General features: G+C 70.7%; 48 protein-coding genes. 5 read left to right on the top strand and 43 right to left on the bottom strand.

Going from position 1 to position 50,078, the window contains the following annotated elements; translation table 11 throughout:
* Nucleotides 1–43 precede the first annotated feature (43 nt).
* Genes tpiA through gap form a run of 3 tightly spaced genes read right to left on the bottom strand, consistent with a single transcriptional unit; the run spans nucleotide 44 to nucleotide 3,037 of the window.
* The gene (tpiA, locus tag WBA97_RS30830; RefSeq protein ID WP_424234477.1) at nucleotides 44–829 is read right to left on the bottom strand and encodes a triose-phosphate isomerase; all 786 of its coding nucleotides are present in this window, start codon (nucleotides 827–829) and stop codon (nucleotides 44–46) included.
* Entirely contained in the window at nucleotides 826–2,025 is a 1,200-nt protein-coding gene (locus tag WBA97_RS30835) for a phosphoglycerate kinase (RefSeq protein ID WP_424234478.1), read from the bottom strand. The genes tpiA and WBA97_RS30835 overlap by 4 nt, the downstream gene beginning before the upstream one ends.
* Before the next feature lie 7 nt (nucleotides 2,026–2,032).
* Nucleotides 2,033–3,037 carry a type I glyceraldehyde-3-phosphate dehydrogenase gene (gene gap, locus WBA97_RS30840; RefSeq protein ID WP_424234479.1) on the bottom strand — a complete coding sequence of 335 codons (1,005 nt, stop codon included), beginning with the start codon at nucleotides 3,035–3,037 and terminating at the stop codon, nucleotides 2,033–2,035.
* A 357-nt stretch (nucleotides 3,038–3,394) separates the two neighbouring features.
* Between gap and WBA97_RS30845 the strand changes: the two genes are divergently transcribed.
* Nucleotides 3,395–4,057 (top strand): hypothetical protein, encoded by a 663-nt coding sequence (locus WBA97_RS30845; RefSeq protein ID WP_424234480.1) that lies wholly within the window; start codon nucleotides 3,395–3,397, stop codon nucleotides 4,055–4,057.
* A 72-nt stretch (nucleotides 4,058–4,129) separates the two neighbouring features.
* On the opposite strand, the gene whiA is transcribed toward WBA97_RS30845, so the two are convergent.
* The 4 genes from whiA to uvrC form a co-directional block, all read right to left on the bottom strand.
* Nucleotides 4,130–5,116: a DNA-binding protein WhiA gene (whiA, locus tag WBA97_RS30850; RefSeq protein WP_424234481.1), complete on the bottom strand. Its 987-nt coding sequence runs from the start codon at nucleotides 5,114–5,116 to the stop codon at nucleotides 4,130–4,132.
* Between the two features lie 76 nt (nucleotides 5,117–5,192).
* On the bottom strand, nucleotides 5,193–6,161 hold the full coding sequence (locus WBA97_RS30855) for a gluconeogenesis factor YvcK family protein (RefSeq protein WP_424234482.1): 969 nt from the start codon (nucleotides 6,159–6,161) through the stop codon (nucleotides 5,193–5,195).
* 127 nt (nucleotides 6,162–6,288) lie between these two features.
* Nucleotides 6,289–7,179, bottom strand: coding sequence for an RNase adapter RapZ (gene rapZ / locus WBA97_RS30860; RefSeq protein ID WP_424234483.1), 891 nt, complete (start codon nucleotides 7,177–7,179; stop codon nucleotides 6,289–6,291).
* Nucleotides 7,176–9,122 (bottom strand): excinuclease ABC subunit UvrC, encoded by a 1,947-nt coding sequence (uvrC, locus tag WBA97_RS30865; RefSeq protein WP_424234484.1) that lies wholly within the window; start codon nucleotides 9,120–9,122, stop codon nucleotides 7,176–7,178. Before uvrC ends, rapZ begins: the two co-directional genes overlap by 4 nt.
* A 152-nt stretch (nucleotides 9,123–9,274) precedes the next feature.
* Between uvrC and WBA97_RS30870 the strand changes: the two genes are divergently transcribed.
* Nucleotides 9,275–10,237, top strand: a complete 963-nt coding sequence (locus WBA97_RS30870) for a peptidoglycan-binding protein (protein WP_424234485.1) — start codon at nucleotides 9,275–9,277, stop codon at nucleotides 10,235–10,237.
* A 57-nt stretch (nucleotides 10,238–10,294) separates the two neighbouring features.
* Here WBA97_RS30870 and WBA97_RS30875 read toward each other — a convergent pair whose 3' ends face one another.
* From WBA97_RS30875 to pyrR, 26 genes are all read right to left on the bottom strand, one after another.
* Nucleotides 10,295–11,323 carry a GDSL-type esterase/lipase family protein gene (locus tag WBA97_RS30875; RefSeq protein WP_424234486.1) on the bottom strand — a complete coding sequence of 343 codons (1,029 nt, stop codon included), beginning with the start codon at nucleotides 11,321–11,323 and terminating at the stop codon, nucleotides 10,295–10,297.
* Between the two features lie 187 nt (nucleotides 11,324–11,510).
* Nucleotides 11,511–11,999: a Rieske (2Fe-2S) protein gene (locus WBA97_RS30880; RefSeq protein ID WP_424234487.1), complete on the bottom strand. Its 489-nt coding sequence runs from the start codon at nucleotides 11,997–11,999 to the stop codon at nucleotides 11,511–11,513.
* Between the two features lie 157 nt (nucleotides 12,000–12,156).
* Entirely contained in the window at nucleotides 12,157–13,233 is a 1,077-nt protein-coding gene (locus WBA97_RS30885) for a S1 family peptidase (protein WP_424234488.1), read from the bottom strand.
* Between the two features lie 227 nt (nucleotides 13,234–13,460).
* A complete protein-coding gene (locus tag WBA97_RS30890; protein WP_424234489.1) occupies nucleotides 13,461–13,895 on the bottom strand; it encodes a PH domain-containing protein in 435 nt (144 codons plus the stop codon).
* On the bottom strand, nucleotides 13,895–14,392 hold the full coding sequence (ribH, locus tag WBA97_RS30895) for a 6,7-dimethyl-8-ribityllumazine synthase (protein WP_424234490.1): 498 nt from the start codon (nucleotides 14,390–14,392) through the stop codon (nucleotides 13,895–13,897). The genes WBA97_RS30890 and ribH overlap by 1 nt, the downstream gene beginning before the upstream one ends.
* A gap of 396 nt (nucleotides 14,393–14,788) precedes the next feature.
* On the bottom strand, nucleotides 14,789–16,030 hold the full coding sequence (locus WBA97_RS30900) for a bifunctional 3,4-dihydroxy-2-butanone-4-phosphate synthase/GTP cyclohydrolase II (protein ID WP_424234491.1): 1,242 nt from the start codon (nucleotides 16,028–16,030) through the stop codon (nucleotides 14,789–14,791).
* 63 nt (nucleotides 16,031–16,093) lie between these two features.
* Nucleotides 16,094–16,741 (bottom strand): riboflavin synthase, encoded by a 648-nt coding sequence (locus WBA97_RS30905; protein ID WP_424234492.1) that lies wholly within the window; start codon nucleotides 16,739–16,741, stop codon nucleotides 16,094–16,096.
* A gap of 2 nt (nucleotides 16,742–16,743) precedes the next feature.
* Entirely contained in the window at nucleotides 16,744–17,421 is a 678-nt protein-coding gene (gene rpe / locus WBA97_RS30910; RefSeq protein WP_424234523.1) for a ribulose-phosphate 3-epimerase, read from the bottom strand.
* Nucleotides 17,422–17,507: 86 nt separating this feature from the next.
* Nucleotides 17,508–18,488 (bottom strand): asparaginase, encoded by a 981-nt coding sequence (locus WBA97_RS30915; protein ID WP_424234493.1) that lies wholly within the window; start codon nucleotides 18,486–18,488, stop codon nucleotides 17,508–17,510.
* A complete protein-coding gene (locus tag WBA97_RS30920; RefSeq protein ID WP_424234494.1) occupies nucleotides 18,485–19,924 on the bottom strand; it encodes an RsmB/NOP family class I SAM-dependent RNA methyltransferase in 1,440 nt (479 codons plus the stop codon). Before WBA97_RS30920 ends, WBA97_RS30915 begins: the two co-directional genes overlap by 4 nt.
* On the bottom strand, nucleotides 19,921–20,862 hold the full coding sequence (gene fmt / locus WBA97_RS30925; protein ID WP_424234495.1) for a methionyl-tRNA formyltransferase: 942 nt from the start codon (nucleotides 20,860–20,862) through the stop codon (nucleotides 19,921–19,923). Before fmt ends, WBA97_RS30920 begins: the two co-directional genes overlap by 4 nt.
* Nucleotides 20,863–21,411 (bottom strand): peptide deformylase, encoded by a 549-nt coding sequence (gene def, locus WBA97_RS30930; protein WP_424234496.1) that lies wholly within the window; start codon nucleotides 21,409–21,411, stop codon nucleotides 20,863–20,865.
* A 274-nt stretch (nucleotides 21,412–21,685) separates the two neighbouring features.
* The gene (locus WBA97_RS30935; RefSeq protein WP_424234497.1) at nucleotides 21,686–23,695 is read right to left on the bottom strand and encodes a primosomal protein N'; all 2,010 of its coding nucleotides are present in this window, start codon (nucleotides 23,693–23,695) and stop codon (nucleotides 21,686–21,688) included.
* Nucleotides 23,696–23,772: 77 nt separating this feature from the next.
* Nucleotides 23,773–25,608: an alkyl/aryl-sulfatase gene (locus WBA97_RS30940; RefSeq protein WP_424234498.1), complete on the bottom strand. Its 1,836-nt coding sequence runs from the start codon at nucleotides 25,606–25,608 to the stop codon at nucleotides 23,773–23,775.
* 182 nt (nucleotides 25,609–25,790) lie between these two features.
* Nucleotides 25,791–26,186, bottom strand: coding sequence for a DUF5313 family protein (locus WBA97_RS30945; RefSeq protein WP_424234499.1), 396 nt, complete (start codon nucleotides 26,184–26,186; stop codon nucleotides 25,791–25,793).
* Nucleotides 26,158–27,360: a methionine adenosyltransferase gene (gene metK, locus WBA97_RS30950; RefSeq protein ID WP_424234500.1), complete on the bottom strand. Its 1,203-nt coding sequence runs from the start codon at nucleotides 27,358–27,360 to the stop codon at nucleotides 26,158–26,160. The genes WBA97_RS30945 and metK overlap by 29 nt, the downstream gene beginning before the upstream one ends.
* A gap of 99 nt (nucleotides 27,361–27,459) precedes the next feature.
* A complete protein-coding gene (coaBC, locus tag WBA97_RS30955) occupies nucleotides 27,460–28,680 on the bottom strand; it encodes a bifunctional phosphopantothenoylcysteine decarboxylase/phosphopantothenate--cysteine ligase CoaBC (RefSeq protein WP_424234501.1) in 1,221 nt (406 codons plus the stop codon).
* A complete protein-coding gene (gene rpoZ / locus WBA97_RS30960; protein WP_424234502.1) occupies nucleotides 28,677–28,967 on the bottom strand; it encodes a DNA-directed RNA polymerase subunit omega in 291 nt (96 codons plus the stop codon). Before rpoZ ends, coaBC begins: the two co-directional genes overlap by 4 nt.
* Nucleotides 28,964–29,569, bottom strand: a complete 606-nt coding sequence (gmk, locus tag WBA97_RS30965; protein WP_424234503.1) for a guanylate kinase — start codon at nucleotides 29,567–29,569, stop codon at nucleotides 28,964–28,966. The genes rpoZ and gmk overlap by 4 nt, the downstream gene beginning before the upstream one ends.
* Nucleotides 29,566–29,883: an integration host factor, actinobacterial type gene (gene mihF, locus WBA97_RS30970; RefSeq protein WP_424234504.1), complete on the bottom strand. Its 318-nt coding sequence runs from the start codon at nucleotides 29,881–29,883 to the stop codon at nucleotides 29,566–29,568. Before mihF ends, gmk begins: the two co-directional genes overlap by 4 nt.
* A gap of 688 nt (nucleotides 29,884–30,571) precedes the next feature.
* Nucleotides 30,572–31,417 (bottom strand): orotidine-5'-phosphate decarboxylase, encoded by an 846-nt coding sequence (pyrF, locus tag WBA97_RS30975; protein ID WP_424234505.1) that lies wholly within the window; start codon nucleotides 31,415–31,417, stop codon nucleotides 30,572–30,574.
* Nucleotides 31,414–34,716 carry a carbamoyl-phosphate synthase large subunit gene (carB, locus tag WBA97_RS30980; protein ID WP_424234506.1) on the bottom strand — a complete coding sequence of 1,101 codons (3,303 nt, stop codon included), beginning with the start codon at nucleotides 34,714–34,716 and terminating at the stop codon, nucleotides 31,414–31,416. The genes pyrF and carB overlap by 4 nt, the downstream gene beginning before the upstream one ends.
* Complete coding sequence (gene carA / locus WBA97_RS30985) at nucleotides 34,709–35,824, bottom strand: glutamine-hydrolyzing carbamoyl-phosphate synthase small subunit (RefSeq protein WP_424234507.1); 1,116 nt, start codon at nucleotides 35,822–35,824, stop codon at nucleotides 34,709–34,711. The genes carB and carA overlap by 8 nt, the downstream gene beginning before the upstream one ends.
* The gene (locus WBA97_RS30990) at nucleotides 35,821–37,122 is read right to left on the bottom strand and encodes a dihydroorotase (RefSeq protein WP_424234508.1); all 1,302 of its coding nucleotides are present in this window, start codon (nucleotides 37,120–37,122) and stop codon (nucleotides 35,821–35,823) included. The genes carA and WBA97_RS30990 overlap by 4 nt, the downstream gene beginning before the upstream one ends.
* Nucleotides 37,119–38,078, bottom strand: coding sequence for an aspartate carbamoyltransferase catalytic subunit (locus tag WBA97_RS30995; protein WP_424234509.1), 960 nt, complete (start codon nucleotides 38,076–38,078; stop codon nucleotides 37,119–37,121). The genes WBA97_RS30990 and WBA97_RS30995 overlap by 4 nt, the downstream gene beginning before the upstream one ends.
* Nucleotides 38,075–38,659, bottom strand: coding sequence for a bifunctional pyr operon transcriptional regulator/uracil phosphoribosyltransferase PyrR (gene pyrR, locus WBA97_RS31000; RefSeq protein ID WP_424234510.1), 585 nt, complete (start codon nucleotides 38,657–38,659; stop codon nucleotides 38,075–38,077). The genes WBA97_RS30995 and pyrR overlap by 4 nt, the downstream gene beginning before the upstream one ends.
* Before the next feature lie 262 nt (nucleotides 38,660–38,921).
* Between pyrR and WBA97_RS31005 the strand changes: the two genes are divergently transcribed.
* Nucleotides 38,922–39,410 (top strand): transcriptional regulator, encoded by a 489-nt coding sequence (locus WBA97_RS31005; RefSeq protein ID WP_075123575.1) that lies wholly within the window; start codon nucleotides 38,922–38,924, stop codon nucleotides 39,408–39,410.
* Nucleotides 39,411–39,893: 483 nt separating this feature from the next.
* On the opposite strand, the gene WBA97_RS31010 is transcribed toward WBA97_RS31005, so the two are convergent.
* From WBA97_RS31010 to WBA97_RS31025, 4 genes are read right to left on the bottom strand one after another with little or no spacing between them, the layout of a single operon-like run.
* A complete protein-coding gene (locus WBA97_RS31010; protein WP_424234511.1) occupies nucleotides 39,894–40,802 on the bottom strand; it encodes a DMT family transporter in 909 nt (302 codons plus the stop codon).
* Nucleotides 40,803–40,856: 54 nt separating this feature from the next.
* Nucleotides 40,857–41,276 (bottom strand): transcription antitermination factor NusB, encoded by a 420-nt coding sequence (nusB, locus tag WBA97_RS31015; RefSeq protein ID WP_424234512.1) that lies wholly within the window; start codon nucleotides 41,274–41,276, stop codon nucleotides 40,857–40,859.
* Nucleotides 41,277–41,840 (bottom strand): elongation factor P, encoded by a 564-nt coding sequence (gene efp / locus WBA97_RS31020; RefSeq protein WP_424234513.1) that lies wholly within the window; start codon nucleotides 41,838–41,840, stop codon nucleotides 41,277–41,279.
* Nucleotides 41,841–41,869: 29 nt separating this feature from the next.
* A complete protein-coding gene (locus WBA97_RS31025; protein ID WP_424234514.1) occupies nucleotides 41,870–42,961 on the bottom strand; it encodes a M24 family metallopeptidase in 1,092 nt (363 codons plus the stop codon).
* 89 nt (nucleotides 42,962–43,050) lie between these two features.
* Here WBA97_RS31025 and WBA97_RS31030 point away from each other — a divergent pair, with 89 nt between their 5' ends.
* The gene (locus tag WBA97_RS31030) at nucleotides 43,051–43,545 is read left to right on the top strand and encodes a B-4DMT family transporter (RefSeq protein ID WP_424234515.1); all 495 of its coding nucleotides are present in this window, start codon (nucleotides 43,051–43,053) and stop codon (nucleotides 43,543–43,545) included.
* On the opposite strand, the gene WBA97_RS31035 is transcribed toward WBA97_RS31030, so the two are convergent.
* From WBA97_RS31035 to aroC, 6 genes are all read right to left on the bottom strand, one after another.
* The gene (locus tag WBA97_RS31035) at nucleotides 43,506–45,035 is read right to left on the bottom strand and encodes a beta-xylosidase (RefSeq protein WP_424234516.1); all 1,530 of its coding nucleotides are present in this window, start codon (nucleotides 45,033–45,035) and stop codon (nucleotides 43,506–43,508) included. The two genes, WBA97_RS31030 and WBA97_RS31035, sit on opposite strands and share 40 nt — an antisense overlap.
* Nucleotides 45,036–45,111: 76 nt before the next feature.
* Complete coding sequence (locus WBA97_RS31040) at nucleotides 45,112–45,993, bottom strand: GNAT family N-acetyltransferase (RefSeq protein ID WP_424234517.1); 882 nt, start codon at nucleotides 45,991–45,993, stop codon at nucleotides 45,112–45,114.
* The gene (gene aroQ / locus WBA97_RS31045; protein ID WP_424234518.1) at nucleotides 45,990–46,418 is read right to left on the bottom strand and encodes a type II 3-dehydroquinate dehydratase; all 429 of its coding nucleotides are present in this window, start codon (nucleotides 46,416–46,418) and stop codon (nucleotides 45,990–45,992) included. The genes WBA97_RS31040 and aroQ overlap by 4 nt, the downstream gene beginning before the upstream one ends.
* Before the next feature lie 158 nt (nucleotides 46,419–46,576).
* On the bottom strand, nucleotides 46,577–47,662 hold the full coding sequence (gene aroB / locus WBA97_RS31050; RefSeq protein WP_424234519.1) for a 3-dehydroquinate synthase: 1,086 nt from the start codon (nucleotides 47,660–47,662) through the stop codon (nucleotides 46,577–46,579).
* 148 nt (nucleotides 47,663–47,810) lie between these two features.
* The gene (locus tag WBA97_RS31055; RefSeq protein WP_424234520.1) at nucleotides 47,811–48,323 is read right to left on the bottom strand and encodes a shikimate kinase; all 513 of its coding nucleotides are present in this window, start codon (nucleotides 48,321–48,323) and stop codon (nucleotides 47,811–47,813) included.
* Nucleotides 48,320–49,501: a chorismate synthase gene (gene aroC, locus WBA97_RS31060; protein WP_424234521.1), complete on the bottom strand. Its 1,182-nt coding sequence runs from the start codon at nucleotides 49,499–49,501 to the stop codon at nucleotides 48,320–48,322. Before aroC ends, WBA97_RS31055 begins: the two co-directional genes overlap by 4 nt.
* A gap of 147 nt (nucleotides 49,502–49,648) precedes the next feature.
* Here aroC and WBA97_RS31065 point away from each other — a divergent pair.
* Nucleotides 49,649–50,078, top strand: a 430-nt coding sequence (locus tag WBA97_RS31065; protein ID WP_424234522.1) for an FAD-dependent oxidoreductase, incomplete at its 3' end; no start/stop codon positions are given.

Raw genomic sequence — 50,078 nt, forward strand, 5'->3', positions numbered from 1 at the left:
GTTCGGGGTGGTCGACCACCCCGAACGCGCCTTTTCGTGTGTGTCAGGGCAGCGGGCCGCCCGCGGCCATGGCGGAGAGCTTCGTGAACTCCTCCGCGTCCAGGCTCGCGCCGCCCACCAGTGCGCCGTCGATGTCGTCCTGCTTCACCAGGTCACCGATGTTGCCGGACTTCACCGAGCCGCCGTACAGGACGCGCACCTGCTCGGCGATCTCCTGGCCGTACTTGTCCGCCAGCCTCGCGCGGATCGCGCCACAGACCTCCTGCGCGTCCTGCGGGGTCGCGACGCGGCCGGTGCCGATGGCCCACACCGGCTCGTAGGCGACGACCACCTTGGACACCAGGTCGGTCTTGACGCCCTTGAGCCCGGCGATCAGCTGGTCAGTGGTGTACTCGACGTGGGTGCCCGCCTCGCGCACGTCGAGCTTCTCGCCGATGCACAGGATCGGCGCGATGCCGTGCTTGAGCGCGGCCTTCACCTTGGTGTTGACCAGCTCGTCGGTCTCCGCGTGGTACTCGCGGCGCTCCGAGTGGCCGACCGTCACATACGAGCAGCCGAGCTTCGCGAGCATCACGGCCGACACCTCGCCGGTGTAGGCGCCCGAGTCGTAGCGGGACACGTCCTGCGCGCCGTACTTCAACTTCAGCCGGTCGCCGTCCACCAGCGTCTGGATGCTGCGGATGTCCACGAACGGCGGCAGGACAGCCACCTCGACCTTCGCGAAGTACTTCTCCGGCAGGGAGAACGCGATCTTCTGGACCAGCGCGATGGCCTCGAGGTGGTTGAGGTTCATCTTCCAGTTGCCCGCGATGAACACCAGGCGACTCATGAGTGCTCCAAGACCGCTACGCCCGGAAGTTCCTTGCCCTCCAGGAATTCCAGCGACGCGCCGCCGCCGGTCGAGATGTGCGAGAAGCCGTCGTCCGGCAGGCCGAGCGCGCGCACGGCCGCCGCCGAGTCGCCGCCGCCGACCACGCTGTAGGCGTCTCCGTCCACAATGGCCTGTGCGACGGTGCGGGTGCCCTCGGCGAACGGCGCCATCTCGAACACGCCCATCGGGCCGTTCCAGAACACGGTGCCCGCGTCGGCGAGCGCCGCCGCGTACCGCTCCGCGGTGATCGGCCCGATGTCCAGGCCCATCCAGTCCTCGCGCATGTCCGCGACGAGCACCGACTCGGTCGCGGCGTCCTCGGCGAACTTTTCGGCGATCACGACGTCGGCGGGCAGCAGGATCTTCTCCCCCGCCTCCGCGAGCAGCTTCTTGCAGGTTTCGATCATGTCGCCCTCGAGCAGCGACGCGCCGACCCCGAGCCCCTCGGCGGCCAGGAACGTGAAGCACATGCCGCCGCCCACGATGAGCCTGTCCACCTTGGGCAGCAGGGACTCGATGACCGCGAGCTTGTCGGACACCTTGGCACCGCCGAGCACCACAACGTACGGCCGGTCCGGCGTGTCGGTGAGCCTGCGCAGCACCTCGACCTCGGCCAGCACCAGACCACCCGCGTACGCGGGCAGGAGCTTGGCCACGTCGTACACCGAGGCCTGCTTGCGGTGCACCACACCGAACCCGTCGGACACGAACACGCCACCGTCGCCGACGAGTGCGGCCAGCTCACGGGCGAACGCGCCGCGCTCGGCCTCGTCCTTGCTGGTCTCACGCGCGTCGAACCGGATGTTCTCCAGCAGCGCCACCTCGCCGTCCGCCAGACCGGCCACGGTGGTCCTGGCGGAGTCGCCGACCACGTCGCCCGCGAGCGTCACGGTCGCGTCGAGCAGTTCGTTCAGCCGGGTCGCGACGGGCTTGAGCGAGTACTTCGGGTCCGGCTCGCCCTTGGGGCGGCCAAGGTGTGCGGTGACGACCACCCGCGCGCCGCCATCGACCAGCTTGGTGAGGGTGGGCAGCGAGGCGCGGATGCGGCCGTCGTCGGTGATGGTCTCGCCATCGAGGGGGACGTTCAGGTCGGCGCGCACGAGCACGTGCCGACCCGCCACCCCCTCGGCGAGCAGGTCGTCGAGAGTCTTCATCGATACCTCAGAGCTTGGACGCGACGAGCGCGGTCAGGTCCGCGAGACGGTTGGAGTAACCCCACTCGTTGTCATACCAGCCGTAGACCTTGACCTGGTTGCCGATGACCTTGGTGATCGGCGCGTCGTAGATGCACGACGCCGGGTCGGTGACGATGTCGGAGGACACGATCGGGTCCTCGCTGTAGCGCAGGATGCCCTTGAGCGGGCCCTCGGCCGCGGTGCGGTAGGCGGCGTTGATCTCGTCCAGGGTGACCTCCCTGGCGAGGTCCACCGTGAGGTCGGTGATCGAGCCGGTCGGCACCGGGACACGCAGCGAGTAGCCGTCGAGCTTGCCGTTCAGCTCCGGCAGGACCAGGCCGATGGCCTTGGCGGCGCCGGTGGAGGTCGGCACGACGTTCAGCGCGGCCGCGCGTGCCCTGCGCAGATCATTGTGCGGGCCGTCCTGCAGGTTCTGGTCCTGCGTGTACGCGTGGATCGTGGTCATCAGGCCCTTCTCGATGGTGAACGCATCGTGGAGGACCTTGGCCAGCGGGGCCAGGCAGTTGGTGGTGCAGGAGGCGTTGGAGATGATGGTCTGCGAACCGTCGTAGAGGTGCTCGTTGGCGCCGATGACGACCGTGAGGTCCTCACCCTTGGCCGGCGCGGAGATGATGACCTTCTTGGCGCCACCCTCGTCGACGTGCTTGCGGGCGTCGTCGCCCTTGGTGAAGAAGCCCGTCGACTCGATGACGACGTCGACGCCGAGGTCCTTCCACGGCAGCTTGCCCGGGTCGCGCTCCGCGAAGGCCTTGATGGTCTTGCCGTCCACCGAGATGCCTTCGTCGGTCGCCTTGACCTCGAAGGGCAGCCTGCCGAGGACGCTGTCGTACTTCAGCAGGTGGGCCATGGTCGCGACATCACCGAGGTCGTTGAAGGCCACGATCTCGATGTCGTGCTCGCCGGCCTGCACCGCGCGCCAGAAGTTGCGGCCGATACGGCCGAAGCCGTTGACGCCTACCCGAACGGTCACCGTGCGCTCCTCGTGCTCGTGATTGTCGTCAGCCCCACCCACCCTAACGCCCGAGGATGGCCTGGTCGCGGGTTGTGCGGGCAAGGCAACTGTATCGAATCAGTTGGGGTGTGCGCGCGGGGGCCGGACGTGGTTCTCGGGATTTTTCTCACCAACGGCGTATCTGGGTGCTGGGTCCCCGCTCTTGTGTTGGCGTAGGGGGGACGCTGGGAGCGGCGACGAGGCGGGGGACGGCTCGTCGCCAGGGGGGTGCGGCACCCAGGAAAAGCGAGGCCTGCCTGATTGCGTGGGGGTCAATCAGGCAGGCCTCGCACCATGTCCGGGCTTCCCGCCGGTTCAGATGGAAGGATTTCGGGCATGGCCCGCCTCCGCCACACCGTCGAGGTCGTACCGGTCCCCCGCACCTGGTTCGAGCACACCGTCGCCATCGGCTGGGACGCGCTCGACCAACGGTTCAGCGGCCCAGGCACCAACTACGCCTCCGCCGACGGCACCCTCCAGGCCGCGGTCGACGCGTGGCACCGGCACACGGACACCGAGGGCCGGATCAAGGTCACCGACGAGCACGGCACGTCCACCTGCCGGGTCCTGCTGCGCAGCGCCGCCGCCCCGCGCACGCTCGACCTCGAGGGCGGCACCGGCACCGGCCGCCGGATGTCCGCCTTCACCGGCCGGCTGCACGCCGACTTCGAACGCTGGTGGGCGGCCGCGGCCCGCGCGGGCGGACGACCGGCCGTCGAAGGACGCATGCGGCACACGGTGGGCCTCGCCAGGTTCACGGTCACCCCCGCGCCTGCGCCGGGTGGCCGATGGCGGATCGAGGTCGTCGTCCGGCTCCGGGGCAGGCACGTCTTCCGCCCGTTCGCGGCACTCGCGCTGTTCTTCGCCAGGACCCCGGTCCGGCGCCAGTTCGCGGCCGGCATGACCACCTTCGCGGAGCGGTGGAACAAGCAGATGCCGAATCTCCTTGCCATGCCGCAGGAACGGCTCCGCGAGCTGATCGCCAAGGAGCTGCGTTAAGAGGGCGCGCGAACAGGGTCGGTGGATGCCCGCCTCGGCGCGACGGGCGCCGCCATGCCCTATTCGCGCCCTCTAAACCTCGGCTTCGAGCATCTCCGGCGTCACGGCCGACTCGGTGTCCGGAAGACCGAGCTCCTTCGCGCGCTTGTCGGCCATCGCCAGCAGGCGGCGAATGCGGCCGGCGACCGCGTCCTTGGTCATCGGCGGGTCGGACAGCTGGCCGAGCTCCTCCAGCGACGCCTGCCGGTTCGACAGCCGCAGCCTGCCCGCCGCGCTCAGGTGGTCCGGCGCCGTCGCGCCGAGGATCTCCATCGCCCGCTGCACCCTGGCCGCCGCCGCGACCGCCGCGCGTGCCGAGCGGCGCAGGTTCGCGTCGTCGAAGTTCGCGAGGCGGTTGGCCGTCGCGCGGACCTCGCGGCGCATCCGCCGCTCCTCCCACGCCAGCACCGACGTGTGCGCGCCGAGCCGCGTCAGCATCGCGCCGATCGCGTCGCCGTCGCGGACCACCACGCGGTCGGCACCGCGCACCTCACGCGACTTCGCCTGGATGCCCATCCTGCGCGCGGCACCCACCAGTGCCAGCGCCGCCTCCGGGCCGGGGCAGGTGATCTCCAGCGCCGACGACCGGCCGGGCTCGGTAAGCGAACCGTGTGCCAGGAACGCGCCCCGCCACGCAGCTTCCGAGTCGCACACGCCGCCGGACACGACCGCCGCCGGCAGCCCCCGCACCGGGCGGCCCCGCAGGTCGAGCAGACCGGTCTGGCGGGCGAGGCCCTCACCGTCACGCACCACCCGCACCACGTACCGGGTGCCCTTGCGCAGCCCGCCGGACGCGAGCACGTGGATGTCCGCGTTGTGCCCGTACAGGTCGTGGATCTCCTTGCGCAGCCGCCGCGCGGCCGCACCGGTGTCCAGCTCCGCCTCGACGACCACCCGGCCGCCGACGATGTGCAGCCCGCCCGCGAACCGCAGCAGCGACGACACCTCGGAACGCCTGCAACACGTCTTGGACACCGCGAGCCTGCTCAGCTCGTCCTTGACCGCCGCGGTCATCGCCACGTTGGTTGCTCCTCTCCCGCCACGCGCGCCCCCTCCCACCAGGGGCCCGCCTCCCACGCAGGCGTACATCCCACCATCAACCCGGGTCGCGCGCCGACCTGACCTCCTCGAACGCGCCACGCAGGCTCTCGGCCAGCGCCGCCGGGTCATGCCGCTCCCGCGTCCCGGCCGACGCGATCGCGTCCAGCCGCAGCCGCGCCCCGAGGGCTGCCGCCGCGCGCCGGAGGCGGTCCGGCGTCGACACGGAATCGGCGTCGGCGATCACCGCGTCCACCCGCAGGCGCGGTGCGTGCTCGCAGAGTACGTCCAGATGCCGCTCAGGGGAGAAGCCAGCGGTCTCCCCTGGTTGAGGGACCAGGTTCAGTACCACGATGCGGGACGCGGCCGTGTCGATCAGCGCCTCCTGCAGCTCCGGCACCAGCAGGTGCGGCAGCACGCTCGTGAACCAGGAGCCGGGGCCCAGCAGCACCACGTCGGCCGCCAGCACGGCCGTGACCGCCGCCGCGCACGCCTTCGGCACGTCATCCGGCTCGCCCGCAGTGTGCAGCCGGATCCGCTGGACCTGACCCGGCGTCGTCGCCACCGCGACCTGCCCACGGATCCGCCGCACCGCGGCCGGGTTCTCGTCGAGGCCGACCACGTCCGCCTCGATGTCGAGCGGCTCGGTGCACATCGGCAGCACGCGGCCCTTCAGCCCCAGCAGGCGCGCGGCCTCGTCGAGCGCCGCGACCGGGTCGTCGAGCAGCTCGATCAGCGCCGCCAGCACCAGGTTGCCGACCGCGTGCCCGGCCAGTGCGCCCGTGCCACCGAAGCGGTGCTGGAACACCGTGGCCCACAACGAGTTCTCGTCGTCCTCCCCGGCGAGCGCGGCGAGCGCCTTGCGGAGGTCGCCGGGCGGCAACAGGCCCAGCTCACGCCGCAACCGCCCGGACGACCCACCGTCGTCGGCGACCGTGACCACCGCGGTGACGTCCGGTGTCAGCCGCCGCAGCGCCGACAGCGTCGCGTGCAGTCCCCGCCCTCCACCGAGGGCGACCGCCTTCAAGACCGCTCCGTCGTCTGGCAACGTCCGCTCAGCACTACCTGGTTCGCTCCGCAAGCTGCGCTCAGCACTACCTGGTTCGCTCCACAAGCTGCGCTCAGCACTACCTGGTTCGCTCCGCAAGCTGCGCTCACTCGCGCCCCAAGTCCCGGTGCACCACCTTCACCGCCATCCGGTCCTCGTCGGCGAGGCGACGGGACAGCTCCTCCGAGATGGCCACACTGCGGTGCTTGCCGCCGGTGCAGCCGATCGCGAGCGTCAGGTACCGCTTGCCCTCCCGCCGGTAGCCGGCGCCGATCAGGCGCAGCAGCTCGTGGTAGCGGTCCAGGAACTCCTCCGCGCCCTCCTGTGTGAGCACGTAGTTCCGCACGTCCGCGTCCCTGCCGGTGAGGTCCTTCAGCTCCGGGATCCAGAACGGGTTGGGCAGGAACCGCACGTCCATCACCAGGTCGGCGTCCATCGGGATGCCGTACTTGTAGCCGAACGACAGCACCGTCACCTTGGTGGTGCTCGACGCGTCGCTGCCGAACGCGTCCTCGATCTTGGCGCGCAGCTGGTGCACGGACAGCGTGGACGTGTCGAGCACCAGGTCGGCGTCCTCACGCAGCGGGCCGAGCAGGTCGCGCTCGGACTTGATGCCGTCGATCAGCCTGCCGTCACCCTGCATCGGGTGGCCGCGGCGGACCTGTTCGAACCGGCGGACCAGCACGTCGTCGGTCGCCTCAAGGAACACCACCCTCGGCTTGTACCCGCTCGCGTCCAGGTCCCGGATGATCGACGCGAGGTCCTCGGTGAACGCGCGGCTGCGCACGTCCATCACCACGGCCACCTTCGTGACCGCGCCCTGCGCCTTCGCGCCGAGCTCGACCATCGTGGAGATCAGCTCCGGCGGCAGGTTGTCCACGACGAACCAGCCAAGGTCCTCGAGGCACTTGGCCGCGGTGCTGCGGCCCGCGCCGGACAGGCCGGTCACCACCGCGACCTCCACGCCCTGCGCGTGGTCCTCAGGCGTCTCGGTCATGAGGTACTCCCGTTTTCTTTGTCGGTTTGGGCTGACAGCGCACTGTGTACCAGCGCCGCCGTGTGCGCGCCGATTCCCGGTACACCGCTGATGTCGTCCACCGTGGCCTGGCGTAACCGTTTGAGCGAACCGAAGTGCTTGAGCAGGGCCGCCTTGCGGCTCTGGCCGAGGCCGGGGATGCCGTCGAGTGCCGAGGTGATCATCCGTTTCGAGCGCTTCTGCCGGTGGTAGGCGATCGCGAACCGGTGTGCCTCGTCGCGGACCCGTTGCAGCAGGTAGAGGCCCTCGCTGGTGCGGGACAGGATGGTCGGCTCCGGGTCGGCCGGGAGCCACACCTCCTCAAGGCGCTTCGCGAGCCCGATGACGGCGACGTCCTGGATGCCCATCTCGGCGAGCACGTCCGCGGCCGCGTTGGCCTGCGGGCCGGCACCGTCGACGACCAGCAGGTTCGGCGGGTAGGCGAACTTCCTCGGCCGCCCCGTCTCCGGGTCGATGCCCGCCCTCGGCTCCTCCCCTGTCTCCTGGAGGTAGCGGTGGAAACGGCGGCGGACGACCTCGGCGATCGACGCGACGTCGCCCTCGGTGGCCGCCTCCCTGATCGCGAAGCGGCGGTACTCGGACTTGCGGGCCAGCCCGTCCTCGAACACGACGAGCGAGGCCACCACGTCGCTGCCCTGGATGTGGCTGATGTCGATGCACTCGACGCGCAGCGGCGCGGTGTCCAGCCCGAGCGCGTCCTGCAGCTCCTGCAGCGCGGCGGAGCGGGCGGTGAGGTCCCCGGCCCGGCGCAGCTTGTGCAGCTGGAAGGCCTCTTTCGCGTTGCGTTCGAGCGTCTCCATGAGTGCGCGCTTGTCGCCGCGCTGCGGCACCCGGAGCGCGACGCGCGAGCCACGCAGCTCCGAGAGCAGGTCGCTCATCGCCTCGGCGTCGTCTGGCAGGGCGGGCACCAGCACCTCACGCGGGACCGGGCTCGCCTCGGCGGTCGCGTCGTCGTCGGCCAGCTCGGCCTGGTCGCCGTAGAACTGGATGAGGAACTGGTCGACCAGCCCGGCCTCGTCGATCTCGTCGATCTTGTCGATGACCCAGCCGCGCTGGCCGCGGACCCGGCCACCGCGGACGTGGAACACCTGGACCGCGGCCTCCAGGTCGTCGTGCGAGAACGCGACGACGTCGGCGTCGGTGCCGTCGCCGAGGACGACGGCCTGCTTCTCCATCGCGCGCCGCAGCGCGGACAGGTCGTCACGCAGCCGGGCCGCCCGCTCGAACTCGAGGTCGGCGGACGCGGCGTTCATCTCCTTCTCCAGGCGCTTCATCATGTGGTCGGTCTTGCCCGCGAGGAAGTCGCAGAAGTCCTCGACGATGTCGCGGTGCTCGTCGGCGGACACCCGGCCGACACACGGCGCCGAGCACTTGCCGATGTAGCCGAGCAGGCACGGCCTGCCGATCTGGCCGTGCCGCTTGAAGACACCGGACGAGCAGGTGCGGGCCGGGAAGACACGCAGCAGCAGGTCGAGCGTCTCGCGGATGGCCCACGCGTGGGCGTACGGGCCGAAGTACCGGACGCCCTTGCGCCGCGGCCCCCGGTAGACGTGCAGGCGCGGGTACTCGTCGTGCAGCGTCACCGCGAGGACGGGGTAGGTCTTGTCGTCCCGGTAGCGGACGTTGAACCGAGGGTCGAACTCCTTGATCCAGTTGTACTCGAGCTGGAGCGCCTCGACCTCGGTGGCGACCACGGTCCACTCGACGCTGCCCGCGGTGGTGACCATCTGCCGCGTGCGCGGGTGCAGCACCGACAGGTCGGCGAAGTAGGAGTTGAGGCGGCCACGCAGGGACTTGGCCTTCCCAACGTAGATGACCCGGCCACCGGGCTCACGGAACTTGTAGACCCCAGGCGCGTCCGGAATCGTGCCCGGCGACGGACGATATGTCGACGGATCTGCCACCTCCCCAGCCTACGGCCGACCACCGACAATGCCGGACACACCCGTCGCGAAGTGCCCGTACACCGGCGCGGTATCGCTGCCCCGATGGCCGCCCTCGCGGCCGGTCACCGCCCGCGACTCCCCTCCTAGCCTCCCTACCGGAGGTGAGTGCCGTGACATTGCCGGTGCTGGACAAGGAGAGCTACCAGTACGCGTGTTCGGACTGGGTGCTGGAGGCGGGCAGGGCGCTGCAGCGGGAGGGTTACCTGCGGTCGGAGCCGACCGGGAGCTACGACGAGGAGTTCGACACGGCCCTGCGGTCGTTCCAGTCCGACCGAGGGATCTACGAGGAGGACCAGGTCGGGCCGCAGACCTGGACCGCGCTCGGGATCGAGGACCCCGCCGACGGCGGCTACTCCGAGGAGCCGGAGTCGTCGGAGATGCCGGTCGGGCAGCTGTCCGAGGACGGCCAATGGCAGTGGGACGGGACCCAGTGGGTGCCCGCCGAGTCGTCCCAGGAGCCCGCGCAGGCGCCGGTGCTGTCCGAGGACGGGCAGTGGCAGTGGGACGGCACGCAGTGGATCCCGGCGGAGAGCAGCCAGCCCGCCGCCCCCGCCGCGCCCGCCGCGGCGTCCGCCGCCGACCCGGGGCTCGAAGTCCTCGCGGGCGGCAAGCGCTACATCATCTTCTCCGACGAGGTGCGCTCCGACGGCACGATCTCGTGGCGGGCCCGCAACCCGGGGAACATCCGCAGCGGCGAGAAGTACGGCGCGTACCCGGGCAAGAAGGCCAACACCAAGTCGGCAGGCAGTTTCGCGGTGTTCCCGGACGAGCAGACCGGCTTCGAGGCCATCAAGGCCGTGCTCAAGGGCTACGGGAACATCACCGTCGTCAAGGCGATGAACAAGTACGCGCCCGTCGGTGACGGCGCCAACGACCCGGACGCCTACGCACGCAAGGTCGCCAAGGACATGGGGGTCTCGATCGAGACCAAGGTCCCGGACCTCGACGACGACCAGATGGAGACGTTCGCCGAGGCGATCAAGAAGGTCGAGGGCTGGAAGGAAGGCACGACCTACGCGCTGGACGACCCGAAGCTGCCCGCCGAGGTGCTCAAGGGGATCCGAGGCGAGTAGCCGGACACGTGAAGGCGCGTCCGGGGAGATCCCGGACGCGCCTTCACGGATTCGCCGTTACTGGACGGCGTGGACGTTGCCGTCCGAGCCGGCCAGGCACCTCGCCGAGTTCGCCCCCGAGTTCACGAACTCGGTGACGCACCTGCCCAGCTGCGCGTGCCCCCTCGCGTTCGGGTGGAAGGACTCCTGCGCCATGTGGATGCCGATGGCGTCGAGGCCGCCGTTCACCCACGCCCACGGGTCGACCTTGACGCGGTTCTGCCACTCGCTGGACGAGCTGCTGCCACCGCTGCAGGCCTCGCGGCCCTCGGTCGCGCGGGAGAAGTCCAGGAACTTCGCACCGGACCGGGTCGCCGCGCCGCGCAGTGCCTCGGAGAGCTGCGGCACCGCCTCGGTCCGGCCGAAGCCCGCGTCGGCGAGCTTGAACGGGCAGCCCTGCGGACCGTGCAGCGTCGCGTCCATGTTCTCGGTCAGCGGGGACGCGTAGGAGGTCAGGATCAGGTTGTACGAACCGGCGGCGTAGCCGGCCTGCGACATGGCCGAGCGGACGTCGGCGAGCGCGGTCTCGACGCGCGGCGCCATGGCCGCGACCCGCTGCGGCCACTCGGCGCGCAGCTTGGAGCGGCAGCCGGAGCCGAACGGGTTGAACCACTCGGCGATGCAGCCGAGGAGCGTGTCCGCGAAGGCGGGCTCGTCGTTGGCACCGACCTGCACGACGACGGTCGTGACGCGGTACTGCTGGGCGATGCCGATCAGGCGGCGGGACTGCGATCCCTCGGTGTAGTGCGTGGTGTCCGCGAGCGACACGTTCGCGGCTTCGGCGCCACTGCACGCGAGGTTGATCGTGTGGTCGGCGACGGCGGTCTTGTGGACGAGTGCGTTGGCGGAGCGGTGGCACCAGTTGCCGTTCTCGCCTGCCGTACCCGGTTCGTAGTTTCCGGCACCCTCACCGGAGATGGCACTGTCCCCGAGGGACACGACGGCGGTTGGACGGTCGTCGGCAACGCTCGCCGCCGGGCTGGCGACGGCGAGGCCGCCCACCAGTAGCGCCCCCAACGCGAGGGCTGTGATCTTCGTTGATCGCATGACCTGACTCCCCGAGCACACGCGGCGGTCGCCCACCTACGTTTGGTTACGGCGAAATCACCCTACGGTGTGGCGACACGGGTGGCTATAACCCGAATGGACCTCACGTTAGAGGGTGCGCGAATAGGTTCGGTGGATGCCGCCAGCCCTATTCGCGCACCCTCTGACTCGGGGAGCGTCAGTCAGGTCAGGCGAGGACGATCTGGTCGCCGTCGACCTTGACCTCGACCGTTGGCAGCGGCTGCGTCGCCGGGCCCTTCTTCACGGCGCCGGAGGCGGCGTCGAACTCGCTGCCGTGGTTCGGGCAGACCGCGACGCCGTCGGAAGGCGCGTTGACGATGGTGCCCATGTGGGTGCAGGCGGCGTTGTAGGCCTTGACCTCCTCGCCGGTGCGGGCGAGGAGGATCTTGCCCCCGCCGGGGTTGTCGACGATGAGGCCGCCGCCGTCCGGCACGTCGGCGAGCGCGGCGAGGCCCTGCGCGGAGCCACCGCCCGCCGGCGTCGAGCCGCCGCCGCTCGTGGTCGTGCCACCGCTCGACGAGCCGCTGTCGGAGCAGGCGGCGACCAGCGCACCCGGGGCGACGAGCGCGACCATCAGGCCACACAGAAGATCGCGGCGCGACCGGGTGCCGGTCGTTGGAGTGTTCGTGGGCGTGGTGGGTTCGACTGCGGTCAAGCCGGGCCTCCAAGGGTGTCTCGGCAAACGATCTACACGAAGCCCTACGCGCCCGCATGCCGAATGGTTCAGCGTGGAGTTCCGGCGTGTGCACGGTCCGTGCTCAACGCGGATGGCCCGCCGGTTCACACCGGCGGGCCATCTGTCGGGAAAGGGGTCAGAACACCGAGACGCCGTACAGGTTCAGGCCCGGGACGACCGGCTGGAAGTAGCTGTAGCCACCGCCCATGCCCGAGGTGATGCCGATCGCGGTGCCGCCGGCGAACCACGCGCCGCCACTGTCACCCGGCTGCACGTACGCGGTGCTCTCGGCCATGTTGTACACACAGCCCTGCGAGTAGCAGATGGTGATGCCGACCTGCGTGACCTGACCGCAGGTAAGACCCGTGGTGCTGCCGCTCTTGCAGACCGAGAGCCCGACGTACGGGTCGGCCGCACCGTTGATGTCCTGGTAGCCGCCGTTGTACAGGTTCACGTCGCCCGGCTGGGCAAGGCCACCGTCGTTGCGGATCAGGCCGTAGTCCTGGGTCGGGAAGTTCGCCGCGATCGACGGGCCGTAGTAGTTGCCCGCCGCGTCGTTCCACGACGAGATCGATCCGGTGCAGTGGCCGGCGGTGATGCCCGTGTTGCCGGTCGTGTTGAACCCGAGCGAGCAGCGCCCGCCGCTGCCGGTGATCGCGTCGCCGCCGGAGATCGCCGTGTCGAACGCGCCTGCGACGTGCTCGGTGCGGACGAGGTCACCGAAGCGCTCGGTCACCGCGGTGAGCGCGCCGAGTCCGGTGGCGGTGTCGGCGATCCGGACCACGACCTGGTTGTCCCGGACGTCGATACCCGCCGCCGTGTTCGCGGGCTGCACCTTCGCCACCGCGTCCCGCGCGGCGGTCAGCTCGGCCATGCTGTGGTCGACGACCCTGGCCGTGGCGCCTGCCGACTCGACCGTGGCGACGTCGGCGGAGTCGACGACGTTCACCACGACCGCGGCCGAGGCCGGGTCGAGGTACATGCCGGCCGAGTCCGCACCGACCCGGTCGAGCACCCGCTCGCCGGTGGCGATGAGGTCGGGCTGCGCGGACAGGAGATCGGTGGCCTCGGCCGTGGTGAGCCCGTCGGCCGTGAGCGTGGCGACGGCCTCGGTGGCCACCGACTCGCCGTAGCCCGCGGGTAAGGCCTGCGCGGGAGTCAGCCCGAAGGGCACCACGGCCGCTGCGGCGGCCAGGGCACCCAGAGCTTTCATGGGAAGTTTCATGAGCAGGGATTCCCTTCTACCGAATGTGAGGAAAAGTCCTCGCCCTCACGTTCAAAACGGTAGAAAAGGGACCGCCCCAGGGACACCCACCAGCCGGTTAGTCCTCCGCCACGCGGGCCGTGCGGAACGTGGTTGTCCGGCTGACAACGCATACATCCGGATGAATACGAAAGTAGGGTTCATCCGTTCCGGACGACTCTCCCGGCGACGCAGGGCTACCGGGTCACCGGCTCGGCCTCGCGGCGCAGGCGGCGCAGCTCGCGCATGGCGGCCACGGCGTGCTCGCCGTCGATCGCCTGCACGGCCATGATCGGCACGTACTCGTCGTCCGGCAGTTCGAGGCGGGCCCACGCGGAGCCGTCGGGGAAGCTCACCGACTCGATGTCCGGCCACGCGTAGCGGCGGCTGCCCAGCATGTTGCGGACCTCGACGCCATCGAGGTCCGCGCGCACCCTGGGGCGGCCGAACATCAGCGCGCCGCACGCGATCAGCACGCCGATGCCGATCATCGCGATCTGGTCGGACAGGTAGAAGTACACGCCGGTCGGGGTGTTGCGCAGGAGGATCGCGACCACGGTGAACACGGCGACGAAGACCACCGCGCCGATGATCGAGAGCACCCGGATCTTGCGCGGCCGGGCGGTGAACATCACGCAAACCCCCGCTCGGTCCATGGCTGGCGGAGGCCGCGGACCACCATCGCCGTGTCCAGCGCGGCGACCGTCGCCTCGAAGCCCTTGTCCTCCTCGGAGTCCGGCAGTCCGCAGCGGGCCAGCGCCTGCTTCTCGTCGTTCACGGTCAGCACGCCGTTGCCCACCGGCGTCGACTCGTCGAGCGACACCCGGGTGAGTCCGTAGGTCACCGCGTCGCACACGTACTCGAAGTGCGGCGTGCCGCCGCGGATCACCACCCCGAGCGCGACGACCGCGTCGTGGTGCCTGGCCAGCTCCTGGCACACCACCGGCAGCTCGACGGCACCCGGCACACGGACCACCGTCGGTTCCTTCACCCCGGCCTTGTCCGCGGCCGCGAGTGCCCGCTCGAGCAACGTGGACGTGATCCTGTCGTGCCACCTGGTGGCCACGATGGCGAGGCGGATGCCATCGCAATCCTGGACCTCGACCTCAGGACGGCCTTCGCCACTCACGCTCGCGCGCCTCCTCGGGAACGGTGCCAACAGCCGAAATTATCCCCTTCGTGTGGCGGCACGGCGGCGCGGGGTGGTGGCGGGCCGCCGGGTCCGCCGCCCGGTGCACCGCCGCCGGTCGGCTTGGTCGTGGTGTCGACACCTGCCGCGAGTGCCACCGTGTTGCCGCTCACGGCGTCGCCGTGACTCCCTGTCATGCGACCCGACGTTAGGGCCGGAGTCTGTGTGCCGCCTGTGCTGGTGCCCCGTCCAGGTGGATCGGGGTGGTTATCGGCGGATCCCGGTGTTCGCAGGCAAGGCGCCGGAAGGTCCTCCTACCGGGTTGTACCCGGGCCTTTCGGCAACGCGGGCGGCGGGGCCGAAAGAGAATCGTGCCGTATCCGCCTGGACGGGGCACTAGGGCTGTGTCGACCCCTCGTACATGTCCAGGTCGCCCAGTTCGTGCCCCATGCGGTCCCGCTTGGTCCGCAGGTACCGCAGGTTCTCCGCGTTCGGCCGGATCGGCAGCGGCACGCGGTCCACGATCGCGAGCCCGTAGCCGTCCAGGCCGACCCGCTTGGCCGGGTTGTTCGTCAGCAGCCGCATCGACCTGATGCCAAGGTCGACGAGGATCTGCGCGCCCTGCCCGTAGTCGCGGGCGTCCGCTGGCACGCCCAGCGCCAGGTTCGCGTCGACCGTGTCCGCGCCGCTGTCCTGCAGCTGGTAGGCCTGCAGCTTGTGCATGAGGCCGATGCCGCGGCCCTCGTGCCCGCGCATGTACAGCACCACACCGCGGCCCTCGGCGGCCACGGCGGCGAGCGCCGCGTCCAGCTGCGGCCCGCAGTCGCAGCGCAGCGACCCGAACACGTCGCCGGTCAGGCACTCGGAGTGCACGCGGACCAGGACGTTCTCGCCGTCCTCGATGTCGCCGTACACCAGCGCGATGTGCTCGATACCGTCCAGCTTCGAGTCGTAGCCGACCGCGCGGAACGCGCCGTGCGCGGTGGGGATCCGCGCCTCGGCGACGCGGGCGACCTGGCTCTCCTTGCGGCGCCGGTAGTCGATGAGGTCGGCGATGGAGATGATCGTGAGGTCGTGCTCCGCGGCGAAGACCTCCAGTTCGTCGCGGCGGGCCATGTCGCCCTCGTCCTTCTGCGACACGATCTCGCACAGCACCCCCGCGGGCCGCAGCCCGGCCAGCACCGCCAGGTCGACGGCGGCCTCGGTGTGCCCAGGGCGGCGGAGCACGCCACCCTCCCTGGCACGCAGCGGCACCACGTGGCCCGGCCGCGTGAAGTCGCTCGCCTGCGCGTTCCGGTCGGCGAGCAGCCGGATGGTGTGTGCGCGGTCGGCGGCGGAGATGCCGGTGCTCACGCCCTCCTTGGCGTCGACGGTGACCGTGTAGGCGGTGCCGCGCACGTCCTGGTTGGTGTGGAACATGGGCGGCAGGTCGAGCCGGTCGCAGTCGGGCTCGGTCAGCGGCACACAGATGTACCCCGAGGTGTACCGGACCATGAACGCGAGCAGTTCTGGCGTGGCCTTCTCGGCCGCGAAGATCAGGTCGCCCTCGTTCTCGCGGTCCTCGTCGTCGACCACGATCACCGGACGGCCGGCTGCCATGGCCGAGATCGCCTTCTCGACGCCCGCTATGTCACTCATGACGCGCCCCCTCGCAGGTTCCATGGCGTCCGGGACACTGATGAGTCGCTCCGCAGGGTCCGCTCATGTGGCCTCCTCCGCCGTGACAACATTCTGCTCCGGCGCGGCGCTGTTGCCGGTCAAGTGTGGCAAGGTCAACCGCTCGACGTACTTGGCGACCACGTCGACCTCGAGGTTGACCCGGTCGCCCGGGGTGCGGACACCCAGCGTGGTGGCGCGCAGGGTCTCCGGGATGAGGCTCACGGAAAACCAGTCGTCGGTCACCTCGACCACGGTGAGCGACACACCGTCGACCGTGATCGAGCCCTTCTCGACCAGGTAGCGGGCGAGGCCGCGCGGCATGCCGATGCGCACGAGGTCCCAGTGCGGCGACGGGTCGCGGGACAGGACCACCCCCGTCCCGTCGACGTGGCCCTGCACGATGTGCCCGCCGAACCGCTTGCCGACCTCGGCGGCACGTTCGAGGTTGACCGGTTCACCGGCCGCGACCTTGTCGAGGCTGCTGCGCACCAGCGTCTCGCGCATGACGTCGGCGGTGAACGCCCCGTCGGCGATCTCGACCACGGTCAGGCACACGCCGTTGACCGAGATCGAGTCGCCCTGCTTCGCGTCGCTGGTGACGAGCGGCCCCGCGATCGTGATGCGGGCGGCCTCCGGCAGGTCCTGTACGGCGACGACCTCGCCGCGCTCTTCGACGATCCCCGTGAACACCCCTACATCGTCCTTCTGTCTCGCGGCGACGGCATCGCTGCCCGTGCTAGATCTCGCAACGCGTCGATCGCCTTGACCGGGTCGTCCACGCCGAACACCGCGGACCCGGCGACGAAGCAGTCGACCCCGGCCGCCGCGGCCTGCTCGATCGTGTCCGCGTTGATCCCGCCGTCGATCTCGACCAGCACGCTCAGCTCACCGGCGTCGACCATGGCCCGCGCCTTGCGGACCTTGTCCAGCACGTCGGTCATGAACTCCTGCCCACCGAACCCGGGTTCGACGGACATCACCAGCAACGTGTCGTAGTGGCCGAGCAATTCCACGTATGGCTCGAACGGGGTCTTCGGCTTGATCGACAGCCCGGCCATGGCGCCCGCCGCGCGGATGTCGTGCGCGAGCTTCACGGGGTCGGCGGCCGCTTCCACGTGGACGGTCACGTTGTGCGCACCGGCCTCGGCGTACCCGACCGCCCACCGGTCGGGGTCGTCGATCATGAGGTGGCAGTCGACGGGGATGTCGGTGCTGGCCAGGACCGCCTTCACCACCGGGAGCCCGATGGTGAGGTTGGGCACGAAGTGACCGTCCATGACGTCGACGTGCAGCCAGTCGGCACCCCGCACGGCCTCGGTCGCCTCGGCGAGCCTGGCGAAGTCGGCGGACAGGATGCTGGGCGCGATCATCGGCGTTGAAGACACGCCACCGAGCCTATCCGCCACTGCCCGCCTCCCCGGAGTTTTAAAGTGTGGGTTGCGTCCCGGCAGGTGCTCTATCGGTAGAGGTCGAACGCCTTGGTGATCTGTGACCTGCGTGTCTCCGCCGCGAGCAGCAGGGTGAGCAGCACCCGCGACTTGGCCGGGTCGAGGAACCCGGACTGGATGAGGCCGCGGTCGAGCAGGTCACGTTCGGAGCCCGGGTAGCCGTAGGTCTGCCGCAGCACCGACCCGGCGCCGGTCCTGGTCGACAGGACCACCGGCACGCGGGCGGCCTGCTCCGCCACCACCGGGACCATCGTGGCAGGCACGTGGCCCGCGCCGAGGCCTGCGATGACGACGCCGTCGAACAGCTCGCCGGAGCGGCGCAGCAGCGCGCCGTCGTCCCCCATCGCGACGGTGATCAGCCCGACCCGGACGTCGGTGACCCTCGGGTGCGCGGCCAGGGTGAGGCCGGTGCGGGCGACGCCCCGGATGCGTGGATCGCCCTCGACCACCAGCCCGAGCGGCCCGAAGCCGGGCGAGACGAACGCGCCGGTGCTGCTGGTGTGGTTCTTGCGGACGAACCGGGCACCGTGGACCTCGTCGGACATCACCACGAGGGTGCCGTGGCCGCGGGCGGCGGGCGAGAGCGCGACGCGGATCGCCGCGTACAGGTTCGCGGGGCCGTCGGGGCCCGCGGAGTGCGGGTGGCGCATCGCGCCGGTGACCACGACGGGCGCGTCGCCGGGAACGGTCAGGTCGAGGAAGAACGCGGTCTCCTCAATGGTGTCGGTGCCGTGGGTGATCACCACCCCGGTCGCACCAGCCGCGAGCTCGGCCCGGACCCGCGTCGACAGCGCGACGAGGTCGTCGAACCCGAGCGAGGGGCTGGGCAGCGACCGCAGCGACTCGGTCGTGATCCTGGTGTCCAGTTCCGCCAGTCCCGGCACGGACGCCACCAGGTCATCGGCGCCGAGCGCGGGCAAGATCCCGCCGCTCACGCTGGGCGCCATCGCGATGGTGCCACCCATCGAGATGACCGCGACATGACTCATTTGCGGAGCAGTGCGCAGAACATCGCGTCGGTGCCGTGGCGGTGCGGCCACAGTTGCACGTACGGGCCGTCGCCGAGCGAGGGCATGTCGGGGAACGACTCGCGGGTGTCCAGCACGGTCACGCCGGTGCGGCGGACCACGTCGGTCACGAGACCGATCGTCTCCGACAGGTGCGGCGAGCACACGACGTACCCGACCACCCCGCCCGGCCGCACCAGGTCGATGGCGGCCATCAGCAGTTCGCGCTGCAGCTTGGTCAGGTCGCCGACGTCGGAGGGCTGCCGCCGCCACCGGGACTCCGGGCGCCGCCGCAGCGAGCCGAGCCCCGTGCACGGCGCGTCCACCAGCACCCGGTCGAACGACCCGGACCCGAGCCCCAGCGCCGCGGGTGACCGGCCGTCGCCAACGTGCACGACGATCGGCAGTCCCTCGGTGGCCTGCTCCACGAGCCGTGCCCGGTGCGGGGCCTTCTCGACCGCGTCGAGCCTGCCGCCCTGGATGCCCAGCAGGGCGCCCAGCAGCGCCGACTTCCCGCCCGGTCCGGCACACAGGTCCAGCCAGCGGGTGTCCTCGCCGTCGACCTCCGGCCTGGTCAGCGCCACCGCGCACAGCTGACTGCCCTCGTCCTGCACCGACGCGAGCCGCTCCCGCACCGGGTCCAGCCCGGCCGGGTCGCCAGCACCCGCGGCGAGCCGCACCCCGTACGGCGAGTACGGCGCGACCTCGCCGCCGGTCATCGCGGCGAGCTCCTCCGCGGTGACCTCGCCCGGCCGCGCGACGAGGTGCACGGCAGGCCGCTCGTTGTCGGCGGCCAGCGCGGACTCCAGCTCGTCACCGGTGGTGCCGAGCGCGTCGGCGAACACCCGCGCCACCCAGCGCGGGTGCGCCTCCCGCATGGCGAGGTTGCCGATCCGGTCCTTGTCCGGGTCCGGCGCCAGCGTCGAGAGCCACTCCTCCTCGGAGCGCTCCGACACCTTGCGCAGCACGGCGTTCACGAACCCGCTGCTGCGCGAACCGTGCTCGGCGCGCACCAGGTCGACGGTCGACGCGACCGCCGCGTGCGGCGGGATGCGGGTGCGCAGCAGCTGGTAACAGCCCAGCCGCAGCACGTCGAGCAGCGCGGGCTCGACCTTGGCCAGCGGCCGGTCGATGCACGCTTCCAGCACCTGGTCGAGCAGCCCGATGTACCGGCAGGCGCCGTAGGCCAGCTCGGTGGCTAGTGCCGCGTCGCGGCCGGTGATCCGCCGCTCACGCAGTATCTGGGGCAGCAGCAGGTTGGCGTAGGCGTCGCGGGCACGGACCTCGCGCAGCGTGTCCAGCGCGGCCTGGCGTGCGGGGTCGTCGACCGGGGGCCTGCCGGGGCCGCCCCTCGGCTTCGGGGGGTGCGGGGTACGAGGCCGGGCGAACCTCGCCGGGCGTCGTCGTGGTTGGGTCAATTGAGCCGCTCTCCTGGTTCGACGCGTGCGCCTCGCGCCCAGTCGGTTGCCGCCATGCGCTTCTTGCCCGGCGCCTGCACCTGGCCAAGTGCCACCGGTTCGGTCGCGGTGCCGGCGAGGACCCGCTTGCGCTCGACCCGCAACTCGCCCGGTGCGAGCCGTTCGCCATCGCCGCCGACACCGGCGGCGATGGTCACCGGGCCCAGCTTGATGCGTTCGCCTCGGAACTCCGCCCACGCGCCCGGCTCCGGCGTGACCGCGCGGGCCAGCCGGTCCACCCCGATCGCGGGCGCGGTGAAGTCCAGGTGGGCGTCCTCGGTGGTGATCTTCGGTGCGTAGCTCGTGCCGTCGGCGGGCTGCTCCACCGCGACCAGGGTGCCGTCCTCGATGCCGTCGAGCGTGGACGCCAGCAGCCCGGCCCCTGCCTCGGCGAGCCGGTCGAGCAGCACACCCGCGGTGTCGCCTGCCCGTACCGCCTCGGTCAGCACCCCGAACACCGGCCCGGCGTCGAGTGCCTTCACGATCCGGAACGTGGTGGCACCGGTGATCTCGTCACCGTGCCGCACCGCGGCCTGCACTGGCGCGGCACCCCGCCACGCGGGCAGGACCGAGAAGTGCAGGTTCACCCAGCCGTGCGGCGGGATGTCGAGCGCGGACTGCGGCAGCAACGCCCCGTACGCGACGACCGGGCAGCAGTCCGGTGCGATCTCCCGCAGCCGGTCGAGGAAGGCGGGGTCGGACGCCCTGACCGGCGTGAGCACCTCGATGCCGTGCTCGTCGGCGAGCGCGCCGACCGGTGACCGCACGAGGTGGCGGCCACGGCCGGCGGGCGCGTCCGGCCTGGTCACGACGGCGACGACGTCGTGCCGCGCCGACGCGATGAGCGCGCGCAGCGCCGGAAGTGCGACCTCCGGGGTGCCCGCGAATACCAACCGCATCTAGACGGCACCGCCGAACAGCGGGTGCGGGCTCTGCTTGATCGCCGGCGTGGCGCCGTCGAACCACTCGGCCTCGCGGATCTCCTTCATGGCCGCCTTGCGGGTGGCCGCGTCCAGCCGGTCGACGAACAGCACCCCGTCGAGGTGGTCGGTCTCGTGCTGGACGCAGCGCGCGAGCAGGTCGGTGCCCTCGAGCTGCACCGGCTCGCCGTGCATATTCCAGCCACGGGCCACGACGCTCTTCGCGCGCCTGCAGTCCCAGTACAGGCCGGGGATCGACAGGCAGCCCTCCTCGCCGTCCTGGATCTCCTCGTCGACGGCGGTCCAGGTGGGGTTGACGAGGTGGCCTGCGAACCCGTCACAGTGGTAGGTGAACACCCGGAGGCCGACACCCAGCTGCGGGGCGGCCAGACCGGCACCACCCTGGTCCTCCATCGTGTCCCAGAGGTCCTTGACGAGGGTGGCCAGCTCCTTGTCGAAGTCGACGACCTCGGTGGCGGGGGTGCGCAGCACGGGGTCGCCGAAGAGCCGGATGGGCTGGACGGTCACATTGCTCCGATCGGTCTCACGTGGGCGGCGCACATCAGTCTATTCAGTGCCGCATGACGCGACGTCGAGTGCCGCACCCCGAGATGGCCGGCGTTCCGCCGCTGGATCGGCTAGTGGGGCGTCCACCGATGTCGGTGGGTTTATCGGTGGATCCAGGTTTCCGCTGGCAAGGCGCCGATCCTCCCTCGTACTGGGTGTACTTGGGTGGATCGGCAACGCCGCCAGCGGGAAGCTGGGCCGCCGAGAAACCCGGCGAACGTTGGTGGACGTCCCACTAGATCAGCTCCAGCGGGTCGAGGCGGACCCGGATGGCGTCCGGCTCTTTCCGTGCGGTGCGGGCGTGTTGCGCGGTGGCCAGGGCGGCGGCCAGTGCCCGCCCTTGCGCCCTGGTCGCCCGGACGAGGGCCCGTTCCTTCTCGGTGTTGCCGTCCCGGTCCGGTTCGCCGAGTGGGACGGGCCCGAGCACCTCCCCGGACGCGGGCAGATCCAGCTCGTCGAGGAACGCGGCGAGTGCCTTGGCCGGCCCGTCGACGGACGCCATCCGCACCGCGGGTGGGAAACCCAGTTCGGCACGGGCGGCGAGCTCCTGGCGGGCGAGCCACCCCGGGTCCCATCGTACGAGTGCCTGCACCGGCGGCAACGCGGACTCGGCGAGCACCACCACCCGCCCACCGTCCTGCGCGGACCGCACGAGCGCGGCGGCGGTCATCCAGCGCCGCACCGTTTCCTCCGTGGCACGCAGGTCGGCACGGCCGAGCAACGCCCAGCCGTCGAGCAGTAGCGCGGCCCCGTACCCGCCATCGGCGACGGGTTCGGCTCCCGGCGTGGCGACGACGAGCGCGGCCCGCCCGCCGACCTGCCGCAGCACCTCCTTGCCGCCCGACCCCAGCACGGGCACGTCGGCGAACGCCCGCCCCAGTTCCTCCGCGGTCCGCTTGGCGCCGACGACGATGGCCCGCAACCGCCGGGAACCACAGCTGCCGCAACGGAACGCGGTGTCGGGCACCCCGCACCACCGGCAGGTCGGCGGCCGCGCGTCGTTGCCGCCCGCCGGTAACCCGAGCGGCCCGGCACACCGCCGGCACCGGACCGGCCCCCGGCACTGCTGGCACGCGAGCGCGGGCACGTACCCGCCACGCGGCACCTGCACGAGCACCGGCCGTCCGGCCCCCAGCGCGGCCCTGGCGGCGTCGAACGCGACGGAGGGGATGCGCGCGGCCCTGGCGGCAGGGTCGCGGGCGAGCTGCTGGTCGGTCTCCCCGAGCGACGTGATCCGCGGCGAGGCCTTCCGCACCTCGTCCCGCGCGGCGACGATCTCGGGCGCCCACCCGGTCTCCACGAGCAGCTGCGCCTCGGCGGTCCGCGCGAACCCGGCGACGAGCATCGAGGCGCCGCTGGTGTGGGCCCGCTGGATGAGCACGTCACGGACGTGCGGGTAGGGGGCGTGCGGGTCGGCGTGCAGGTCGTCCCCGTCGTCCCAGACGACGAACAACCCCGGCCTGTGCACGGGCGCGAACACACTGGCCCTGGTGCCGACGACGATCCGCGCGGCACCCCGCTTGACGGCCAGCCAGGCCCGGTACCGCTTGGCTGGCCCGGCATCCGCGGACAGAGCGACCACGTTGCCCTCCCCCGCCCGCTCGACACAGGCAGCGTGCAACCTGGCCACGTCCCGGTAGTCGGGCACGACGAGCACCGCGCCCCGGCCACCCTCGGCGGCGGTGGTGGCAAGCTCGGCGAGCCGGGCGGGCCAGTCCTCCCCGGGCAACGCCTGCCAGACGGCGTGCGCCTGCCGCCCGTTGCGCAGGGCGTCGACGAACGCGGGCCCACGCGGATACCGCGCCCAGGCGGCGGTGCCGGGTGCCTCGGGCGGGGCAACGGGTTCGGCGGGCGGCTCGGCCTCCACCTTGGCGTGCCGAGGCGGAATGGCAAGCCGCAGCACGTCGATCATTCTGCCGGAGTACCGGTCGGCCACGGCGCGGGCCAGCGCGGCAAGGTCCGGCGTGAGCACCGGCTCGGACGACACGACCTTGCCGATGAACTCCATCCGCCCGGAGAACTCGGACGCGGCGACCCGCTCGAGAAGGAACCCGTCGACCTGCTTCCCGGCGAACCGCATCCGCAACCGGCACCCTGGCACCGCGGCCGAGGAGAGCGTGTCGGGCACGAGATAGTCGAAGGGCCGGTCAAGATGAGCAAGGGGCACATCGACGTACACCCGGGCAACCGGAAGCTCGGCCGCCGCCCGCAACTCCCCCTTGCGCACCACGCGCCCGCCGGTCATGCGCCTGGTTTACCAGAACACACGATCACGGCAGGTCAGCGGGTCACCACGCGATGAAGGACGCCTTCAGCGCCGGGTCAGGGGATGACGATGTTGAAGTTCGGTTCGAACTCGTCCAGGAGTCCCGCGAAGGTCTTCAGTACGGCGTGGTCACCGTTGAGCCTGATCTTGCCGTCCCGCGCCAGCTTCTCGGCGGCGCGCGGTTGGAGGAGGACGTTCACCAGCGCGGCCTTGGGCCCGGAGATGGTGAGCTGCGCGTCGGAGGAGGCACCCTTGCGGGCGTTGAGTACCCCGTTGTGCACTCGTGCCGCCCAGGTCTGGTCGTGGTCGGTGAAGTCGACGTCGATGCGGAGGTCGACCCCGGCGGCCTTCTCGCCGTTGACGTGCACGGCGACGAAGTCGAACAGGATGTCGATCGGCATCCCGAGGATCGTGTCCTGGCTGCCACTGGCAAACGTGGCGGGAACCACCTCGCCCCGTAGTTCACGGGCCGCGGTGAGCAGGATTCCCCGCCATTGTGGCCCTTCGGCCTGGTAACCCATCTGTTCGTAGGCGTCGGCCTGCAGATCGCGAGCCTTCTGGTTGTCCGGCTGGGCGAACACCAGCTTGTGCAGGATCTCCACGGCCCACCGGTAGTCGCCTGCGTCGAACGCCCGCTTGCCTTCCGCCAGGATCTCGTCGGCGCCGATCAGATCGACGTAACGGGTCGCCGCGGCGACCGGTGGGTGTGGGTGCAGCGACACGGGGTCGCCGTCCCACATGCCGAGCTCCTTGGTGAACACGGCGCGGACGTCGTGGTGCAGGGTGCCGTGGTAGCCGCGGTTGAACCACTTGCGGCCGAGCTGCTCTGGCAGCTCGATCTCCTCGGCCGCCTCGAGCGGCGTGTAGCCCTTGTTCGCCAGCCGCAACGACTGGTCGTGGATGAACTTGTAGGTGTCCCGCTGGGACTCGATGAACGAGACGATGTTCTTGTTGCCCCACACCGGCCAGGTGTGCGGGCCGTAGTGCACCTCGGCCTCGTCGCCCCATCGCTGGAGCGTCTCGTCGAGATAGCGGGCGAAGTTGCGGGCATCCCGGGTACGGGCACCGCGCAGCGTCTGGATGTTGTGCAGCGAGTGATTGGCGTTCTCCGCGCACGTCAGCGCCTTGAGCTGCGGTATCCAGATGTGCATCTCCTCTGGCGCCTCGGTGTCCGGTGCGTAGAGGAACTCGAACGTGATCCCGGCCAGGTCCCTTCGCGTCCCGGTCTCGGTGATCCCGTCGGTCGGCGAAATGTAGGACACTGTCGGACCCGCGACGCTCGCGATCCCGATGCCGCAGGTGACCTGGCCCTGGGGACCCAGATCGAGCAGCGCCCCGAAGGCGTAGGACGCTCGCCGGGACATGGCGTTCCCGGCCACCACGTTCTCCCCGATGGCGTACTTGTCGAACGACGCGATGGTGCCCGGCGCGATGATCGGCACCTTGCCCGATGCCACGTCGTCGGCGTCGACGACGCCCTTGACCCCGGCGTAGTGGTCGATGTGGGTATGGGTGTAGATGACGGCCACGACGGGTTTGTCGCTGACGTGCTCCCGGATCAGGCCCATGCCCTGTCGTGCGCCCTCGACCGAGGCCATGCAGTCGATGACCACCAGCCCGGCCTCACCCTCGACCACGGTCAGATTGGCGATGTCGTTGTTGCGTACCTGGTACACACCGTCGACCACCTTGTACAGGCCGGCCCGCCTGATGATCTGCGACTGCCGCCAGAGACTCGGGTTGACCGTGTCCGGGGCGGCCGGGTCGCCGTCGAGGAAGTCGAATCCGGCCAGATCGAGCATCGGCTCGCCGTCAGCGTGCGTGAGCCGGTGGTCGGGGATATCGGCGATCAGCCCTCTGTCCGCGTCATCGAAATCCTGCCGATCATCCATCGCATAGAGGGCGACGGCCTCTCGATTGGCTTGTGCGGTGGCTGTCGAGGCACCTCTCGGCCCATTCGTCATGATCCGGCTCCTCCCGAGTACGCGGACGGCTTCCATCCATCCGCCATCGACTCGGAAACGGATCATCTTTTTCAGGTGAGGCCCACCACCGGTAACCGGGCACGACCAACTCACCGAGGCGGATAGAAGGCCGCGTAGAACGCCGCACTGTCGGCCCGGGAATCAACGGGAGTCTCCTCCCGGATCCTCCGGTTCAACCCAGCCGGATACCCGGCCTTCACCAGCCGCCGCTCACAGGCGTCCTCCATGAAGGACAGTGAGAAGTACAACCCGAGCAGATACCCGAGCGCGATCATCGACAACCGCAGCGAAAGTGGCCCCGGCACGAACAGGACCAGCCACCACGGCAGGAACTGCACGAGCACCCGGCAGAAGTGCCGCAGGACCCATGTGCGGCAGGTGAGATCGAACAGCACCCACTGGTGGTACGCGGCAGGCAGTGTCCCGACTACCGCGTACCACAGCCAGCGAAACGGGTCAGGCGCCCGCGAGCGACTTGAGTGCATCCGCCCGGTCAGTCCGCTCCCACGGCAGGTCAAGCTCTGGCCTGCCGAAGTGGCCGTAGGCCGCCGTCTGGCGGTAGATCGGACGCAGCAGGTCGAGGTCGCGGATGATCGCGGCCGGGCGCAGGTCGAACACCTGCGAGATGGCCTGCTGGATCTTCGTCGGGTCGACGGTCTCGGTGCCGAAGGTCTCGACGAACAGGCCGACCGGGGCGGCCTTGCCGATCGCGTACGCGACCTGGACCTCGATGCGAGTGGCAAGACCGGCGGCGACGGCGTTCTTGGCGACCCAGCGCATGGCGTAGGCGGCGGAACGGTCCACCTTCGACGGGTCCTTGCCGGAGAACGCGCCACCACCGTGGCGGGCCATGCCGCCGTAGGTGTCGACGATGATCTTGCGACCGGTCAGGCCCGCGTCACCCATGGGGCCGCCGATGACGAAGCGGCCGGTCGGGTTGACCAGCAGCCGCACGTTCTCGGTGTCGAGCTCCAGCTCGCCGATCTCGGGCAGCACGACCTGCTCGCGCACGTCGACGCCGAGCAGCTTCTCCAGGTCGACACCCTCGGCGTGCTGCGAGGACACGACGACGGTGTCGAGGCGCACGGCCTGGTCACCCGCGTACTCGATGGTGACCTGGGTCTTGCCGTCCGGGCGCAGGTACGGCAGCTGGCCGTTCTGGCGGACCGCGGTCAGCCGCTTCGAGAGGCGGTGCGCCAGCGCGATCGGCAGCGGCATCAGCTCAGGCGTGTCGGTGCACGCGTAGCCGAACATGAGACCCTGGTCGCCGGCGCCCTGCTTGGCGATCGCGTCTTCCTCGTGATCGACACGCTGCTCATACGCCGTGTCCACACCCTGCGCGATGTCCGGCGACTGGGAACCGAGCGCGATGTTGACACCGCACGAGTTGCCGTCGAAGCCCTTGGCCGACGAGTCGTAGCCGATGCCCAGGATCGTCTCGCGCACCAGCGCGGGGATGTCGGCGTACGCCTCGGTGGTCACCTCACCGGCGACGTGCACCTGACCCGTGGTGACCAGCGTCTCGACGGCCACCCGCGACTTCGGGTCCTTGGACAGCAATGCGTCCAGGACGGCGTCACTGATCGCGTCACAGATCTTGTCCGGATGCCCCTCGGTCACCGACTCGCTGGTGAACAGCCTGCTCGCGGATTCACTCACGACGTACCCACCCAACCTTTTCCCGGTTCGTTGCACTGAAGACTATGTACTAGGTATCGCGCGAAGCTCACTAGACTATGTATAGGTATCGCGCGAAGCTCACTCTTGGATCAGTTGAACGACCGCATCCCATATGTCGGACGCCATGTGAGCCTTCGAGCCCAGCTCTATGGGTCGTTCCGCCCCATCAGCCGATAATAGCCACCCCGAGTTGTCCTCGGTCTCAAAGGCTTTGCCCTCACCGACGGCGTTGACAACCAGCAGGTCACAGCCCTTGCGCTTGAGTTTCGCCCGAGCGTGTTCGAGCACGTCGGCCCCGCTGTCGCCGGTCTCGGCGGCGAATCCGACGATCACCTGGCCCTGCCTGCGCGCGCCCACCAGCTCGGCGAGGATGTCCGCGTTGCGGGTCAGCGATACTGGATCCGGATCACGGTCCGTCTTCTTGATCTTGTGGTCGGCACGCGACGCCGGCCGGAAGTCGGCCACAGCGGCGGCCATCACCACGACATCGGCGTTCGGTGCCACCGCGTGCATGGCGTCGCGTAGTTCCTCTGCGGTGCCCGCGCGGACGATGTCGACGCCCGCGGGTTCCGGCAGGCCGACGGTGTGCGCGGACACGAGCGTGACGTGCGCGCCACGCTGGGCGGCGGTCCTGGCCAGCGCGTAGCCCTGTTTGCCCGACGAGCGGTTGCCAAGGAAGCGGACGGGGTCGAGCGGCTCGCGGGTGCCGCCCGCGGACACGACGATCCGCACGCCCTCGAGGTCACGGGGCAGCGCGTCGCGCCTGCTCAGCAGCAGCCGGGCGAGGTCGACGAGCTCCGAGGGGTCGGCGAGCCGCCCCTTGCCCGTGTCCTTGCCGGTCAGCCGGCCGCTCGCGGGCTCTGTCACCACGACACCACGCCCGCGCAGCGTCGCCACGTTGTCCTGCGTTGCCGCGTGCTCCCACATCTCGGTGTGCATGGCGGGCGCCATCATGACCGGGCAGCGCGCGGTCAGAAGCGTGTTGGTGAGCAGGTCGTCGGCGATCCCGTGCGCGGCCTTGGCCAGCAGGTTCGCGGTCGCCGGGACGACCAGCACCAGATCGGCCTCCTGGCCGATGCGGACGTGCGGCACCTCGGGCACGTCGTCGAACACCTCGGTGTGCACCGGGTGCCCGGACAGTGCCTCGAAGGTGGCGGCGCCGACGAAGCGCAGCGCCGCCGCCGTGGGCACCACCTGGACCGAGTGCCCTGACTCGGTCAGTTGTCGCAGGACCTCGCACGCCTTGTAGGCGGCGATGCCGCCGCCAACACCGAGAACGACGCGCGGGCCCTGACTCACTCGCCCTCGGTGTGCTCGAGAAGTCCTGCGTGGATCTCGCGGAGCGCGATGGACAGCGGCTTCTCGCGGGGCCCCGGCTCGACCAGCGGGCCGACGTACTCGAGCAGGCCCTCACCGAGCTGCGCGTAGTAGTCGTTGATCTGGCGGGCCCGCTTGGCCGCGTAGATCACCAGGGCGTACTTGGAGCTGACCTTGTCGAGCAGGTCGTCGATCGGGGGGTTGGTGATGCCTTCGAGCTGGTGGCTCGCCGGGTCACCCAGTGCGCCCAACTCGGTGGGGGTGATCACTCGTGGTTCTCCAACTGATGGGAGGAAGACTTGTCAAGCATCAACTTTAGCAACTGCTCAGCGGTGCTCCGCAGGTCGGTGTTGACGACGACCTCGTCGAACTCGTCCTGAGCCGCCAGTTCCTCCTTGGCGGTCCTGAGTCTGCGCGCCACGACGTCCTGCGACTCGGTGCCCCTGCCGACCAGCCGCTCGACCAGCGCATCCCAGCTGGGGGGTGAGATGAAGACGAGCAGGGCTTCCGGCATCGCCGTGCGCAGGTTGCGCGCGCCCTGCAGGTCCACCTCCACCAGCGCGGGCAGACCGGCCGAGAGACGCTCCTCGATCGGGGTCTTCGGAGTACCGGAGCGGTGCGTGCCCCGGTGGATCTCCGCCCACTCGAGCAGGTCGTCCTTCTCGATCATCCGGTCGAACTCGTCGGCCGTGACGAAGTGGTAGTCCACCCCGTCCTGCTCGCCGGGCCGCTGCTCGCGGGTCGTCGCCGACACGCTGAACCAGAGATCCGGGTAGAGCCGACGCAGCTCGTGGACCACACTGCTTTTACCTACGCCGGAGGGGCCGGCCAGTACCACCAGCCGGCCCCTCCGAATGTCACTGCTCGTCACTCGCCGCTGAACTCGGCGAGCAATGCCTTGCGCTGACGGTCGCCCAGGCCACGCAGACGGCGGCTAGGGGCGATCTCAAGACGCTCGATGATCTGCTGGGCACGCACCTTGCCGACGCCCGGCAGGGCCTCCAGCAGTGCGGTGACCTTCATCTTGCCCAGGACCTCGTCCTTCTCAGCTTGGGCCAGCACGTCCTTGAGGGTAGTGCCGCCTCGCTTCAGGCGCTCCTTGAGCTCAGCTCGGGCGCGTCGGGCGGCAGCCGCCTTCTCCAGCGCTGCGGCCCGCTGCTCCTCGGTCAGCTGGGGAAGGGCCACGATTTCCTCCGGGGGGTGGGTTTTCTGCGGATCGGTGTCGCGACGTTACCGAGGTCGGCGTTGTCGTGACAACGCGGGTCCACCATAGTGCGGTGGGTAGTGCGCAATAGAGCATAGATCAACTCTGAGTAACGAACTACCCCTGGACCAGCGGGCAACACCTTCAGGTCAGGTGTCACGTGCCCATACTGCCCGACCCGCGCGAAGCGCTTCGACGTGGTATTGCGGAAGGGCTTCCCCTGTCCGTGAAACCTCGATGACACGGTGTGTCGCATCGCCGGTTCTTGATGGCCGCCAGCTCCCCGCCTGGAGCGAGTTTCAGCAGGTAGAACCGGGTGGTCTGACCACCTGCCACACCGGTCGGCGGGCAGCGGAGCCAGCCACGCGACGAGCCACTCGTCGGTTTCGGCCGGGCCGGGCAGACCCGGGCCGATGTCGAAGAACAGGTCGGAAAAATGTCGTCGGCGCGCGGGATTTTTCTCGATTTCGTCCGGCGAGTCGCCCGTCATGGTCGTCTCGCCCACACCGAGGTAGCCGCACAAGCCGCTCATGGCGTCGCCTCGACCCGTCCGAGGGCCTGCCCCATGGATCTTTGTTCGAGGGTCTGGGCCTGATCAACAGTGACCTCAGGGGCACGTGACGGCACCCAGCCACCAACCGCCTGCGGTCCGCGGCTGTCGCTGGGTCGCTACCAACCCAATTGAATTCCGGGGAGGCGGACCAGGTCCCGCACGCGCAGTGCCGCGTCCCGCAGCGCCGTCACGTCCGGGCCGTGGCGCAGGATGTCCCGCGACGACGCGGGCAGGACGTGGCGGAGGTGGTCGCCGAAGACGTTCCTGAGGTCGCCGACGCCCGCGCCCTGCGCACCGAAACCCGGCGCCAGGATCGGGCCGTTCAACCGCGAGAGGTCCAGCTCCGTGCGGCCGACGGTGGCGCCGACGACGAGGCCGACCGAGCCCAGCGGCCGGGCGCCATCGTTGCGGGCCGCGGCCTCGGCCACGATCGTCTGCGCGACCGAGACACCCTCCGTGGAACGGGCGCGCTGCACCTGCGGGCCCTCCTTGTTGGAGGTGAGCGCCAGCACGAACAGGCCACGCCCGGTCCGCTGCGCCAGGTCGAGCGCGGGGTCGAGCGAGCCGAACCCGAGGTAGGGCGACACCGTCACCGCGTCCGCGGCCAGCGGCGAACCCTCCCCCAGGTACGCCTGCGCGTAGGCGGCCATGGTGGAGCCGATGTCGCCGCGCTTGACGTCGGCCAGCACGAGCGTGCCCGTGTCCAGGAACGCGGCGATCAGCCGCTCCAGCACCGCGACCCCGGCCGAGCCGTGCGCCTCGAAGAACGCCGACTGCGGCTTGACCACGGCAACCTCGCCGGCGAACGCCTCGGCGCACGTCATGGCGAACCGCTCCAGCCCGGACGCGTCGACGGGCAGGCCCCACTGCTCCAGCAGCGACGCGTGCGGGTCGATCCCGGCGCACAGCGGGCCGGACCGGGCCACCGCGGTCGTGAGCCGCTCCCCGAAGGGGGCTCTCATCGCTGTCTCCGCAGCGTGGCCTGCAGTGACTGCAACGACTCCACGCCGATGTCCTGGCGTATCAGTGCCTCGATGCCGTGCACGGCGGCCGCGGCGCCCTGGATGGTGGTCACGCAGGGGATGTCACGTGACACGGCGGCCGTGCGGATCTCGTAGCCGTCGACGCGCGGCCCTGGGTTGCCGTACGGGGTGTTGATCACCATGTCGACGTCGCCGGCACGGATCATGTCGACGATGTTCTGCTCGCCCTCGAAGTGCTTGCGCACCTCGGTGCACGGGATCCCGTTGCGCCGCAGCACCTCCGCGGTACCCGCGGTGGCGAGGATCTCGAACCCGAGGTCGGCGAGCCGGTTCACCGGGAACACCATCGCGCGCTTGTCCCGGTTGGCGACCGACACGAACACCCGGCCCGACGTCGGCAGCGAGCCGTAGGAGGCGGTCTGCGACTTGGCGAACGCCTTGCCGAACGACGCGTCGACGCCCATCACCTCGCCGGTCGACTTCATCTCCGGGCCGAGCAGCGAGTCGACGCCGTGCCCCTCCGGCGTGCGGAACCGGTGGAAGGGCAGCACCGCCTCCTTGACCGACACGGGCGAGGACGCGGGCAGGTCCGCGCCGTCGCCGTGCTCGGTCAGCAGGCCCTCGGCCCGCAGCTCGGCGATGGTCGCGCCGAGCATGATCCGGGCCGCGGCCTTCGCGAGCGGCACCGCGGTCGCCTTGGACACGAACGGCACGGTCCGCGACGCGCGCGGGTTGGCTTCGAGGACGTAGAGCACGTCGTCCTTGAGCGCGTACTGGACGTTCAGCAGGCCGCGCACCCCGATGCCCTTGGCGATCAGCTCGGTGGAACGGCGGATGTTCTGCAGGTCGGTGCGGCCGAGCGTGATCGGCGGCAGCGCGCAGGCGGAGTCGCCGGAGTGGATCCCGGCCTCCTCGATGTGCTCCATCACGCCGCCGAGGAAGATCTCCTCGCCGTCGCACAGCGCGTCGACGTCGATCTCGATGGCGTCGTCGAGGAAGCGGTCCACCAGCACCGGGTGCTCCGGCGTGATCTCGGTGGCGCGCTCGATGTACCCGGCGAGCGACGCCTCGTCGTACACGATCTCCATACCCCGGCCGCCGAGCACGTAGGAGGGCCGCACGAGGACCGGGTAGCCGATCTCGTCGGCGATCCGCTTGGCCGCGGCGAACGACGTGGCCAGACCGTACTTCGGCGCCGGGAGCCCGGCGGCCGTGAGCACCTCGCCGAACGCGCCGCGCTCCTCGGCCAGGTGGATCGCGTGCGGCGGCGTGCCGACCACCGGCACCCCAGCGTCCTCGAGCCGCCGCGCGAGGCCCAGCGGGGTCTGCCCGCCGAGCTGCACGATCACCCCGACGACCGTGCCGGACCGCTGCTCGGAGTGCACGACCTCGAGCACGTCCTCGAAGGTCAGCGGCTCGAAGTAGAGGCGGTCGGAGGTGTCGTAGTCGGTGGACACCGTCTCCGGGTTGCAGTTGACCATGACGGTCTCGAACCCGGCGGCCCGCAGCGCCATGGCCGCGTGCACGCACGAGTAGTCGAACTCGATGCCCTGCCCGATGCGGTTCGGCCCGGAGCCGAGGATCAGCACCTTCGGCTTCGCGCGCTGCTCGGTGACCTCGGACTCGGCCTCGGGGTCCAGCTCGTAGGCGGAGTAGTGGTACGGCGTGCGGGCGGCGAACTCGGCCGCACAGGTGTCGACGGTCTTGAACACCGGGCGGATGCCGAGCCGGTGCCGCAGCGAGCGGACGCCGTCCTCCCCTGCCAGCTCCGGCCGCAGCGCGGCGATCTGGCGGTCGGAGAACCCGGCCCGCTTCACCCGCCGCAGCAGCAGTTCGTCGAGGACCGGCGCTGCGGTGACCTCGGCACGCAGCTCGACGAGCGACGCGATCTGGTCGACGAACCACGGGTCGATGCCGGACGCCGCCGACACCTCGGCGACGCTCACACCGAGCCGCAGCGCACGCTCCACTGTGTACAGACGGCCGTCGTGCGGTACCCGCAGCGCCTCCAGAACCCCTTCCACCGTCATGGTTTCCGGGTCTGCGGTGGTCCAGAAGCCCGCGGCCTTGGTCTCCATGGACCGCAGCGCCTTGCCGAGCGCCTCGACGAAGTTGCGGCCGAGCGACATGGCCTCGCCGACCGACTTCATCGTGGTGGTCAGCGTCGGGTCGGCGCCGGGGAACTTCTCGAAGGCGAAGCGCGGCACCTTCACCACGACGTAGTCCAGCGTCGGCTCGAAGCTCGCCGGGGTCTCGCCGGTGATGTCGTTGCGGATCTCGTCGAGCGTGTAACCGATCGCGAGCTTCGCGGCGATCTTGGCGATCGGGAACCCGGTCGCCTTGGACGCCAGCGCACTGGACCGGGACACGCGGGGGTTCATCTCGATGACGACAAGGCGACCGGTCTCCGGGTGCACCGCGAACTGGATGTTGCAGCCGCCGGTGTCCACGCCGACCGCGCGCAGCACGTCGATGCCGACGTCACGCATGTGCTGGTACTCGCGGTCGGTCAGCGTCATCGCGGGCGCGACGGTCACCGAGTCGCCGGTGTGCACGCCCATCGGGTCGATGTTCTCGATCGAGCAGATGACCACGACGTTGTCGGCGCGGTCGCGCATCAGCTCGAGCTCGTACTCCTTCCAGCCGAGCACGCTCTCCTCGATCAGCACCTCGTGCACCGGGGACTCCGACAGGCCGGTCGAGGCCAGCCGCTCCAGGTCCTCCGCCGTGTAGGCCAGGCCGGAGCCGAGGCCGCCCATGGTGAACGACGGCCGGATGACCACTGGCAGGCCGAGGTCGTCGACGGTCTTGCGCACCTCGTCCATCGAGTGGCACACCGCGCTGCGCGGGGTCTCGGCGCCCACCTGCGCGCAGATGTCCTTGAACCGCTGCCGGTCCTCGCCGCGCTGGATGGCCTCGATGTCGGCGCCGATCAGCTCGACGCCGTACCTGTCGAGCACGCCGCGCTCGTGCAGCGCGACCGCCGTGTTCAGCGCGGTCTGGCCGCCGAGGGTGGCGAGCAGCGCGTCGGGGCGCTCGATCGCGATGACCTTCTCGACGAACTCGACGGTGATCGGCTCGATGTAGGTGGCGTCGGCGAACTCCGGGTCGGTCATGATGGTCGCCGGGTTGGAGTTGACGAGGCTGACGCGCAGGCCCTCCTCGCGCAGCACGCGGCACGCCTGGGTGCCCGAGTAGTCGAACTCGCACGCCTGCCCGATCACGATCGGCCCGGAGCCGATCACCATCACGTGCTCGATGTCGTCTCTCTTAGGCACGCTTTTCCTCCATCAGGCCCACGAACTCGTCGAACAGCGGGGCGGCGTCGTGCGGGCCTGCCGCCGCCTCCGGGTGGTACTGCACCGAGAACGCGGGCACGTCCAGGGCGCGCACGCCCTCCACGCAGCCGTCGTTCGGGCAGTAGTGGCTGATCACGGCGCCGCCGTAGGGGGTGTCGAACCGCTGGCCCGGCTCCCCCTCCAGCGCGAAGCCGTGGTTCTGCGCGGTGATCGCGACCCGGCCGGTGGCCACGTCGATCACCGGGATGTTGATGCCGCGGTGGCCGTAACGCAGCTTGTAGGTGGACAGGCCGAGCGCCCGGCCCAGGATCTGGTGGCCGAAGCAGATGCCGAACGTCGGGATCTCCCGCTCCAGCACCGAGCGGGTGAGCGCCACCGGCCCGTGCGTCGTCGCTGGGTCGCCGGGGCCGTTGGCGAGGAAGAAGCCGTCCGGTTCGAGCGCGAGGACGTCGTCGATGGTGGCGTTCGCGGGCAGCACGTGGGTCTCGATGCCGCGCTGTCCCATCATGCGTGGGGTGTTGGTCTTGATGCCCACGTCGAGTGCCACCACGCGGAACCGCGCCGGACCGACGGAACCGACCACATAGGACTCGGTGGCCGTCACCTCACCGGCGAGGTCCGCACCGGCCATCTGGGGGCTCGCCAGGACCTGTTCCACCATGGCGTCGACGTCCGTGAGCGCGTCGCAGGAGAACACGCCGCCGCGCATGGCGCCACGGTCCCGGATGTACCTGGTCAGCGAGCGGGTGTCCACGCCGGAGATGCCGACGACCCCCTGCTCGGTGAGTGCGTCGTCGAGGCCGCGGCGCGACCGCCAGTTCGACGGGACGCGTGCGGGGTCGCGGACCACGTAGCCCGCGACCCAGATCCGGCTCGACTCGTCGTCCTCGTCGTTCCAGCCGGTGTTGCCGATCTGCGGGGCCGTGGCCACCACGATCTGGCGGTGGTAGGAGGGGTCGGTGAGGGTCTCCTGGTAGCCGGTCATGCCGGTGCAGAAGACCACCTCGCCGAGCGTGGTGCCGGACGCGCCGAACGCCTCGCCGAGGAAGACCTTGCCGTCCTCCAGCACGAGAGCAGCGTGACTCATGAACGCACCTTTCCTTCGTGGGCGGTCACGCGGCCACGCAGCAGCGTCGTGACCACCCGGCCGGGCAGCTCCATGCCCTCGTACGGGGTGTTGGCGGCGATGCTCGCCAGTTCGGCACCGCGGACCGTCCAGGTGGCATCCGGGTCGACCAGCGTCAGCGTCGCGGGTTCGCCGGGCGCGATCGGGCGGCCCTGGTCGGTGAGACCGGCGATCTCGGCGGGACGTTCGCTCATCACCCGCGCGACGCCGCGCCAGTCCAGCAGACCGGGCTCGACCATGGTCGCCACCACCACCGACAGCGCGGTCTGCAGGCCGAGCATGCCCGGTCGCGCCGCGGCCCACTCGCAGTCCTTGTCCTGTGCGGCGTGCGGGGCGTGGTCGGTGGCCACGCAGTCCAGCACGCCCTCGGCGAGCGCCTCCCGCAGCACCTTCGCGTCGGCGGCGGTACGCAGCGGCGGGTTGACCTTGTTGACCGGGTCGTAGGTCGAGAGCCGCTCGTCGTCGAGCAGCAGGTGGTGCGGGGTGACCTCGGCCGACACCGTGATCCCCTGTGCCTTGGCCCAGCGCAGCAGCTCCGCGGCACCGGAGGTCGACACGTGGCAGACGTGCAGGCGCGCCCCGGTCTGCCTGGCCAGCAGGCAGTCGCGGGCGATGATCGCCTCCTCGGCGGCGGCGGGCCAGCCCGCGAGGCCGAGCCGCGCGGCCTGCTCACCCTCGTGGGCCTGGGCGCCCACGGTGAGCCTCGGCTCCTCCGCGTGCTGGGCGATGACCACGTCCAGGGCCGTCGAGTACTCCAGCGCGCGGCGCATGAGCAGCGGGTCGGCGACGCAGTGGCCGTCGTCGGAGAACATCAGGACACCGGCGTTCGCCATGGTGCCCAGCTCGGCGAGCTTCTCGCCCGCCAGTCCGACGGTGACCGCGCCGACCGGGTACACGTCGACGAGCCCGACCTCGCGGCCGCGCCGCCACACGTGCTCCACGATCACCGCGTTGTCGGCCACCGGGTCGGTGTTGGCCATGGCGAAGACGGCCGTGTAGCCGCCGAGTGCCGCGGCCGCCGAGCCGGTCGCGATGGTCTCGGTGTCCTCGCGGCCCGGCTCCCGCAGGTGGGTGTGCAGGTCGACGAAGCCCGGCAGCGCGACGAGGCCCTGCGCGTCGATCACCTCGGCGTCGGGGTCGGTGCCGTCGGCGATCAGTCCATCCCGGACGAGCAGGTCGACCGGATCCTCGCCGTAGGGGCGGACTCCCTTGAGCAGCAACGAACTCGACGTCGATGGTGTGCTCGCAAGCTCGCTCACGCGACCTCCTCCTCGTGTGCGAGCAGGTGGTACAGGACCGCCATCCGCACGTGCACGCCGTTGGACACCTGCTGGGTGATCGCGGCTCGTGGCGAGTCGGCGACCGCGGCGGCGATCTCCATCCCGCGCAACATCGGACCGGGGTGCAGCACGACCGCGTGCTCGGGCAGCAGCTCGAGACGGCGCTCGCTCATGCCGTAGGCGATCGAGTACTCACGGGCGGACGGGATGTAATTGCCTCCAGGGCCGGCGGGCCCGCCACCACCGTGCATCCGTTCCGCCTGCACCCGGAGCATCATCACCGCGTCCATGCTCGGCAGCTCGGCGTCGAGGGTGTGCGAGACAGTCACCGGCCAGCGCTCGGCCAGTGTGGGCAGCAGCGTCGGCGGCGCGACCAGCGTGACGTCCGCGCCGAGCGTGGTGAGCAGGTGGACGTTCGACCGCGCGACCCTGCTGTGCAGCACGTCGCCGACGATCGCGATGCGGCGCCCGGCCAGCTCACCCAGCCGTTCCCGCAGGGTGGCCGCGTCGAGCAGCGCCTGTGTCGGGTGCTCGTGCATGCCGTCGCCCGCGTTGACCACCGACGTGCCCGCCTCCGCGAGCCAGCCGGCCAGCCGGTGCGCCGCGCCGGACGCCGGGTGCCGGATGATCACGCAGTCCGCGCCGGCGGCGGCGAGCGTCAGCGCGGTGTCCCGCAGGGACTCGCCCTTGCCGACCGACGACCCGCCGCTCGACACGTTGACCACGTCGGCGCTCATCCACTTGCCCGCGATCTCGAACGAGACCCGGGTGCGGGTGCTGCTCTCGTAGAACATCGTGATCACGGTGCGGCCGCGCAGCGTCGGCAGCTTCTTGACCTCGCGGCCGAGCAGCGCCTGCTTGAGCTGGGCGGCCGTGTCGAGGACCGCGGTGGCGGTGCCCGCGTCCATGCCCTCGGTGGCGAGGAGGTGCTTCACGAGTCCCTCCTGTCGAGGACCACGGCGTCGCGGTCGTCGGTCTCGGTGAGCAGGACGTGGACCTCCTCGGCACGCGAGGTGGGGACGTTCTTGCCGACATAGTCCGCGCGGATCGGCAGCTCACGGTGACCGCGGTCGACGAGCACGGCGAGCTGGACCGCGCGGGGGCGGCCCGCGTCACGGAGCGCGTCGAGTGCGGCACGGATCGTGCGGCCCGAGTAGAGGACGTCGTCGACGAGGATGACCAGGTGGTCGGCGATGCCGTCCTTGGGCAACGCGGTGGCGCCGAGGGGGCGGGTGGGTTTGCGGCGAAGATCGTCGCGGTACAGCGTGACGTCCAACACACCGGTGACGACCTCAATGCCCGAAAAATCGGCGATTCGGGCGGCCAGCCGGGCGGCCAGTGGGGCGCCTCGGGTGGGAATGCCCAGGAGGACCACGGGTGGGGCGTCTGCGGTGCCGAGCGCGGTGCGCTCGATCACCTGGTGCGCCATTCGGGCGACAGTGCGCGCGACGTCGCCGGCCGACAGCAGCTCACGCCGCTCGGCCGGTTCCGTCACGCCGCGATTGGGCGGCGCCAACGGAGGACCTCCTTCCCCGCCTCACTGGACGGGCCTTAAAGGACGTCTAGCTCTGCGCCCACTGCGGGCGCTTTAGCACCCTATCAGTCCCCGCGGATCCACCAACCGGGTGGTAATCCATACCGTCCACAGACCCCGTACGCAGATCAGCTTGACCTGGTGACAACTGTGGGTAACCATTACTCTGCGTGTCGATATGCGGCTACCCGCGGCGTTCAATTTTCAACCAGCCGTCGGGGCGAACGAAATGGAGAATCGCCATATGGGCGACTACGCCAAGGCGCTAGGGAGCAAGCTCCGTGGCATCCGGCAGCAGCAGGGTCTGTCCCTGCACGGCGTCGAGCAGAAGTCCGGCGGCCGCTGGAAGGCGGTCGTCGTGGGCTCGTACGAGCGTGGCGACCGGGCGGTCACCGTCCAGAAGCTGGCCGAGCTGGCCGACTTCTACGGTGTCCCCGTGGTCGAGCTGCTGCCGGAAGGGCGCGTGCCCTCGGGCGCGGAGCCGGCGACGAAGATCGTCATAAACCTGGAGCGGCTTCAGCAGCTCCCGGCGGAGAAGGTGGGCCCGCTGGCCCGCTACGCCGCCACGATCCAGAGCCAGCGTGGTGACTACAACGGCAAGGTCCTGTCGATCCGCACGGAGGATCTCCGGTCGCTGGCGATCATCTACGACATGACCCCCGGCGAGCTCACCGAGCAGCTCATCGACTGGGGCGTGCTTCCGCCGGAGGCCCGTCCATCCAAGGAGGACTGAGCCCGCTCGTCACGGGCTCTGACGATCGCCGCCGCCGGCCGAGGGAATTGGGAGATCGGCCGGCCGGGCGAGCACCCGCTATCGACAGACCACCTCCCCCCGGTCGCGACCCCGTCCCAGCATGGGGCCGCGACCGGTCGCGTTTCTGACTTTGGACACCCTCCGTGGCGAACGGCGGCTGATCACCGCCGCGTCCGCCCGCAGGTAGCTACTCCATTCGGGTCACCTCAGACAACCCGTCCGGGTCACTCCGATCCGATCCGTCGCGACGAAGTCGGGTGGACACATTCGGGCGCCGATCTCTAGCGTCCGACGGGTGGATCTTCCCCGTGTCTTCACCATCCGCGAAAGCGGCCACCGCATTCACAATCCCTTCGACAGCACCAAACTGGCCACGCCCGCTACCAACGCGAGTACCTTGGCTGGGGCGTCTTCGCACTGATGGACCGCTGACTCGCGGTTTCGCCGGTGCGGCCGGCCGGGTCAGCCCGTCTTCGCGGTCACCGCGGGTTCCGACACCGGGGCCGGTCTGCGGGAACCCGTGCGGGACACCGCGACCCCGGCCAGGCACAGGGCGCCGCCCGCGAAGGTGACCCAGCCGGGCAGTTCGTCCAGCACCAGCCACGACATCAGCACCACCAGCGCGGGCACGACGTAGGTCGTCGCGCCCATCTGGGAGGCCGAGGTCCTTGCCAGGGCGTACGCCCACGTGGTGAACGCCAGGCCGGTCGGGAAGACGCCGAGGTAGATCACGTTCAGCGTGGCCGACACCGGCGCCGTCGACACCTGGGTGATCAGCTGGCCCGCGAACGGCAGGCACGCGACCGTCCCGACCAGACAGCCGAAGGTCGTCACCTGTAACGCGCTTCCGTGGCGCAGCGCGGGTTTCTGCGCCACGACACCGATCGCGTAGGTGATCGCCGCGACCACGCACAACAGAACACCTAGCACGGACGCGTGGCCGTCGCCCGCCATGGAGACGCCGACCACCACGGCACCCGCGAACGACACCGCGATGCCCGCCAGCACGCGTGGCCGGAAGCCCTCCTTGAGCAGCCAGCCACCCAGGAGCGCGATCAGCACCGGCCCGACGTTGACCACCATCGCGGCGGTGCCCGCGTCGACCTCCTGCTCACCCCAGTTCAGCGCGACCATGTACAGGCCGAACCACAGGACACCGGAGATCGCGATGCCCGGCCACGCCGCCCGCCGAGGCCAGCCCTCCCCGCGGATCAGCAGGAACACGACCAGCACGACCGAACCCGCCAGCAACCGGCCCAGCGCCAGCGCACCCGGCGAGTAGTGCTCGCCCGCGCTGCGGATCGCCACGAAGGCGGACGCCCACAGCAACACGGTGACTGCGGCGGCGAGCAGGGATCGTCTGTCGGTCATGGCGCCAACCTAGGCCGGGGCACCGACAATTCTCGCGCGGTTTTCGGACCGGTGTCAGAGCGTCGCGCGGAGCTGGTCGGCGATCGTCGCCAGCCTGCCCAGCACCCCGTTCACGAAGCGCGGCGAGTCGTCTGTGGACAGTGACCTCGCCAGCTGCACGGCCTCGTCGATCGCCACCGCGTCCGGTACGTCCGTGGCCCACAACAGCTCGTAGAGCCCGAGCCGCAGCACGGCCAGGTCCACGAACGGCATGCGGTCGAGCGTCCAGCCCTCAGCGTGCTCGGTGAGCAGTTCGTCGATCCGCTCGCGGTGCGCCACCACGCCTTCGACGAGGGTGGTGGCGTAGTCGTTCGGCGACGGCTGCTCGGCGACCGCGTTCCGTTCGTCGAGCAACCGGACCGGATCGGCGTCGCGGAGCGCCGCCGCGTACAGGACATCGACCGCGCGCTTGCGAGCTTTGCTGCGCGCGCCCATCTACGAGCTGACTCGGCCGAGGTAGCGACCGTCGCGGGTGTCCACCTTGACCTTCTCGCCGGTCGACAGGAACAGCGGCACCTGGATCTCGGCACCGGTCTCCAGCGTCGCCGGCTTGGTGCCACCGGTGGAGCGGTCACCCTGCAGGCCGGGGTCGGTCTGCTGGATCACGAGCTCGACCGACGTCGGGAGCTCGATGAACAGCGGGGTGCCCTCGTGCGTCGCGACCGTGGCGTTGCTGTTCTCCAGCAGGAACTTCGCCTGGTCACCCACGACGTCGCCGTCGATGTAGGTCTGCTCGTAGGTCTCGCCGTCCATGAAGACGAACTGCGTACCGTCCTGGTACAGGTAGGTCATGTCGCGGCGGTCGACGGTGGCGGTGTCCACCTTGATGCCCGCGTTGAACGTCTTGTCGACGACCTTGCCGGTCATGACGTGCTTCAGCTTGGTGCGCACGAACGCCGGGCCCTTGCCGGGCTTGACGTGCTGGAACTCGACAACGCTCCAGAGCTGGCCCTCGAGGTTGAGCACCAGGCCGTTCTTCAGGTCGTTCGTGGATGCCACGGGGTCGTTCTCTCTCCTGGTCGGTTCGTCTACACGACGACGAGCTGTTTGGTCGTCAGCGTGAGGAGCTCGGGATCGCCGTCCCGCACCACGAGCGTGTCCTCGATACGGACCCCGCCCTTGCCGGACAGATATACGCCCGGCTCCACGGTGACTGCCATGCCGGCGGCGAGTCTACCTTCACCCGTCTTGGCCAGGGACGGTGCCTCGTGGATCTCCAGCCCGACACCGTGGCCGAGACCGTGGAGGAACTCACTGCCGCGCCCGGCGGCCTCCACCACCCCGCGCGCGGCGGCGTCGACGTCGGCCACCAGCGCACCCGGCCGCAGCGCCGCCCGGCCCGCCGCCTGCGCGGCCGCGACCAGCTCGTACAGCTCCCGCTGCCAGTCGGCGGGCGCGCCGAGGACGAACGTGCGGGTCATGTCCGAGTGATAGCCGTCGACCAGCGCGCCGAAATCCAGTTTCACCAGGTCCCCGACGGCCAGCTCGGCGTCGGTCGGCCGGTGGTGCGGGATCGCCGAGTTCGCGCCCGCGGCGACGATCGTGTCGAACGACGGGCCTGCGGCGCCGTAGTCGAGCATCCGGGTCTCCAGCTCGCGGGCGACCTCGCGCTCGGTGCGGCCGGCCCGCAGGCCGCCGTGCTCGATGAGGTCGGCGAGCGCGCGGTCGGCGGCCGCGCACGCCATCCGCAGCGCCTCGATCTCCGCGTCGTCCTTGACCACGCGCAGGGCCTCGACCAGGCCCGCGGCACGGGCCAGCTCGACCTTTCCCGCCTGCTCGGCGAGCACGTCGTACTCGTCGACGGTCACCCGGTGACTCTCGAAGCCGACTCGCCCCAGGCGCCGCTGCGCGGCCACCTTCGCGAGCGCGGCCGCGCATGGCCGCTCTATCAGCCGCGCCAGCTCGGGCACCTGCCGCGACGACTGGGCCAGGTAGCGGCCGTCGGTGCAGAAGACCGTCTCCTCGTCGTTCTCCCCGGCCAGCAGCAGCGCGGCGTTCGAACCGGTGAACCCGGTCAGGTAACGCACGTTGCGCAGGTCGACGACGAGCAGGGCGTCCATGGCGTGCTCCCTGAGGTGGGAACGCAGGGCGGCACGGCGGCGAACGTGCGTCTCAGGCATGCGTCCGACCCTATGGGCATAGAGGGCGCGCGAATAGGGTCGGTGGATGCCTGTCGCGCCCTATTTGCGCGCCCTCTTACCCTGTCCCAATGCGAACGTGGCTGTTGCGCGGACTGGTCATGGCCGTGGTGCATGCCGTGGCCGAGACCGTGCGCGCCGACTTCGGTGTCCACCACCCGACCTCACGCACGTTGTTCGAGGCACTCGTGCTCGGCGTGCTCGCCGGTGTCGCCGCCGTGTGGGGTGCGCTCGACCGGTGGCGGGGCGTCGAGGACGCGGGACGGGCGTGGCTGATCGCCTCGCTGGTCGCCGGGTGGGGCGCCGCGGTACTCGGCGTGATCGGCAAGTCGGTGTTCGTGGACCAGACCGGGGTCGCCGACCTGGGCAGCGCGCTGACCGGCGGTGCCGCGTTCACCGCGCTGCTGGTGCTGATCCCCGCGTCGATCGGGCTCGCGGCGGGGCGCTGGATCCGGTCGTCCCGGCCCCCGGCCGAGGACAGCGACACGGACAGCGACAGCGGCGAGCAAGACACCGAGGACGAGCCTCAGCGCGGCGGACCGACCAGGTCGAGACCGCGTTCGTAGCCGTCCCACTCCTGCGGGGTCGTGTCCCCCACGGCCGACGAGTTCAGTGCCGCGGCCTCCGCCGACGAGATCCGCCACAGGCGGTCGTCCAGCAGGAACCCGATGCCCCTGCCGGGTGCCCGCAGTACGGGCGTACCGGGTTTGACATGGGCGGCGACCTCGACGCCCGCCAGCGCCTCCGGACGTCGGGCGAGGATGCGGACGGCGAGCTTCTCGGCCACGGACCTGCGGTCGAAGCGCACGATCTGCCCGCCGACGATCAGGTCGACGGTCCTGCTCGGGGACGGGACGGCGAACCCGTCGAGCGCGAGCACCGCACGTCCCGGCTCCGCGCACGCGTCGAAGCCGGTCACGTCTAGGCCGAAGTGCCGCAGGCCGGACGGCCCGGCCGCGGCCTCGTGGGTGGCGCGCACGAGGTCGATCGCGACCGTGCCGCACGGGTCGTCGAGCGACACGACCGCGTGCCCGTCGGCGCGGCGTACCAGACCCGGCCCTTCGCGCCACGGTCCCGGCAGCAGCAGCGGCTCGTACCCCTGGGACCTGAAACCCCAGTCCCAGAACGTGATCGTGGTGCCGTCGCGGGTCTCGTGGGCGATGGCGAACGTGGCCAGCGCGTCCACCCACATCCAGTCCGCGCTGAAGGCGTCGACGACCGAGCGGAGCCGGGCGCTCGTGTCCTGGACCGGCTGGAAGCCGTCACGGCCGAGCGCGGCCACGTCGCGGCCGAACGCCGGGTCGGGCGAGCGCAGCACGAACTGACCCGCCCCGTTGTGGCCGGAGTCCTGGCCAGTGGTGTCGGTGAACATCAGGTAGAACAGCCCGGCGAGGTAGATCACCGACGGCTGACCCGCGCCGTAGGTGTTGTCCCGCTTGACGTCCCGTGCGGCGGTGACGAGCGGACGGCCCCCGTTGGCCCTGGTCCACACCCGGCCGTCACGGCTGGTCGCGAGCCCGATCGCGTTGCCGTGGGCGTGGTCGCCCGCCGCGCCCGTGTAGTACAGGTAATAGGTTCCGTCGACCTTGAGCACCGACGGGTCGCACGTGTGCATGGCGTCGAAGCGGGCCACGCTGCCGGAGAACACCGGCGTGCCGCCGCGCCCGTCGGGCCCGAGGAACGGCCCGTCCATCGACCCCGACTCGGCGAGCAGGATGTCGTCGCCCGGCGGGTTCGCGATGCCGAGCTGGCTGCACCACCACATGCGGTAGCGGCCGCCGTCCCACAGGACAGACGGCGCGTAGTTGTAGGGGGCGTCGCCGGTGCCGTAGGCGACCGGGCCAGGACTCTGGCGGCCCGCGCGGGTGGTGAGCCGCACGGGTTCGCGGGTGGCGGGGACTACCGGTTCCGGCGCTGGTGCGGCGGAGGGTTCGCGGGCGGCGGGGACCCCGGCCGGGGCGGCTTCGCTGAGGGTGCAGGCCACGGCGAGCGCGGCGACGAGGACAGCGACGACAACGGCGGCGACAACGCGTCTTCGACGGTGCGTGACGCGCATCGTTGAAGAACCTCCACAGGTTGCCCCTTGCTCAGCCGATGGCCAGTGTAGGGATTACGCCAGATGGATGGGAGCGTCACGGACGGGTGGAGACCAATTCCACTTCGAACCCGTCGGCGTTCTCAAGATAGGCGGCGTAGTGGTCCTGGCCGCCCGCGTGCGGGTGCCGGTCGGCGAACATGAGCTGCCAGCCGTGTTCCTGAGCGGCCGAGGTGATCCGGTCGACATCGGCGCGGGTGCCCGCGTGCAGCGCGAGGTGGTTGATGCCGGGCGCGGTCCGCTCGTGGCGGTCGCCGGTACCGGCGGGCGAGTCCTCGACGACGACGTAGCTGTTGCCCCGCCGCCAGCTCACGCCCCGGTCCCAGCGCTGGTACTCGCGCCAGCCGAGCTCGGCGAACAACCAGCCGAACGTCCGCTCCGCGGCGGCGAGGTCGGCGACCCACAGCTCGACGTGGTGCACACCCTCGGGCGCGGTGGGCAGCGCGAGGAAGACCCGGTGGGCCGCACCGTGGTGCGTGCCGCCACCGATGTCGAGGAACCCGACGCGGGCCGCGAACCGCCGCGCCCGCGTGTTCTCCTCGTTGACCAGCGCGAACACCGCGCCATTCAGCTCGAGCCCGGTGTCGATCAGCGTGGTGGCGACCTCGGCCGCGAGCCCGGTGCCCCAGTGCTCGCGGGCCACGCACCAACCGCTCTCGAGGACGCCGCCCGGCAGCTGCGCCGAGACGCGGAGGTGAGCCACCCCCGCCACCCCGCCGTCCTTCTCGACGACGAACACACCGGTGCCCGGCGGTCCGTCATGGCGAAGGCCGCCGCCGACGAGCCTTCGCACCTCGTCCGGATCGGTGAGGTCGCGGGCGAGGAAGCGGCTCAGCACCGGGTCGGCCAGCAGGTCGATCAACGCGCCGGTGTCACGCTCCTCGACCGGGCGCAGCGTTGTCCGGCTCGCTCGGCTCACCTATGGTCAGCCAGCCAGCGCAGCGCGAGCGGGTACCCATCGATACCGAGCCCGACGATGACGCCGGTCGCGATCTCGGACAGGTAGCTGTGGTGCCGGAACTCCTCGCGCTTGTGCACGTTGGTGATGTGGACCTCGATCAGCGGCGCGGTCAGCAGCGCGCAGGCGTCGCGGATGGCGATCGAGTAGTGGGTCCACGCGCCTGCGTTGAGGACGACGGCGTGCCCGTGGTCGGCGGCCTCGTGGAGCCAGCCGATCATCTCGCCCTCGTGGTCGGTCTGGCGGACGGTGACGTCGAGGTCGAGGTCCTTGCCGGTCTTCTCACACAGGTCGACGAGGTCGGCGTGGGTGGTGTGGCCGTAGAGCTGGGTCTCACGCGTGCCCAGCCTGCCGAGGTTGGGGCCGTTGAGCACCAGCACGGTCATCGTAGGTCTCCTTCGAGGATCGACCGGGCAAGCCTAGCCAGCCCGGCTTTGACCCGTTCCCGCCCGACCCCGTCCCGCGGCGCCATCCGCTGGTCGGCGGCGAGCGGGGCGAGGCCCCGTCGTTGCCGGCGCCCCACGTGCGGGACCTGCTCCTGCGGTCACCGCGTCGTGGTGAGGCGCTCGTAGGCGGTGGCCAGCAACTCGGGTGCCGGGTCCTCGATGCGGCCGGGCCTGGCCAGCGCGTCGAGGACCACGAAGCGCAGGCGGCCCGCGCGGGTTTTCTTGTCTCCCAGCATGGTCTGGGTCAGGTCGGGCAGCGCGCCGGGGTCGTAGGTGGTCGGCAGACCGATGGACTCGAGCACGGTGTGGTGCCGGTCGGCGGTGGCGTCGTCGAGGCGGCCGGCCGCGCGAGCCAGTTCCGCGGCGAACACGAGCCCGACGCTGACCGCCGCGCCGTGCCGCCACCGGTAGCCCTCGCGGCGCTCGATCGCGTGGCCGAGCGTGTGGCCGTAGTTGAGGATCTCGCGCAGGCTCGACTCCCGCAGGTCCGCGGCCACGACGTCCGCCTTGACCTGGATCTTGCGGCGCACCAGTTCGGCGAGCACGTCGCCGTCGGGGTCGAGCGCGGCCTTCGGGTCGGCCTCGACCAGGTCGAGGATCACGGGGTCGGCGATGAAACCGCCCTTGATGATCTCGGCCATGCCGGGCACCAGCTCGGCCGAGGGCAGCGTCCGCAGCGTGGTGAGGTCGACGAGCACCGCGCCCGGCTCGTGGAACGCGCCGACGAGGTTCTTGCCCGCGTCGATGTTGATGCCGGTCTTCCCGCCGACCGCCGCGTCCACCATGCCGAGCAACGTGGTCGGGACGTTGACGAGGCGGACACCGCGCATCCAGCTCGCGGCGACGTACCCGCCGAGGTCGGTGACCGCGCCCCCGCCGAGTGCCACGACGGTGCCGCCGCGGTCCATGCCCATGGCGGCGAGCGCGTCCCAGCACTGCCCGGCCACGGCGAGGGTCTTGCCTGCCTCAGCGTCCGGCACGGGCACCAGGTGTGTGTCGATTCCGTTGTCCAGCAACCGTTTCCGGGTTGCCTCCGCGTTGGCGACCAGCGTGGGCGGGTGCACGATCGCGACCTTCGGTGATCCGTCGACGGCGGCGACCACCTCGTCGGTGAGGTCGCGCCCGATCACCACCTCGTACGGACGGTCCGTGGCGACCCTGATCCGCACCGGCTCGGCTCCCACTGCCCACGCTCCCTCGTGCTCGGCTGTCCGGAGGTGAGCATGGCACGGCAGCGATCAGCCGACGCCGACCACCACCTTCACGTCGTGTCCCCGCGCCGAGTCGTCGTGCCATGGGTCATGCACAGCGCACGGCACCGACAGTTCCAGCTCAGCTGGTGACGGGCATCGTGGCGAGCACGTCGGCGAGGACGTCCTCGGGGGTGCGTTCGCTGGTCGGGATGGTGGCCGCGGCGACCGCGGTGTACACCGGCCTGCGGGTGTTGAGCAGTTCCCTCAGGTGGGCGCGGGGGTTCGGCAGCAGCCAGGGGTGCAGCGTGATGAGGCCTTCCCGGCGCAGGAGCTGATCGAGGTTCACGTCGAGGAACACCACGTGGAAGGGCTCGAGCAGCTCGGCGACGCCCGGCGCGGTCGGCGTGCCGCCACCGAGCGCGAGGATGCCGTCGTGCTGGGGCAGCAGGTCGGCGAGGATCTCGCGCTCGGACTCCTGGAACTTCTCCCGGCCGAGCTTCACGACCAGCTCACCCGCGGGGACGCCGTGGACACGCTCGATGTCGTCGTCGAAGTCGCGGAACGCGAGCCCGAGCCGCTCGGCGGCCATGCGCCCCACGGTGGACTTCCCGGACCCCGGCGGTCCGACGAGGATCAGTGCGGGGCCGGTCACCAGCGCTCCTGCAGTGCTTTGAGGTAGGACTCCGCGTTGCGACGGGTCTCGGCGATCGAGTCGCCGCCGAACTTCTCCAGCGCGGCCTCGGCGAGCACCAGCCCGACCACCGACTCCAGCACCACACCCGCGCGGGGCACGGCACACACGTCCGATCGCTGGTGGATCGCCACGGCGGGCTCACCCGTCGCGGTGTCGATTGTGGACAGTGCGCGCGGCACGGTCGAGATCGGCTTCATCGCGACCTTCGCCCGCAGTGGCTCGCCGTTGGTGATGCCGCCCTCCAGGCCACCGGCCCGGTTGGTCCGGCGGGTGACACCGGGGTGTGCCGGGTCGATCTCGTCGTGGGCCTTGCTCCCCCACCTGCGCGCGGTGGTGAACCCGTCCCCGATCTCGACGCCCTTCATCGCCTGCACCCCCATGAGGGCGGCGGCGAGCCGGGCGTCGAGGCGCCGGTCCCAGTGCACGTGCGACCCCAGCCCCGGCGGCAACCCGTAGGCGATGACCTCGATGACGCCGCCGACGGTGTCCCCGGCCTCCTTGACCGCTTCGATCTCGGCCACCATCGCGTCGGTGCCTGCCGGGTCGAACGCACGGACGGGACTCTCGTCGATGGCGGCGAGGTCCTCGGGTCCTGGCAGCGGCCCGTCGGGCGCGTCGGCCCCACCGATCGACACGACGTGGCTGATGATCTCCACACCCAGCAACTGCCGCAGGAACTGACGAGCTACGGTGCCCAGGACGGTGCGGGCCGCGGTCTCGCGGGCACTGGCCCGCTCGAGGACGGGACGGGCGTCGTCGAACCCGAACTTCTGCATGCCTGCGAGGTCGGCGTGCCCCGGCCGGGGGCGGGTGAGCGGCTCGTTCCGGGCGAGCCCGGCCAGCTCCTCGGGGTCCACGGGGTCCGCGGACATGACCTTCTCCCACTTGGGCCATTCGGCGTTGTCGATCCGCACCGCGATCGGCCCGCCCTGGGTCAGCCCGTGGCGCACGCCGCCCAGGAACTCGACCTGGTCGGTCTCGAAGCCCATCCGGGGACTGCGCCCGAACCCGAGCCGTCGGCGGGCGAGCTGCTCGTTCAGGTTCGTGGTCGTGACCTCGACCCCGGCAACCATGCCTTCGAGCACGGCGACCAAAGCAGGCCCGTGCGACTCCCCAGCGGTGATCCAGCGCAACACCCAACGATCCTGTCATGCCCACCCGACACCCGAATCAGCGGTTACCCAGGCAAGGAGCGGGCCGATGGGCTGAGGCGTCGCCGCCCCTGGGCGGCGACGGCACAAAAGGCCGGGGGCGGAGCGTCTGCCGACCGTAAGATCGTCAACGTGTCGAGCCAACGGGTGAGCAGGAACCTGGTGGTCGTCGGCGCCGGCATCGTCGGTGCCTCGGTGGCCTATCACGCCGCTCGGGCCGGCGCTGTCGTGACCCTGGTCGACGTCGGGCGGCCGGGCACGGGTGTGACGGCGGACTCGTTCGCCTGGATCGGCACGGCCGGCGTACGCACCGGTCCGTCCGCCGCGCTGCGGGTGACCGCGACGGAGGACTACCGCAGGCTCGAGGCCGAGTTGCCGGGCCTCCCCGTGACCTGGTCCGGCTCACTGTCCTGGGCGGCGGACACCGCGCCGGAGGCCGGACCCGGACAGGAGATCGTGGACGCGGCCACCGTGGCGACGCTCGAGCCCGGCCTGCGGCAGCCCCCGGAGTGGGCCGTCTGGGCGCCACGCGACGGCGCCGCCGACCCGGCAGGCGTGACCG

Source organism: Actinophytocola sp. (assembly GCF_049647105.1).
Lineage (GTDB): Bacteria > Actinomycetota > Actinomycetes > Mycobacteriales > Pseudonocardiaceae > Actinophytocola.

What these genes read in the sequence shown, in the direction of transcription:
- pyrF (WP_424234505.1), bottom strand. Translation starts at nt 31,417, where the DNA reads ATGAGAGCCCCCTTCGGGGAGCGGCTCACGACCGCGGTGGCCCGGTCC.
- aroQ (WP_424234518.1), bottom strand. Translation starts at nt 46,418, where the DNA reads ATGACCGTGCTGGTGCTCAACGGCCCCAACCTCGGCAGGCTGGGCACG.
- WBA97_RS30945 (WP_424234499.1), bottom strand. Translation starts at nt 26,186, where the DNA reads ATGCACTCAAGTCGCTCGCGGGCGCCTGACCCGTTTCGCTGGCTGTGG.
- WBA97_RS31035 (WP_424234516.1), bottom strand. Translation starts at nt 45,035, where the DNA reads ATGCGCGTCACGCACCGTCGAAGACGCGTTGTCGCCGCCGTTGTCGTC.
- rapZ (WP_424234483.1), bottom strand. Translation starts at nt 7,179, where the DNA reads ATGACCGAGACGCCTGAGGACCACGCGCAGGGCGTGGAGGTCGCGGTG.
- WBA97_RS31030 (WP_424234515.1), top strand. Translation starts at nt 43,051, where the DNA reads ATGCGAACGTGGCTGTTGCGCGGACTGGTCATGGCCGTGGTGCATGCC.
- carA (WP_424234507.1), bottom strand. Translation starts at nt 35,824, where the DNA reads ATGAGTCACGCTGCTCTCGTGCTGGAGGACGGCAAGGTCTTCCTCGGC.
- WBA97_RS31025 (WP_424234514.1), bottom strand. Translation starts at nt 42,961, where the DNA reads ATGCCTGAGACGCACGTTCGCCGCCGTGCCGCCCTGCGTTCCCACCTC.
- fmt (WP_424234495.1), bottom strand. Translation starts at nt 20,862, where the DNA reads ATGCGGTTGGTATTCGCGGGCACCCCGGAGGTCGCACTTCCGGCGCTG.
- rpe (WP_424234523.1), bottom strand. Translation starts at nt 17,421, where the DNA reads ATGATCGCGCCCAGCATCCTGTCCGCCGACTTCGCCAGGCTCGCCGAG.
- WBA97_RS30875 (WP_424234486.1), bottom strand. Translation starts at nt 11,323, where the DNA reads ATGCGATCAACGAAGATCACAGCCCTCGCGTTGGGGGCGCTACTGGTG.
- WBA97_RS30845 (WP_424234480.1), top strand. Translation starts at nt 3,395, where the DNA reads ATGGCCCGCCTCCGCCACACCGTCGAGGTCGTACCGGTCCCCCGCACC.
- tpiA (WP_424234477.1), bottom strand. Translation starts at nt 829, where the DNA reads ATGAGTCGCCTGGTGTTCATCGCGGGCAACTGGAAGATGAACCTCAAC.
- WBA97_RS30935 (WP_424234497.1), bottom strand. Translation starts at nt 23,695, where the DNA reads ATGACCGGCGGGCGCGTGGTGCGCAAGGGGGAGTTGCGGGCGGCGGCC.
- WBA97_RS31010 (WP_424234511.1), bottom strand. Translation starts at nt 40,802, where the DNA reads ATGACCGACAGACGATCCCTGCTCGCCGCCGCAGTCACCGTGTTGCTG.
- nusB (WP_424234512.1), bottom strand. Translation starts at nt 41,276, where the DNA reads ATGGGCGCGCGCAGCAAAGCTCGCAAGCGCGCGGTCGATGTCCTGTAC.
- WBA97_RS30940 (WP_424234498.1), bottom strand. Translation starts at nt 25,608, where the DNA reads ATGGATGATCGGCAGGATTTCGATGACGCGGACAGAGGGCTGATCGCC.
- WBA97_RS30835 (WP_424234478.1), bottom strand. Translation starts at nt 2,025, where the DNA reads ATGAAGACTCTCGACGACCTGCTCGCCGAGGGGGTGGCGGGTCGGCAC.
- WBA97_RS30900 (WP_424234491.1), bottom strand. Translation starts at nt 16,030, where the DNA reads ATGAGTGACATAGCGGGCGTCGAGAAGGCGATCTCGGCCATGGCAGCC.
- WBA97_RS30885 (WP_424234488.1), bottom strand. Translation starts at nt 13,233, where the DNA reads ATGAAAGCTCTGGGTGCCCTGGCCGCCGCAGCGGCCGTGGTGCCCTTC.
- WBA97_RS30890 (WP_424234489.1), bottom strand. Translation starts at nt 13,895, where the DNA reads ATGTTCACCGCCCGGCCGCGCAAGATCCGGGTGCTCTCGATCATCGGC.
- WBA97_RS30915 (WP_424234493.1), bottom strand. Translation starts at nt 18,488, where the DNA reads ATGAGTCATGTCGCGGTCATCTCGATGGGTGGCACCATCGCGATGGCG.
- WBA97_RS31005 (WP_075123575.1), top strand. Translation starts at nt 38,922, where the DNA reads ATGGGCGACTACGCCAAGGCGCTAGGGAGCAAGCTCCGTGGCATCCGG.